Source organism: Pantoea sp. AN62 (genome assembly GCF_050432985.1).
Taxonomy (GTDB): domain Bacteria; phylum Pseudomonadota; class Gammaproteobacteria; order Enterobacterales; family Enterobacteriaceae; genus Pantoea; species Pantoea brenneri.
The window spans coordinates 1-57,671 of record NZ_JBNPYB010000021.1 but is presented as its reverse complement, the minus strand read 5'-3'; the positions used below and the strand labels follow the sequence as shown (position 1 = coordinate 57,671).

At 53.4% G+C, this 57,671-nt stretch carries 51 protein-coding genes and 6 pseudogenes (1 of these 57 running past the window's edge); 22 read left to right on the top strand and 35 right to left on the bottom strand.

The genetic code is table 11. The features are described 5' to 3' along the window. Window positions 1-666, top strand: partial view of a LacI family DNA-binding transcriptional regulator gene (locus FHW04_RS21230; RefSeq protein ID WP_158087043.1) — the 3' portion only. Its footprint begins 339 nt before the window's first position; the window shows 666 of its 1,005 coding nt (coding positions 340-1,005); the start codon falls outside the window, past its left edge; the stop codon is at window positions 664-666. Here the strand turns inward: FHW04_RS21230 and FHW04_RS21225 are convergent. From FHW04_RS21225 to FHW04_RS21215, 3 genes are read right to left on the bottom strand one after another with little or no spacing between them, the layout of a single operon-like run. Continuing rightward, window positions 659-1,543 carry an NAD(P)-dependent oxidoreductase gene (locus FHW04_RS21225; protein ID WP_031377936.1) on the bottom strand — a complete coding sequence of 295 codons (885 nt, stop codon included), beginning with the start codon at window positions 1,541-1,543 and terminating at the stop codon, window positions 659-661. The two genes, FHW04_RS21230 and FHW04_RS21225, sit on opposite strands and share 8 nt — an antisense overlap. A 57-nt stretch (window positions 1,544-1,600) precedes the next feature. Beyond that, on the bottom strand, window positions 1,601-2,956 hold the full coding sequence (locus FHW04_RS21220; RefSeq protein ID WP_031377937.1) for an NAD(P)H-dependent oxidoreductase: 1,356 nt from the start codon (window positions 2,954-2,956) through the stop codon (window positions 1,601-1,603). Between the two features lie 34 nt (window positions 2,957-2,990). After that, window positions 2,991-4,448 (bottom strand): MFS transporter, encoded by a 1,458-nt coding sequence (locus FHW04_RS21215; protein WP_143811591.1) that lies wholly within the window; start codon window positions 4,446-4,448, stop codon window positions 2,991-2,993. Window positions 4,449-5,081: 633 nt separating this feature from the next. Here FHW04_RS21215 and FHW04_RS21210 point away from each other — a divergent pair. Next, on the top strand, window positions 5,082-5,291 hold the full coding sequence (locus FHW04_RS21210; protein WP_031377939.1) for a DUF1471 domain-containing protein: 210 nt from the start codon (window positions 5,082-5,084) through the stop codon (window positions 5,289-5,291). A 204-nt stretch (window positions 5,292-5,495) separates the two neighbouring features. Here FHW04_RS21210 and FHW04_RS21205 read toward each other — a convergent pair whose 3' ends face one another. The 3 genes from FHW04_RS21205 to FHW04_RS21195 form a co-directional block, all read right to left on the bottom strand. Beyond that, window positions 5,496-6,044, bottom strand: a complete 549-nt coding sequence (locus tag FHW04_RS21205) for an NADPH-dependent FMN reductase (RefSeq protein ID WP_179420106.1) — start codon at window positions 6,042-6,044, stop codon at window positions 5,496-5,498. A gap of 34 nt (window positions 6,045-6,078) precedes the next feature. Next, window positions 6,079-7,200: a porin gene (locus FHW04_RS21200; protein WP_089562407.1), complete on the bottom strand. Its 1,122-nt coding sequence runs from the start codon at window positions 7,198-7,200 to the stop codon at window positions 6,079-6,081. A gap of 1,160 nt (window positions 7,201-8,360) precedes the next feature. Next, window positions 8,361-9,179: a DUF4225 domain-containing protein gene (locus FHW04_RS21195; protein ID WP_089562408.1), complete on the bottom strand. Its 819-nt coding sequence runs from the start codon at window positions 9,177-9,179 to the stop codon at window positions 8,361-8,363. Between the two features lie 237 nt (window positions 9,180-9,416). Between FHW04_RS21195 and FHW04_RS21190 the strand changes: the two are divergent. Beyond that, window positions 9,417-9,905, top strand: a pseudogene (locus FHW04_RS21190) (Tn3 family transposase); the annotation flags it as partial. Between the two features lie 24 nt (window positions 9,906-9,929). On the opposite strand, the gene FHW04_RS21185 reads toward FHW04_RS21190, so the two are convergent. Continuing rightward, window positions 9,930-15,488, bottom strand: coding sequence for an ATP-binding sensor histidine kinase (locus FHW04_RS21185; protein ID WP_089562409.1), 5,559 nt, complete (start codon window positions 15,486-15,488; stop codon window positions 9,930-9,932). After that, on the bottom strand, window positions 15,485-15,871 hold the full coding sequence (locus tag FHW04_RS21180) for a response regulator (protein WP_031377942.1): 387 nt from the start codon (window positions 15,869-15,871) through the stop codon (window positions 15,485-15,487). The genes FHW04_RS21185 and FHW04_RS21180 overlap by 4 nt, the downstream gene beginning before the upstream one ends. A gap of 469 nt (window positions 15,872-16,340) precedes the next feature. Between FHW04_RS21180 and FHW04_RS21175 the strand changes: the two genes are divergently transcribed. Beyond that, window positions 16,341-16,550 carry a YdgH/BhsA/McbA-like domain containing protein gene (locus FHW04_RS21175; RefSeq protein ID WP_031377943.1) on the top strand — a complete coding sequence of 70 codons (210 nt, stop codon included), beginning with the start codon at window positions 16,341-16,343 and terminating at the stop codon, window positions 16,548-16,550. A 45-nt stretch (window positions 16,551-16,595) separates the two neighbouring features. Here the strand turns inward: FHW04_RS21175 and FHW04_RS21170 are convergent, their stop codons facing one another. Both FHW04_RS21170 and FHW04_RS21165 read right to left on the bottom strand, forming a co-directional pair. After that, the gene (locus tag FHW04_RS21170) at window positions 16,596-18,065 is read right to left on the bottom strand and encodes an amidase family protein (protein ID WP_094106312.1); all 1,470 of its coding nucleotides are present in this window, start codon (window positions 18,063-18,065) and stop codon (window positions 16,596-16,598) included. 117 nt (window positions 18,066-18,182) lie between these two features. Continuing rightward, window positions 18,183-18,671, bottom strand: coding sequence for a GNAT family N-acetyltransferase (locus FHW04_RS21165; RefSeq protein ID WP_031377945.1), 489 nt, complete (start codon window positions 18,669-18,671; stop codon window positions 18,183-18,185). A 94-nt stretch (window positions 18,672-18,765) separates the two neighbouring features. Between FHW04_RS21165 and FHW04_RS21160 the strand changes: the two genes are divergently transcribed. Further along, window positions 18,766-19,710, top strand: a complete 945-nt coding sequence (locus tag FHW04_RS21160) for a LysR family transcriptional regulator (protein WP_094106311.1) — start codon at window positions 18,766-18,768, stop codon at window positions 19,708-19,710. Between the two features lie 32 nt (window positions 19,711-19,742). Here FHW04_RS21160 and FHW04_RS21155 read toward each other — a convergent pair whose 3' ends face one another. The 8 genes from FHW04_RS21155 to arnB form a co-directional block, all read right to left on the bottom strand. Continuing rightward, window positions 19,743-21,272: a Fic family protein gene (locus FHW04_RS21155; RefSeq protein WP_089562412.1), complete on the bottom strand. Its 1,530-nt coding sequence runs from the start codon at window positions 21,270-21,272 to the stop codon at window positions 19,743-19,745. Between the two features lie 358 nt (window positions 21,273-21,630). Further along, window positions 21,631-21,999 (bottom strand): 4-amino-4-deoxy-L-arabinose-phosphoundecaprenol flippase subunit ArnF, encoded by a 369-nt coding sequence (arnF, locus tag FHW04_RS21150; RefSeq protein ID WP_046289404.1) that lies wholly within the window; start codon window positions 21,997-21,999, stop codon window positions 21,631-21,633. Beyond that, on the bottom strand, window positions 21,996-22,319 hold the full coding sequence (gene arnE, locus FHW04_RS21145) for a 4-amino-4-deoxy-L-arabinose-phosphoundecaprenol flippase subunit ArnE (RefSeq protein WP_089562413.1): 324 nt from the start codon (window positions 22,317-22,319) through the stop codon (window positions 21,996-21,998). Before arnE ends, arnF begins: the two co-directional genes overlap by 4 nt. Next, on the bottom strand, window positions 22,319-23,980 hold the full coding sequence (gene arnT, locus FHW04_RS21140) for a lipid IV(A) 4-amino-4-deoxy-L-arabinosyltransferase (RefSeq protein ID WP_094106310.1): 1,662 nt from the start codon (window positions 23,978-23,980) through the stop codon (window positions 22,319-22,321). Before arnT ends, arnE begins: the two co-directional genes overlap by 1 nt. Beyond that, window positions 23,971-24,888, bottom strand: coding sequence for a 4-deoxy-4-formamido-L-arabinose-phosphoundecaprenol deformylase (gene arnD / locus FHW04_RS21135; protein ID WP_089562414.1), 918 nt, complete (start codon window positions 24,886-24,888; stop codon window positions 23,971-23,973). The genes arnT and arnD overlap by 10 nt, the downstream gene beginning before the upstream one ends. Continuing rightward, window positions 24,885-26,867: a bifunctional UDP-4-amino-4-deoxy-L-arabinose formyltransferase/UDP-glucuronic acid oxidase ArnA gene (arnA, locus tag FHW04_RS21130; RefSeq protein WP_089562415.1), complete on the bottom strand. Its 1,983-nt coding sequence runs from the start codon at window positions 26,865-26,867 to the stop codon at window positions 24,885-24,887. Before arnA ends, arnD begins: the two co-directional genes overlap by 4 nt. After that, a complete protein-coding gene (gene arnC / locus FHW04_RS21125) occupies window positions 26,864-27,859 on the bottom strand; it encodes an undecaprenyl-phosphate 4-deoxy-4-formamido-L-arabinose transferase (RefSeq protein WP_031377949.1) in 996 nt (331 codons plus the stop codon). Before arnC ends, arnA begins: the two co-directional genes overlap by 4 nt. Next, window positions 27,852-28,997 carry a UDP-4-amino-4-deoxy-L-arabinose aminotransferase gene (gene arnB, locus FHW04_RS21120; protein ID WP_031377950.1) on the bottom strand — a complete coding sequence of 382 codons (1,146 nt, stop codon included), beginning with the start codon at window positions 28,995-28,997 and terminating at the stop codon, window positions 27,852-27,854. Before arnB ends, arnC begins: the two co-directional genes overlap by 8 nt. Before the next feature lie 777 nt (window positions 28,998-29,774). Here arnB and FHW04_RS21115 point away from each other — a divergent pair. Continuing rightward, complete coding sequence (locus FHW04_RS21115) at window positions 29,775-30,353, top strand: YceI family protein (protein WP_089562416.1); 579 nt, start codon at window positions 29,775-29,777, stop codon at window positions 30,351-30,353. Between the two features lie 17 nt (window positions 30,354-30,370). Here FHW04_RS21115 and FHW04_RS21110 read toward each other — a convergent pair whose 3' ends face one another. From FHW04_RS21110 to FHW04_RS21090, 5 genes and pseudogenes are all read right to left on the bottom strand, one after another. Beyond that, window positions 30,371-31,150, bottom strand: a complete 780-nt coding sequence (locus FHW04_RS21110; RefSeq protein ID WP_089562417.1) for an anti-sigma factor family protein — start codon at window positions 31,148-31,150, stop codon at window positions 30,371-30,373. Then, window positions 31,147-31,623: a sigma-70 family RNA polymerase sigma factor gene (locus tag FHW04_RS21105; protein ID WP_181956060.1), complete on the bottom strand. Its 477-nt coding sequence runs from the start codon at window positions 31,621-31,623 to the stop codon at window positions 31,147-31,149. Before FHW04_RS21105 ends, FHW04_RS21110 begins: the two co-directional genes overlap by 4 nt. Before the next feature lie 57 nt (window positions 31,624-31,680). Continuing rightward, window positions 31,681-32,216 (bottom strand): annotated as a pseudogene (locus FHW04_RS21100) (tetratricopeptide repeat protein). Then, window positions 32,213-32,440 (bottom strand): hypothetical protein, encoded by a 228-nt coding sequence (locus FHW04_RS21095; protein WP_046289398.1) that lies wholly within the window; start codon window positions 32,438-32,440, stop codon window positions 32,213-32,215. The pseudogene FHW04_RS21100 and the gene FHW04_RS21095 overlap by 4 nt, the downstream one beginning before the upstream one ends. Window positions 32,441-32,671: 231 nt before the next feature. After that, complete coding sequence (locus FHW04_RS21090; RefSeq protein ID WP_089562418.1) at window positions 32,672-33,685, bottom strand: Gfo/Idh/MocA family oxidoreductase; 1,014 nt, start codon at window positions 33,683-33,685, stop codon at window positions 32,672-32,674. Between the two features lie 109 nt (window positions 33,686-33,794). Between FHW04_RS21090 and FHW04_RS21085 the strand changes: the two genes are divergently transcribed. Together FHW04_RS21085 and FHW04_RS21080 are read left to right on the top strand one after the other, a co-directional pair. Continuing rightward, the gene (locus tag FHW04_RS21085; RefSeq protein ID WP_089562419.1) at window positions 33,795-34,805 is read left to right on the top strand and encodes a LacI family DNA-binding transcriptional regulator; all 1,011 of its coding nucleotides are present in this window, start codon (window positions 33,795-33,797) and stop codon (window positions 34,803-34,805) included. Window positions 34,806-35,012: 207 nt separating this feature from the next. Next, window positions 35,013-35,447, top strand: coding sequence for a hypothetical protein (locus tag FHW04_RS21080; RefSeq protein WP_089562420.1), 435 nt, complete (start codon window positions 35,013-35,015; stop codon window positions 35,445-35,447). Between the two features lie 245 nt (window positions 35,448-35,692). On the opposite strand, the pseudogene FHW04_RS21075 reads toward FHW04_RS21080, so the two are convergent. Then, window positions 35,693-35,995, bottom strand: a pseudogene (locus FHW04_RS21075) (helix-turn-helix domain-containing protein); the annotation flags it as partial. On the opposite strand from FHW04_RS21075, the pseudogene FHW04_RS21070 reads away from it, so the two are divergent. From FHW04_RS21070 to FHW04_RS21060, 3 genes and pseudogenes are all read left to right on the top strand, one after another. Then, window positions 35,990-36,199, top strand: a pseudogene (locus FHW04_RS21070) (Tn3 family transposase); the annotation flags it as partial. The pseudogenes FHW04_RS21075 and FHW04_RS21070 overlap by 6 nt on opposite strands. Before the next feature lie 42 nt (window positions 36,200-36,241). After that, entirely contained in the window at window positions 36,242-36,538 is a 297-nt protein-coding gene (locus FHW04_RS21065) for a MerR family DNA-binding protein (protein WP_227021986.1), read from the top strand. Between the two features lie 65 nt (window positions 36,539-36,603). Next, entirely contained in the window at window positions 36,604-36,987 is a 384-nt protein-coding gene (locus tag FHW04_RS21060; RefSeq protein ID WP_371601279.1) for a DUF6685 family protein, read from the top strand. Here FHW04_RS21060 and FHW04_RS21055 read toward each other — a convergent pair. Beyond that, complete coding sequence (locus FHW04_RS21055) at window positions 36,984-37,664, bottom strand: SOS response-associated peptidase family protein (RefSeq protein WP_089562422.1); 681 nt, start codon at window positions 37,662-37,664, stop codon at window positions 36,984-36,986. The two genes, FHW04_RS21060 and FHW04_RS21055, sit on opposite strands and share 4 nt — an antisense overlap. 138 nt (window positions 37,665-37,802) lie before the next feature. Between FHW04_RS21055 and FHW04_RS21050 the strand changes: the two genes are divergently transcribed. The 5 genes and pseudogenes from FHW04_RS21050 (at window position 37,803) to FHW04_RS21030 (ending at window position 41,512) form a co-directional block, all read left to right on the top strand. Beyond that, window positions 37,803-38,180: a S24 family peptidase gene (locus FHW04_RS21050; protein ID WP_089562423.1), complete on the top strand. Its 378-nt coding sequence runs from the start codon at window positions 37,803-37,805 to the stop codon at window positions 38,178-38,180. Between the two features lie 2 nt (window positions 38,181-38,182). After that, a pseudogene (locus tag FHW04_RS21045) lies at window positions 38,183-38,410 on the top strand (translesion error-prone DNA polymerase V subunit UmuC); the annotation flags it as partial. A gap of 73 nt (window positions 38,411-38,483) precedes the next feature. Continuing rightward, window positions 38,484-38,888: a site-specific integrase gene (locus tag FHW04_RS21040; protein WP_406549307.1), complete on the top strand. Its 405-nt coding sequence runs from the start codon at window positions 38,484-38,486 to the stop codon at window positions 38,886-38,888. Window positions 38,889-38,900: 12 nt separating this feature from the next. Then, window positions 38,901-39,473 (top strand): tyrosine-type recombinase/integrase, encoded by a 573-nt coding sequence (locus FHW04_RS21035; RefSeq protein ID WP_227021987.1) that lies wholly within the window; start codon window positions 38,901-38,903, stop codon window positions 39,471-39,473. Continuing rightward, window positions 39,473-41,512 carry a tyrosine-type recombinase/integrase gene (locus tag FHW04_RS21030; protein WP_227021985.1) on the top strand — a complete coding sequence of 680 codons (2,040 nt, stop codon included), beginning with the start codon at window positions 39,473-39,475 and terminating at the stop codon, window positions 41,510-41,512. The genes FHW04_RS21035 and FHW04_RS21030 overlap by 1 nt, the downstream gene beginning before the upstream one ends. A 429-nt stretch (window positions 41,513-41,941) precedes the next feature. On the opposite strand, the gene dsbG is transcribed toward FHW04_RS21030, so the two are convergent. The 7 genes from dsbG to FHW04_RS20995 all read right to left on the bottom strand — a co-directional run bounded on the left by dsbG (window position 41,942) and on the right by FHW04_RS20995 (window position 49,030). Next, complete coding sequence (gene dsbG, locus FHW04_RS21025; RefSeq protein ID WP_089562424.1) at window positions 41,942-42,703, bottom strand: thiol:disulfide interchange protein DsbG; 762 nt, start codon at window positions 42,701-42,703, stop codon at window positions 41,942-41,944. Continuing rightward, window positions 42,696-44,729, bottom strand: a complete 2,034-nt coding sequence (locus FHW04_RS21020; RefSeq protein ID WP_089562425.1) for a protein-disulfide reductase DsbD family protein — start codon at window positions 44,727-44,729, stop codon at window positions 42,696-42,698. Before FHW04_RS21020 ends, dsbG begins: the two co-directional genes overlap by 8 nt. Before the next feature lie 597 nt (window positions 44,730-45,326). Further along, complete coding sequence (locus tag FHW04_RS21015) at window positions 45,327-45,920, bottom strand: DsrE family protein (RefSeq protein WP_227021984.1); 594 nt, start codon at window positions 45,918-45,920, stop codon at window positions 45,327-45,329. Between the two features lie 109 nt (window positions 45,921-46,029). Further along, window positions 46,030-46,443 (bottom strand): DUF6691 family protein, encoded by a 414-nt coding sequence (locus tag FHW04_RS21010; RefSeq protein WP_089562426.1) that lies wholly within the window; start codon window positions 46,441-46,443, stop codon window positions 46,030-46,032. Window positions 46,444-46,464: 21 nt separating this feature from the next. After that, on the bottom strand, window positions 46,465-46,893 hold the full coding sequence (locus tag FHW04_RS21005) for a YeeE/YedE family protein (RefSeq protein ID WP_089562427.1): 429 nt from the start codon (window positions 46,891-46,893) through the stop codon (window positions 46,465-46,467). A gap of 36 nt (window positions 46,894-46,929) precedes the next feature. Beyond that, on the bottom strand, window positions 46,930-48,213 hold the full coding sequence (blh, locus tag FHW04_RS21000; protein WP_089562428.1) for a bifunctional sulfur transferase/dioxygenase Blh: 1,284 nt from the start codon (window positions 48,211-48,213) through the stop codon (window positions 46,930-46,932). 19 nt (window positions 48,214-48,232) lie between these two features. After that, window positions 48,233-49,030, bottom strand: a complete 798-nt coding sequence (locus tag FHW04_RS20995; protein ID WP_094106429.1) for a sulfite exporter TauE/SafE family protein — start codon at window positions 49,028-49,030, stop codon at window positions 48,233-48,235. A 186-nt stretch (window positions 49,031-49,216) separates the two neighbouring features. On the opposite strand from FHW04_RS20995, the gene FHW04_RS20990 reads away from it, so the two are divergent. Further along, window positions 49,217-50,449 (top strand): NAD(P)/FAD-dependent oxidoreductase, encoded by a 1,233-nt coding sequence (locus tag FHW04_RS20990; RefSeq protein WP_089562429.1) that lies wholly within the window; start codon window positions 49,217-49,219, stop codon window positions 50,447-50,449. 96 nt (window positions 50,450-50,545) lie between these two features. Here FHW04_RS20990 and FHW04_RS20985 read toward each other — a convergent pair whose 3' ends face one another. After that, complete coding sequence (locus tag FHW04_RS20985) at window positions 50,546-50,866, bottom strand: hypothetical protein (RefSeq protein ID WP_089562430.1); 321 nt, start codon at window positions 50,864-50,866, stop codon at window positions 50,546-50,548. Between the two features lie 265 nt (window positions 50,867-51,131). On the opposite strand from FHW04_RS20985, the gene FHW04_RS20980 reads away from it, so the two are divergent. From FHW04_RS20980 to umuC, 4 genes and pseudogenes are all read left to right on the top strand, one after another. Then, window positions 51,132-51,479 carry a hypothetical protein gene (locus FHW04_RS20980; RefSeq protein ID WP_089562431.1) on the top strand — a complete coding sequence of 116 codons (348 nt, stop codon included), beginning with the start codon at window positions 51,132-51,134 and terminating at the stop codon, window positions 51,477-51,479. Window positions 51,480-51,525: 46 nt separating this feature from the next. Further along, window positions 51,526-53,520, top strand: coding sequence for a protein-disulfide reductase DsbD family protein (locus FHW04_RS20975; RefSeq protein ID WP_089562432.1), 1,995 nt, complete (start codon window positions 51,526-51,528; stop codon window positions 53,518-53,520). A gap of 130 nt (window positions 53,521-53,650) precedes the next feature. After that, complete coding sequence (locus FHW04_RS20970; protein WP_089562433.1) at window positions 53,651-54,157, top strand: redoxin domain-containing protein; 507 nt, start codon at window positions 53,651-53,653, stop codon at window positions 54,155-54,157. A gap of 232 nt (window positions 54,158-54,389) precedes the next feature. Continuing rightward, window positions 54,390-55,463, top strand: a pseudogene (umuC, locus tag FHW04_RS20965) (translesion error-prone DNA polymerase V subunit UmuC); the annotation flags it as partial. Window positions 55,464-56,067: 604 nt separating this feature from the next. Here the strand turns inward: umuC and FHW04_RS20960 are convergent. Then, the gene (locus FHW04_RS20960; protein ID WP_094106494.1) at window positions 56,068-56,406 is read right to left on the bottom strand and encodes a molecular chaperone; all 339 of its coding nucleotides are present in this window, start codon (window positions 56,404-56,406) and stop codon (window positions 56,068-56,070) included. A 56-nt stretch (window positions 56,407-56,462) separates the two neighbouring features. Then, window positions 56,463-57,146 (bottom strand): ParA family protein, encoded by a 684-nt coding sequence (locus tag FHW04_RS20955; protein ID WP_009093278.1) that lies wholly within the window; start codon window positions 57,144-57,146, stop codon window positions 56,463-56,465. A gap of 463 nt (window positions 57,147-57,609) precedes the next feature. Here FHW04_RS20955 and FHW04_RS20950 point away from each other — a divergent pair. Further along, window positions 57,610-57,671 (top strand): hypothetical protein (locus tag FHW04_RS20950; RefSeq protein WP_225385476.1); only part of this gene is annotated, 62 nt, incomplete at its 3' end.

Sequence of the window (57,671 nt, the reverse complement as noted above, 5' to 3'; positions counted from 1 at the left end):
TTGAGTATGTTAATGCAAAAGCGGGTTAAAGCCATTATAGCAACGCCCACCAGCGCAAATAGCGATATGTGGCAATCCATTAGCGAAATGGGCATCGCTATTGTTTTCATCGATCGCTACCTTAGCGAGGTGACACATGCCAGCGTCATCGGCTTCAACAATGAAGCTTCCGCTTGTGAGGCAACCCGCTATCTTGCTCAGCAAGGCCATCGCCGTATTGGCTGGATAAGCGGGCCGCTGAACACCTCGACCTCTTTGCAAAGGCTGAAGGGTTATAAACAAGGATTGAAAGACTCTGGAATTGACTGGGAAAAACAGTATGCGGTAGTGAAGAACTTTCGTGATCCGCTAGCCAGTCAGGCGCTTGATGAGTTGTTATCGCTTGAGGAACCACCGACTGCAGTCATTATTGGAAATACGTCGATTGCACCGATGATTATGTCGCGCATCCGGCAGTTGAAGCTCTCTGTTCCTGAAGACCTCTCGCTGATTGTTTACCATGACAGCCACTGGAGCCGTCTCCTGAGCCCGTCAATAAGCGTTATCAAACATCCTCTTGAAGCGTTGGCCGATAAGGCACTATTAAGTCTCTCCGTTGAGAAGCAGACGACCTGTGAACTAAACAGCACGTTAATCAAACGTGAGAGCGTGGCCCGGGTTAAATAGTCATGCCGTTTAAACGCTGAATTTGCCTGATAATGGCGCAGTGATCTAAGTCGCCATCGCCAGCTTCAATCATCTGGCTGAAAAGCTGGTTCACCGTCTCAGTCAGCGGCAATGTCAGACCAAATTGCTCAGCCAGCGCCACACTACTGCGCGTATCTTTAAGCTGCCACTTTGCCGCGCCGCGGGCCTTAAAGTCCTGGTTTACCATACGTTCCCCTTGCTGTTGCAGCAGGGTTGAGTCAGCAAAACCACCCAGCAATGCTTCCCGCACTTTTACCGGATCGGCTCCGCCGCGCTGGGCAAGGGTAAAGGCTTCCGACAACAAGCTTAGCGTGCCTGCGACAATAATCTGATTGGCGAGTTTTGTCAGCTGACCCGCGCCCACCTCACCGACCCGCGTGACTTTTCCCAGTTGAGACAGCAGAGGGCGTAACCGGTCAATAGTTTCTGCCTTACCACCGGCCATCAATGACAATGTGCCGTTTTCAGCCCCCGAAGTGCCACCTGAGACAGGCATATCGATATAGTCCGCCTGTGCTGCGTTCGCCTTGTGTTGCTGCTCAATCACAATCTGTGGCGACAGGGTGCTCATCATAATAATGACTGCTTTTTTCTCGATGTGCTTCAGCGCATCATCAGTAAAAAGAACATCGTTACAGGCTTGAGCATCGCTCAATAAACAGATGATGACATTACTGCCTGCTATTAACCGGGCGGGCGTGTCTACCGCCGTAACGCCATACTTTTCCAGCGCATACGCTTTATCTTTAGAACGATTCCACACCGCAACGGAGTAACCGGCAGCAGCTAAGCGCCGTGCCACCGGCTGTCCCATTAATCCGGTGCCAGCCAACCCAATACGTATTTCTGAAGCCATGTTGTTCCTCCTGACATTACCCGCTACTGCAACGTCAATAGCGGGTAATATCACTGTTTATAATCCTGCCAGACTGACCATCTGCTTGCGCAACTCGACGATATCCAGATTGTTATCAAACTGAACATCTGAAAAACGCACCGCTTTGTCTTTGGCGACATCTTTCACCAGACGAACGTGATGCGCTAATCCCATAGGTAACAGATCCTGCGCCACGCTGATGTTAGCAGGCAGAGCATTGGCCCAGACGGTAAACCCACCTTCGCCATCCAACATTTCGCCCGCTTTGAGGTCTCGTTTAGCCGTTGCGACAGCATCACCCCGGAAGCTTAAAGCCGAACCGGTGGCTTCATTACGCAGCACCGCAGAGAGAATACTGATGCTGGTTTCAAGGCCAATGAGATGGAAAGGGCGCCACATAGAGGCATACCAGCCACTGGGATCGGTCAACAGTCCGTACTGTTTAAAACAGGCGCGGCTGTATTCATCCCGGGCTTTAAAGGTGACAAATACGCCATAGCGAATGTTGTTCAGTACCTCCCTGCCATCTGGCTCCTGGCTGGCAGCAATATCCACCAGACCGCTACGGCTCAGTCGCCCACCGTCAGACTCAGGTGAGAAGACCCGCGCCAGGTCATGCACACCGGCTGGAGGGAAGGCCAGTCCGTTATCAGGACAATCCAGTCCGGTAGCATTGGCCACCGCCGCCATTTCAATTGCCGCTTTGGTGCCGTCGGTGAAGGAATTGTACATCTTTGGATTAAAGTCTCCGGCCGCCACTTCTTCTTCGCTCCAGCCGAAAAATCCCCATACTGTATCCGGAGTAGAATAGCGATAGCGTGGTTCAAAGTTCATGCCTTTGCCAGCCGCAACAATTTCAAATCCACAGGCTTTGGCCCAATCCACCAGCTCACAAATAATGGCGGGTTGATCGCCGTACGCCATGCTGTAAATCACACCATTTTGACGTGCACGCTCAGCGATTAACGGGCCACACAGCACATCGGCCTCAACGTTTACCATCACCACATGCTTGCCATGTTCAACCGCATGGAGTGCATGACGCGTTCCCGCCAGCGGATGTCCAGTGGCTTCAACAATGCAATCGATCTGCTCGCAGCGGAACAGTTTTTCCGCATCCTCAACCACACAGGTTGAACCTTCGCGTAACGCAGCCTCGATAGTTTGTGCCTGATACTGAGATTCAGGCCAGCCCACGCGCGCCAGAGCTGCACGGGCTTTACTCACGTCAAGATCGGCAATGGCGACCACCTGTAAACCGTCCAGATGGCGCAGTTGGGCAAGAACCATCGACCCAAATTTACCTGCGCCAATGATGCCAACCCGGATCGGTTGTGCTGCACCTGATTTCACGGCACAGGCACGCTCAGCTAACAGTGCTGCTAAGTTCATTTTCTACTCCTTGACAGGGTTTGATGCGTGGGATTTAACGCCAGCCAGCGACCTGACGGCGACTTTTACTCAGGAGATAAATCAGTAGCGGCGAGAACAGCACCAGAATCGATAACAGATAGAGGCCGTTTTGTGATTTACCGGTAAGAGAAATAGTGAGACCCACCAGGAAAGGGCCAAAGAAACCGCCAACATTCCCGATAGAGTTGATGAGCGCCAGGCCACCCGCAGAACCCTGGCTGGTAAGGAAGGAGGCGGGCAGAGTATAAAACGTCGGTACACATGCCAGCATACCAACAGTCGAAAGCGTCAATCCCAGCATGGATATGACGGGAGAATCACTGATAGCTGCGACCACGAAACCGACAGAAAACAGTAGCGAAGGCAGAATGAAATGCCAGGTGCGCTCGTTGGTTTTGTCAGAATGATTTGACCACCAGCACATCACCACGGCACCCACGATATAGGGAATAGTGCCAAGCAGTCCTACCACCGTGTCTGAATAGTCGAAGCGTTTAATAAACTGCGGCATCCAGAAACCGAGACCGGTTAAGCCAATGACCGTAAAGAAGTAAGCCAGGCCTAAGATCCATACCCGCCGGTCTTTGAACATCGCTTTCAAACCAGAGTGGCCCACCGCTAATGTTGCCTGCTGCTCTTTTTCCATCAGCTCCTGATAGGCCTGACGTTCCTCAGGCTTAAGCCAGGAAGCTTTAGCCGGTTTATCCGTGAGGTAAAGAAAAACGATGACCGACAAAATTACCGGCGGACATCCTTCAATTAAAAACAGCCACTGCCAGCTTTCCAGCCCACCCACATCATGGAAATTGTCGAGAATATATCCTGATAAAGGATTGGCAATAATAGCGGCCAGCGGAACACCTAAATAGTAAATGGAGAAAACCCTGGCCAGCTCTTTTTTGGGAAACCATGTGGTGAGATAAAAAACAATACCGGGCGCCAGACCTGCTTCGGCTACACCTAATAAAAACCGCAGGATACTGAGACTCACCACACCTTGTGCGAACGCCATCGCCATCGAAATAACACCCCAGGTGATCATGATCCTGGCTAACCAGAAGCGTGCACCATAACGTTCCAGCAGAACATTACTGGGAATTTCAAACAGGATGTAGCCAAAAGAGAAAATGCCGACAGCGAAGCCAAAATGCTCAGGCGTTAACCCTAAAGACTGGTTCATGGTTAATGCCGCCATGCCGATATTAGAACGATCAATAAACGCCAGCAGATACATCATCAGGATCAGCGGCATTAAGCGCATCCGGGCTTTTTTGATCGCGCCACTGGCCAGTGATGATATTTCTGGCTGAGGATGATCCGGCATCACATCAATGCCGACCAGTGAATTATCGTACTCTTCTACGTGTTTCATGATGTATCCCAGTAGAGTTATAACCCCCGGAAATATCACGGAAAATGCATATATACCGCGACGCCTGAGTCGAAAAGTAAAACGTTTTACTTTTTGCAAGTTTTACGACAGAGCGGTCAACAGTCAAGGGATGAAAGCGTGAAGTTAAAAAATTGTGACTGAGTTAACGCATAGCACTCGCCACGGGTAAAGCGCCTGTCACAAGGACTAAAATGACTCCGCTGAGGTTTCGACAGCGGCAATTATTACGTTGAGTTTTGGCTGCTCTGACGCATTGGCTTTGTAAAGGGCGGCAATCGCTCGCCGCCGGTATCCTGACGAGTGAAGGGAGGGGTGTACCCGCGATATCACCTGTGATGAAGACAGATATCTGTATAGCTAACCTCACTAATATTTAACATAATCTATGTTTTGCGCACTTAAATCTCTGGCATATTTCATTCTTCTTTCCAGACAGCAACGCCTGTTCAACCATCCCTCAGCAGCAGTTGCCGCCAGACAAAACATGCCATCACTCCGACGTCACCACTCATCCGCGGCTCTCGAAAGCTACGGCCACGCATACTAAAAAAGCCTCCTCTGTTTAAGACTCTGTGCCGCACAGACATCATTCATATTTTTTGATAAAGCAAAGCAATAAACACGGATTTTCATTGTCAGGCCTGTTCTCTATTATTCATTCCATCGAGTCACAACGCCTCACAATCTAAAAATCAACTTCAGGAACTGACCATGAAAAACTTCAAAAAATTCGTTGTTGTCGCTGTACTGGCCTTCATCTCATCAGCAAGTTTTGCGCAGACCGTAACCGCGACAGCCTCCACGCTGGATGGTGCGGAAGCACAAATTGCGGCCCGGGCAAAAATGGCCGGTGCGGATTACAGCATTACTGAGGCGTACAGCGGGAATCAGGTTCATATGACCGCGCGACTGATTAAATAATCATGGTCGCAAAAGGATTTGCCAGAAAGGGCTGCCGTCAGGCGGCCTTTTCTGGTTTTGCGGGTTGCTGAAGCGGTATAGAAATTCCACGGCGGATAGGCCTCAGCCAGAGTCTGGCTGCCCGTCACTGTGCCGTTTAAGGGGCTGCCGCAGCGACTGTTTTGTACAGAATCACGTCAGACCTGCGCGTAAAGAGATCCGCGTTTATTTAACTGCAAAATCTCTGAAAGCCACCAGCTGGCGTGACAGGAATTGACGGGTAGATTCATCGGTCAGGATGCCGTCTGTAACCTTATCACTCACTTCACCAATGATAGCCTCCGGCTTGTTGAGGATACGGGCATCGAAGTAGCCGAGGATCTGTCGCAAATGCAGTTGCGCCCTTACCCCACCCAGCTTGCCGGGCGAAGCTGACTGAATCAGTACCGGTTTACCGGCGATCGGCTGAGGTGATACCCGGGACAGCCAGTCGAGGGCATTTTTGAGCACGCCCGGAATCGAATGGTTGTATTCCGGTGTAATGATAATCAGCCCGTCGGCTTTGAAAATCGCCTCAGCCATCGCCAGCACTTCAGTTGGAAATCCTGCTGCTTCGGTGTCCTGGCTGTAATGCGGGAATGAACCTGGCGATCCTAACGGCTCAAAAGTGACGCCTTCAGGTCCCAGTTCCGGTAGCGCGGCTGCAATGGCGGCATTAAATGAACCGGCTCGCAGGCTGCAGGTTAGCGTGACAAACTTCAGGGCAGTATTCATGGTGATCCTCATTATTCAGTAAACAACGGCACAATCAGAACTGATAAACCAGACCGACGGCCAGAATATCATCGGTGGATACGCCGGCCTGTTGAGAAAATTCGCTGTTATCAATCAGGTTGAGTTTGTAATCGACGTACGCCAGCATATTGCGGTTAAACAGGCAGGAGCCGCCAAAGTCGATGAACTTCACCAGATCCTGACTACCGTAGACGCGGCCATTACCTGCCGCGCCAAGGTCTTTTGCCCGGGACTGGCTATAGGCGATAAAAGGAACCCAGCCGGTATCAAAGGTATATTGCGCAAACAGTTCGATGATATCTGACCGGTTAGCGTAGCCATAAATCCCGGTTGCACTGCTGCTGCCAAACCGCGAGGCATTGAATGCCTGCGTATACATCACCGCCAGATAGAGGTTGTGGGCGTCATATTTAAGCGACGCAGAGTAAGCTTCCGCTTTGTCGCCCTCCCCCATAATTCCGGCGTCACTGTTCTGGGCAGCGGTACGACCAGAACGGGTTAACGCTCCCACCGCTTTAAAACCTGCGCCAAAGGAATATGAGGCAGAGACGCCGTATCCCTCACCATTCTGACGCAACACATCCCGTGTACCCGGTTCACCAGTGCCGCTATTTTTCCCCTGATACTGCAGGGCAAAATCCAGACCGTTCACCAGGCCAAAGAAATCGGTGTTGCGATAAGTGGCCAGGCTGTTTCCTCGCCGAAACATAAACTGATCGGTGTTATAGGTTTGCGCATCAAACTCGGGCTGCATGTCAGTCTGGCTCAGCGCGTCATACAACACGCCGACATTGCGGCCATAATCAAATGACCCGTAGCGACCGACCTTAATACCGGCAAAACCGAGGCGGGTGAACAGACTGTTGCTGTCACTTTCTGACTGGTTAGTGTTGAACTGACCCTGCCACTGGCCATAGCCAGTGAGCTGCTCAGCGATCTGGCTTTGTCCTTTAAAACCTATTCGCATATAAGACTGATCGCCATCCTGGCTTTTGTCATCACTTATATAACGGAGTCCGGAAACCAGACCATACAGGTCAATCTTATTCCCGTGGTTATTATAAATTTCAGCGGCAGACACTGGCAGGGTTAAAAAAAGACAAGACGTCATTAGCGCCAGATAATTCGCTTTCATTTATTCCTCATAGCCTGTTAAGACCGCTTGTCGGCCTCGTCAGACAGGTTCACGACGCCGCTGATTGCTTAATGTCAGGGCAATAATTTCCACAACAGGAGGCCAGGGATTATCAGGCGCGAACGGGGAAAAGAGAAGTTATACAAAGGGATAGGTATACCAATGGATAATAGCTAAAACGGCACATCTGTTTTTTGCCGTTCGCCCAGACCCTTTTCACTGCAGCAGGATATAAAACGCAGGATGTTCAAATTAACTGATTTACTTCAGCATAATCTCTCTGTTTCAAAGCGGGTGCTGAACGCATAACATTCATCTCGACGACACCGGTTATCACCGTGCTGAATATCAGCGCAAAGATAAGGTGTTGAGAAAATGAGAGTGAGTTTTACACCCGCGCCATCAACAGGTCCGCAGTGCGGATAAATAATACGTCCGCCGGTCTGCCGGCAATTAAATGAGATAATTACCGTGAATATGCTGAAAACCTGGGTTGTGCTGATCGTTGTTGGCCTGTTTTTGCTGATTTTAAAGAAATACGCCAGGCCTGCGGGATGAGGACGGTGATAAACCGGCTGGCGAAGGTGGGCGAACCCGGCCGTTCAGCGTGCCCGCCCACCCTGCCCGGTTCTGCGCTCAACACAACGGGAGCACACTCAGGCGGTCGTCTCTTTTCCTTCCAGGGGTTTGGGGTCCAATCGTGTAAAAACCACGCTAGTAAGATATCATTCTGTTATATCTATCAAAAATCAGCATCTGATGGATGGAATGATCCAGATTTTCCCGAAATCTTTGTGTATACTTTGCTCCAGAGAAGTATCTACATTTTAAGGATGGAAGGTGAGATGCTATGAAAGTGAGTGAAGCAGCATTACTGAAGTCTGGTTTTAGCCATGCTGATCTACAAAAAATCAAAAACAATGTAGATAGTTATGGAGGGAGTTTGGGTGAATCCATTCATGATCTTGCTAATCGTTTTAGAATTGTGTTGTGGGTTTTTTTCGGCTGTATGGTTGTATTTATCTGGGTAATTCTTTCAAGTAACCAAGTTTACATTATTTCTACGGGTATAGGCTTGTTAATTACAATGCTCATCGTAATATTCGTGCAACCGCCAGTTCTGTCTTACAAGTCCTGGCGATACTGTAGAATGTACCGGACTAACGATGATCTTGGTCAGTAGATAATAAATCAAAGATTACTTTAGCTTTAACGCCATAGCCCACTATTTTCATAGTTAGTTTTGGCCTGTTCATAGTATCTACTTTTCGATAATAATCGCGAGGAAGCCAACGGAATAACCGCCATGCACCGGGCTTTCTTGCTAATCCGAAAATACTGTAAACACTAGCGCTGAGCGTAACTGCATTATAAAAAGCCAGCCCAGACTCAGCCTTAAACCCCATGAACTGCGCTATATCTATGACTTTATCGGCTATTACGCCCTCAGAATGAACCTGACTGCCGGAATTAAAATTTATTATTTCTTTAGTTATTCCGTTTGCACCGTCTGCTACAAGAATAGCTCCTGCAAGCACGCCTAACGGGGTCATTGTAGACATCATTAGTACGCCGCCAGCAACGGCAAAGCCCGATATGACTACATGAACAGCAGAAATCACATACCCTACAATTTTATTATTTTCCCGAACAAACTCCACTTTAGCGTAAAGTTTTGCTGTCTTCATACGCAACATCCGGCCCTGTTCTTCGAGGTTTTCAGTCTCTACTCTCAGGTTTTTGATGCATGCTATGCACTCTTCATCCGATTTCGCGCGCCGGGCCGCGGCAAATTGCTGCTCTATAACCTGTTTTATTTCCTGAACAAAATTAATACGGGTCAGACCATCCTGAAGGTGAAAGGCGGAAAGTCTGTTGGCAATATTAATCAGTTTTCTTGCTTCAAGATTAACCATTGTTTCAGCCCAGGCTTTATTTCTTCCGCCAGAGCGCATCATATCAAGCAATGCCGCATCCATTTTTGTTCTCCCTGTATATCACATCGCCGATGATACCCCTTTATTTTCAGCTGTAAACAACCGTCGTTTCAGCCGGAAATATGTCGGTCTCGATATGCCTGTTTTTTCCGATACCGCCTTAAACGAAACGCCCTGCCGAATCAGAGTCAGAGCCGAAGCTGTCGCCGGATGGGGCTTCCTGCCGAACCGAACACCTGAGGCCATTGCAGCAACCCGTCCGTCATTGGTTCGTTCCAATCGGGACTGCTCCGTTCTCTGCTCAGGAGTACCCGCCCATCGGGGCTGGCGCAGGCGATCATGGAGGTAGGGAGGGTCAATAACACGTTGTACCTTCTTAATTATATTGATGATGAGGATTATCGTCGCCGTATCCTGACCCAGTTAAACAGGGGAGAAGGACGTCATGCCGTAGCCAGGGCCATCTGTTATGGCCAGCGTGGTGAAATCAGAAAACGTTATCGTGAGGGACAGGAAGATCAGCTTGGTGCCTTGGGCCTGGTCACGAATGCGGTAGTACTGTGGAACACGCTTTATATGCAGGAAGTACTTTCACACCTGCGTGCGACAGGAGAAACGCCGCATGACGAGCATATTGCCCGGATTTCGCCACTGATGCACGGTCATATCAATATGCTGGGACATTATACGTTTGCTCTACCGGAGGATATTATGAAGGGAGAACTGAGGCCATTAAATTTCAATGTAAACAGAGAATTATCTTCTTAACGTGTTTTTTTACATCATTGACCGTCAACCCCCTTCTAATGGCAATGTGAACCAGAACAGGCTGCCGCCCTGTGGACGGTTTTCTGCGCGTAGCTCACCGCCGTGACGTTTAATAATCTCATTGCTGATGGTCAGCCCCATGCCCATCCCTTCCGCTTTGGTGGTGTAAAACGAGTCGAATATTTTTCCGATCACCGTATCAGACAGACCCGCGCCGTTATCAGCAACCTCGATGCGAATCACCTTAGCGGAAGGATGTGAAGAGGCGATGCGTAAATGACGCGCACCGATGTTATCGGTCATCGCTTCAATTGCATTGATCACCAGGTTGAGCAGCACCTGTTGTATCTGAACGCTTTCACAGAAAACATTGTCGTTATCTGCCACCAGATCCAGCTCCAGTGAGACAAACCGACGTTCCAGCTCCAGACGCGACAGAACGATAATATCGCGGGTAATCAGGTGCATTTTTGCCGGCGCAAATTCGGCAACCTGATTCCGCGTCAGCGCCTGCAGTCCGCGAATAATATCGCCAGCCCGCCGGCCTTCCCGGATGATCTCATCAAGACTGTGACTGGCATTTTCCAGATTCGCCGGATCACGTTTAAGCCAGCGCTGGCTGGCACCGGCATTGGCCACGATTGACATCAGTGGCTGATTAATCTCATGGGCAATGGAAGAGGTAAGCTGGCCAACGGTGGTTGCCCGCGCGACGCGAGCCAGTTCCGCCTGAGCGATGCGCACCGCATCTTCCGACTGGCGCTGAGCCGTGATATCGGTGAGCGTGCCAAAATATTCGGCCACTTCTGGCCAGTTTTCATTGGGCTCGCCGATGCCTTTGATGTAGCGGCATTCACCGTCATCGCGAATGATACGAAACTCAGCCTGCATCACCGTCCCTTTTCGCACACTGGTCTCGATCAACTCCCTCAGGCAGAGTATGTCATCCGGATGAACGCGACGCTGAAACTCCACCATTGAGGTGCTTGCCTGCTCCTGTGGCAGTCCCATAATGCGTTTATATTCATCGGAGATGTACTGAATATCCGGTTCAAGATGCCAGTGCCAGGTGCCGGTATGACTGATTTTTTCGCCGAGCATTAAAGAGGTCTGGCTGGCACGCAGCTGCTTCTCAATTTTGCGGCGTTGAATATTCTCATCAACCAGCTCGGCGTACAGGCGAGCTGTCTCAAGTGATACCGCAGCCTGCGCTCCCAGCATTGAAACGATCCGCGAGTGATCGGCGGTAAATACGTCTGGCATCAGGCGGTTTTCCAGATAAAGCACACCTACCATCTGCGCCTGTCTGAACATCGGGACACACATTACCGCCGCGCCGGAGGCAACCAGATAGTTATCCTGACTGAAGGGGCTGAATACCTCTGGCTTACCGGTACGGATCTCCTGCCCGGTACGGATCACCGCAGACAGCACTGACAGCGGCAGATCGGTGGCGACCGGCAACTCACGTACGATTTTGACCTTAACGCCGTCGACGGTGGTCGAAGCCCTTGCCTGGATTTCCGGGATATTGCCGTCGACCAGTCGGATCAGCATGCAGTGCTGGGCACCGGCACGCTCCACCAGCATCATCATCAGCACATGAATAAGCCGGTCCAGATTAATCTCTTCGGTGAGCGCTCGCATCACCGTCACCATACTTTGTAAATCGCCGATCACCGCACTTTGCTCAAACGGAACGGTACTCAGCGCGGTCTGCGTTGCCTGGCTGGCCAGCGCCGGATGCTGCATCTCCAGCTGGCGAACCTTAGCCCCGGCACCCCAGCGATCCCAGGCGGCGATGGCCCCTTTAATGTAGGCATCGCCAGCAAACGTCATATTACTGGCATAGGCCATCCGTGCAGCCAGTTCGCAGGTCAGCCCGTTAATATGATGAAACTGCCCTTCGCGTGACAACACGATCGCCTTTTCAAATTGCTCAAACGCCGGTGCGGTTTTCCCTTCCAGACGCAGCCACTCGGCGCGCAGCAGCGCCTCTTTATCGGCGAACGTTTTGCTGTTTTCGTTTGACCAGGTCACGATCCTGTCGAGGTGCTGCTTCAGCTGCAGTCGTAACTTATCCGTCATCGCTCCGGTTTTAAGCGGCACGGTCAGCGAAAGCGCGCTGTAGAGATGATAATCGAGCATATGCACATGCCCCGGTATACGTGCGGTGAACGGTTCGGCCTGCTTAAACCATGCCTCTGCCGCCGCATACTCACTGGCAAAGAAGTGGGCCATCGCTTTATAAAGCCGGGACCAGAACTGCATCAGGTAGATAGGTTCAACCGCATGTTCAGGTTTAACCACCGCCAGCACCGGCGGCTGAAAATCATCACCGGTGAAGATAGTGCTGCGCGGCTTGCGCAGGAAAAGGACGTAGTCCAGCTGCATCCCGAGGATCACTTCCACGTCGCGGTATTGTGCCTTTCTGACAAACTGCATGCCTCGCGCAATCGAGGTGTGTACGCCATCAAGATGATCGCCGCGCGCCAGATAATTCATGACGATGTGCCGCAGTGCCAGACACGCCGACGTCCGGTCGCCGGTTTCAACCCCCACGTCAAAGGTGGCCTTCGCCCGCTCGATGGCATAGGTTAGCGGCATCGTCCAGATACTGACCTGATCGAGCGGGAGCAGCGTCCGGGCTTTAAAGCTGACAAAGTCATGCTTATAGACCAGCTCGCGCGCCAGCAGCGTGCTGGCAAAGCCGCGGCTGTACTCATCATACTGGTCGCCGCACACCACGCCATACCACGAGAGCGCCAGCGTCGAGGCGCCACTTAACCCACGCTCCATTGTCAGGTGCAGCAGCTGGCACAGGATCATAAAGTGCAGTCGCGGATTGATGAAGGCGGCAAATGTACTGGCGCTGGCCAGCAGATTCATCACCGCTTCGGTATTTTTACAGTCGACCCGGGCCAGCGAACGGAAGCGGGCATAGGGATTTTTTCCCACCGCCTCCTTCAGCTTCACTCTGGCCGCATCGCACTCCGCCTGGTCCGGATGACGGTTCAGATGAATGCCAAACACCGCCAGCCAGGCGAGCGCGGTCTCCAGCGCCAGCTTACTGTCCGACTGACGCATATGAATTTCAGCAATCAGGCAGGCCGCACCAGCTTTATCGGCGGCGTCGCCGGGTGAAGACTGGACCCGGGAGCTTAAGGTCAGTGCGGCGGGCAGATTGCCGTTAAGAAATTCGCATTCCGCCTCTTCCAGCAGAAATTCGCTGCTTCCGGCATCACCGGCACCGTCGTGCAATACCCGGGCGGTCTGCAAATAGCGCAGCGCAGAGAGATAATCGCCGGTGTTTTTTGCCCGCCGGCTGGCGCTGAGCAACAGCTGGCAGAACGGCCCGGTTTCATGTTGGAGGAGCGTAAGCTTTTTAACCGCCAGCAGGTGATGCGCCGCCCGGAACAGCACCGCATTGGTGATATCGTGCTGCGATTGATGCATGTAAAAGCGTGCGGCAGCGCAATGGAAAGCATCTTTATCTGCATCCAGCAGAAGATTAAGCGCCGCCTCATGCACGCTGTCATGCATAAAGGCGTAGCCCTCCTCATTGCGGGTGACCAGCCTGGCCGTCACCGCTGGCAACAGTATCGCCTCTATCTCCGCGCTGGAGACGGCAAGAATCTGGCTCAGGACCTGCAACTCGCCGGCACTGCCCAGCAATGCCAGCTTACCCAGCATATGCCGGGCCGTCAGCGGTAGCGAGGCGAGGTGCAGCAGCACGCTGGCCGCGACGTTAGCGGTGTAGTGGCTGTTTTTAAGCGCCTCTGCATCGTAGGTCCATCTGAACGGCGCATGGTGGGTAATCAATCCCTGCTGCACCGCCTGGCGGAAAAAGTTATGAGTGGCGAGCGGATTACCGCCGGTTTTTTCGTGGATGACCCGTGCCAGCTCAGCCGTTGCCGAACTGCGGGTATGAAACTGCCCCGCCAGCCAACCCGCAATACTCTTTTCCGACAGCGGCTCGGGCGTGATCGCCATAATGCGCGGGGTGCTCGCGCAGAGCTGGTTCAGATTACCCGCAATGAGCGGACAGGGTAACGAGGTGATATCCCGGTGCGCGATCACCAGCAGCAGCGGGATCTCTTCACCCTGACTCAGCAGATTTTGCAGCAACAGCAGCGTCGCCTGATCGGCCCAGTGGCCATCATCAATAAGAATAACCAGCGGCCGCCCCTGGGCCGTAAACGCTTTAACCAGGCTACAGGCAACCAGATTAAAGCGATTTTTCGCATCAAGCGTATGCGAGTGCGGCAGAACCGCCGCTTTCTGATTAAGCAATATTCCCAGTTCTGGCACCAGGTTTACCGCCAGTCCGGCATAGGCACCGAGCAACCGTGAAATATGTGCTTTCCACTGGGCCATTTCTTCAGCGGGCAGACCCAGCACGTGCAGGGTCAGCGTCCTGAAGGCTGCAGTAAAAACCGTATAGGGTAACACCGGCGCATGCTGATCGACTTTCACCAGGGTGAGCAAGGTTTTCCGGGTGCGCAGCAGTTTGAGCGCGGAGGCAATCAGGGAGGATTTCCCGGCACCGGCAGCGCCACTGATGGTCACCAGGCTGTGTTTGCCGCTGTTGCTGACCTCATCCAACGCCGCCAGGATGCTGCTGGCCTGCGGATGATCGCTACACAGCGAATCAGCAGACAGACTGGCGGCAGGTAAATCCTGCAGTCCCAGCGTAAACGGCTCAATCATGCCATCCGGCTGCAGCGTGGCCGCACAGCGACGAAGATCGGCCAGCAGCCCATCGGCGGTCTGATAACGGTACTCCGGCGATTTGGCCAGCAGTCGCAGGATGATGGAGGAGAGGATCACCGGCACGTCAGGACGCAGCAGATGAGGCGGCAATGCTTCCGAGGCGATGTGATGGTGCACCCACTCCGCGTGGCCGCCCTCAATGCTGCCATAAGGCAGTCTGCCGGTCAGCAGCTCATAAAGCACAATGCCGAGACTGTACAAATCACTGACGTGACTCACCTGATGGGCTGAACGGGAGGTATGTTCTGGCGACATATAGGCAAGCGTACCGCCCGTTACAGGCAGGCGCTGCTGCTCCGGCAGCGGATTATGCAGCGAGGAGAGCCCAAAGCCGCCGAGATAAACGCCATCCTCATCGCTCAGAAAGAAGTTTGCCGGTTTGATATCACCGTGCACCAGTCCCTGTTGATGTAGCTGGCTCAGCGTACTGCACAGCATCGCGGCAGATTTGAGAAACTCAGAGAGGGGGCCAGGCGGCATGCACAGCACATCCGTCAGGGTGCGATAATCAAAGGCGGGATAAACCAGCGCATAACGTCCCTGGTAATGGGTGTGCCATTGCGGTTTCAGCGCCCAGCTTTCCGCTAACCGGTCACGAAGGGCATATTCATTTTTCAGCAGCTGCGTGACATGAAAGACCGACGCTTCATTGCCTGCGGTCGCCAGCACAAAGGTGTCACCGGAGGTGGTGTGCCGGCACAGCAGCCAGTCGATATTGCCCTCCTGCGCCAGCGGGCTGAAGAGAATATCCTCTGATAGTGCGATTTCATCGTTTTCTGCTGAATGTAACGCCTGCGGATTAGTACTCATTGGCGGGCAGCCCTTGAGGAGAATTCCTGTCGGATATGTTCAAACAACGTATCAATTTCGATCGGCTTTGGCAAAAAGGCAATCGCCCCCAGGTTGATGGCATACCGCAACATGGTGTCGTCACCGTTGCCGGAAATGATAATCCCCGGCGGATTTTCAATGCGCTGGGTCAGGTTGATAAACAGCTCAAACCCATTCATCCCCTTCAGTTGCACATCAATGATAAAAAGCGCGGCACTCGCTATCGCGGCTTCATCACCAAGCAGAGATTCTGCCGACTCGAAGGCATTGGTCAGATAGCCCTCAGACTGGAGCAGGTTGGTCAGACCACTACGAACAGAACGTTCATCATCGATGACGACAATACGCTGCGACAGCTGCATGCTGTTTTCCTTAAATAAAGCTCAGGCCTGTGTCAGGCACGTCCGTAGCAGGATTTGTCACCTGAGAACGGTGGAGAGTTGCCGATGTCAGCGGAAGAGCCGTGACGAAACGGCTGGCGGTTCATTCCGCTTGCCGTCCGCCTTTGCTGGGCAGCAGAGCCGGTCACGAGCGCGGATTGGTCAGCTGAATCAAACCGATCCGCCCTGAGGCCAGCCGCTTTCGCGTTGCGCAACGGTCTGGCGCCATTGTAAGAACCTTTTTTTCTTCGGACTATTATCTTTAGGTATAACTATACCGACCCGGACTGTCTGTCTGGCTGACGCCGGGTTACCGGAAAATCGCATGCATCAGTTTTTTTGATTTACTTCAGCATATTTTCGGGATTTTCATCGCCGCCTTTCCTGCGTAATCTTCACTCCATCGAGGCAGTCCGCCTCACAAACACAGATTAACGCCGGGAAAATCGCCATGAAAAACGTCAAAAAATTCGCTGCAGTCTTCGTTCTGTCACTGATTTCAACCACCAGCTTCGCGCAGACGGTGACAGCCACTGCCTCCACGCTCGACGCAGCCGAAGCGCAGATCGCCGCCAGAGCGAAAATGGCGGGTGCCAGCTACAGCATTACGGAAGCCTACAGCGGCAATCAGGTGCACATGACTGCCCGCCTGACTAAATAATCCCTGCTTCTGCACCAGGGCTGCCCGCGGGCAGCCCTTTGCTGTTCAGCTTTTTGTTGTGATTACTGACTCAGTGTCAGTGATAGCGGGCATCAGACGCTGGCCAATGACGCTTTCAATGACCATGGCTGCCTGCAAAATAGCTGCATCCTGGCCCGGCGCGGCGTATACCGTAACGCCGAACGGCAAGCCTGCCGAATCTGCGCCTGCGGGTATCGCCACCACCGGCGCGCCCGCTTTTCCGGTGCATTTTGCCGCTGCCGACATCGGCGACAGCAGCACATCTGCCGGTCCGGCGTTCAGCGCAGCCAGAATGCCGGCATTCAGGCTGAGGGCAATGTCCTGCCGCCGATCGTCAATATAGGCTGATGAGCGAAGATCCGGCGCGGCATCCGTCGCTTCAAGCAGAGACTGACCATAGGGAATGCTCTGCGGATGTGCGCTGTTCCACGCGATAATGTCCTGCAGAGAGCGCATGCCGCACGGCTTAAGCGCCGTAAGCAGGCTGTTAAGACCGGCACGAAACTCCGCGCGAAAAACGCATGAGCGCACGCCATTCAGCTGTTCTGCCGAAGGCAGATCGCAGGGATCGACAATCACCGCCCCCGCCTGGGCCAGTGCGTGCAGCAGGCGTTCAAACACTGCCTCGCGGTCGGGCGTCAGCACCGTGTCGGCGATAAAGCGCCGCGGGATGCCGATTCGCAGCCCCTGCAGGCTTTGATTACCCCGGGTTTCAGCCGGAAAAACGGTAAGCGTGGCGGTATCTTTGATATCCGCCCCGCCGATCGCCTGATAAACCAGCTGCGCGTCATCAACGGTCCGGGTAAGCGGACCGGGAGAATCCTGACTGGCAACCAGCGGAATAAAGCCGTGACGACTGACGCGGCCCACCGTGGGTTTAAAACCGACGACCGCACTGTGAACCGCCGGAGCCTGAATCGAATTTTGTGTTTCCGAGCCAATAGCAAAACCGCAAAAACCGGCTGCCACCGCGGCCGCCGACCCGACGCTGGAACCCATTCCCCGATCGTATCGCCCGCCCAGCGGATGCCGCACCACACCGCCCGCTCCGCTAAACTCAGCGGGCATGGTTTCGGCAACGAAGTCGGCAAATTCGGTCAGGTTAGTTTTACCCAGCAGTACAGCGCCCGCCTCGCGAAGACGCGCCACAACCGTCGCTTCATAAGGCGGGATAAACTCTGCCAGCGCACTGGCACCTGCCGAGGCAAAGCTGCCGTCGAGGGTAAACGCATTATCTTTGATCAGATAAGGCACGCCATGCAGCGGTCCTGCCGCCTGACCGGCAGCCAGCGCGGCATCGGCACGTCGCGCCTCTTCCCGCGCCAGACGGGATACCGTTCTGACGCAGTTAATGCCCTCTTTACCCTGATCTAATCGCTCAATACGATCCAGGTACCATTCGGTAGCTTCAAGCGCGCTGATTTCACCCGCCGCAATCGCCGCACCGATCGCCCGTGCTGAGCCCGAAGCCAGCAATGCTGATCTCTCTTTCATTACAAATTCCGCCCTTTCCGCGCGAACACGAGGTGCGCAGTGCTTTTCCCGCCCTCAGGATGAGGCGGCTGAGATCATCCTGCCACGGGACGGGCCGGCCGGTTTTTACAAATTGGTTCAGTTGAGTTCACGTGAGGCAAATCGCGCCAGCGCCGGGCCATCCAGCCGGTAGCGCACCCATTCACTCAGCGGAAGTGCATCAATACTCTGATAAAAATCTTTCGCGGATTTATCCCAGTCCAGCACATTCCACTCAATCCGGCTGCATTGCCGGCTGACTGCCAGCTGAGCAACGTAATGGAGCATCGCTTTGCCCGCACCTCTGCCGCGATAATCAGGCGTAAAGTAGAGGTCTTCCATATTCAGGCTCTGGCGGCCAATCCAGGTTGAAAAGCTCATCGAAATGACGCAGTAACCTGCAATCACCCCCTCAATTTCACAGATGTAGGCTTCTGCTGTGCTGTCAGCTCCAAACAGGGCGTGTCTGATTTCGTCAGCGTCCGGTATCGCCTGCAGGGGGGCTTCGCTGTATACGGATAAGCCGTTGATCATGTTATAGAGGGCATCCGTATCTTCCGGGCTGGCCTGGCGAATAATCACGCTCATAAATATTCTCTGATCAGTACTGTTTGATGCCCGTAAGGATAATCGCTATTCTTTAATGAATTAAGTGCAATAAAATCAATTACAGGTGAATTTCATGCATCATGTGCTGAGACGTCTCGATCTCAATCTTCTGCCTGTTTTCGATGCCGTCTACCGCCACCGCTCTGTCAGGCTGGCTGCGGTTGAACTCGCCATGAGTACTTCTGCGTTAAGCCATGCGTTAACCCGCCTGCGTGAATTCCTGAAAGATCCGCTGTTCTATCGCGAAGGGCATAAGATGTGTCCCAGCGTCTTTGCGCACCAGCTGGCACCGCATATTGCTGCCTCACTCGCGGTGCTCAATCAGCATCTCAGCCCGGTACAACCCTTTGATCCCCGGACCAGCACCCAATCTTTTCGGGTTGCCGTAACGGACTACACCGCTTTTTGTATCTTTCCGGAACTGATCAAAGCGCTGGAAAAAACCGCGCCCGGCGTTAATTTCGAACTCTGCCACCTGCCGCACAACCCGGCGCTGACAGAATTACTGGCCGGTGAGGTTGACCTGGCGTTGAGTTTTAGCGAGCCGGATGATGTCCGGCATCAGGATCTGGATGAGGTGGATTTATTCAGCGATGAATTTGTGGTGATCGGTAACATCAATCGCCAGAGCCTGACGCTTGAGGAGTATCTGGCCGCTGGTCATCTGGTGGTGACGCCGTGGAATGAAAAAAAAGGGCTGCTGGATACGCATCTTGCCCGGCTTGGGCTGACGCGCCGGATCGCGCTCAAAACCCCGTCAATGCTCAGTTCGCCGCACATTGTGGCGGAGAGTGAATTGCTGATGGCTATTCCCTCCTTTGTCGCCGGTAGAATTGCGCCGGTCGCGCAGGTCAGAATCTTCAGATTGCCCTTCCATGCGCCCCCTTTTACGGTAAAAATCTTTTCCCACCAACGCAGCGGCAAGAAATCCTCTACCGACTGGCTGAAGAACAATATTTTTCAGAGCATCCAGCGACAGAATCTGACGCTTAACCGGCAAGCCCAGCCGGTCGGCTAATGGCCTGATAGCCCTGCCACAGACGCTGCCGCCTAGCGCACCGGCTCTTCAAACGCCGATCTGACTGCCGCGATAATCCGCTGGGCTTTTTCGGCATCATCAAGCTGCGGGAAGGCCTTTTTCAGTTTGCCGGAAACCTGCCAGCCATTCTCTTTCAGCGAACGGATGATGCGGCTGGCATCCTGATCGGGCATCTCAATCACCTCTTTCAACCGCTCCTGCGCCCGCTGAAAAATCACCAGCACTCTGGCCTCATCTGCCATTTCGGTTCGCACCGTATGCTCGACCACCCGGGCGGTATACAGCACCTGTTCGGTCAGGTCGGGATAACGCCAGGCAAAACGCGCATCGTCATAGTCAGTGAAAACAAAGTTACTCAGCGTGCCATCTTCATAGGTGATCAGTTCAGCAAACCGATAGCTGCCGGCGTAGCGCCGCATCAGCCGTTTTGAAAAAACGTCCAGCGTGCGATCGTAGCCAGCGCGGAAATCAAGTGAACTGGTGATGGTAGCCGAGACCGGCAGAATAACGCCCTCCGGCACGGCATGGTCGCGGATCAGCGTATCGTTGATTAAAAAGCGGTGGATGCGGCCATTACCATCGCGCATCGGATGGATATAGACAAAACCAAAAGCGATCACGCCAGCCCGCGCCAGCGGTTCTGCCCCGCGCGTTGCCTGCTCGAAGGCTTTCAGGCCCTGCATAAAACGTGGAACATCGCTAAACTGCGGCGCAATGTAATGGACGATATCTTCGCGCATTGTCGCCTGACCGACAAATACCGGCGAGCGGCGCAGCCCCAGTCCGAGCGCATCGTGACCGAGAATGCCCTTCTGCAGGGTGTGCAGACTGGCATCGCTGAGCGGATCGTCAAGCTGGCCGCAATATTGCGCAATGACGTGCGCAAAACGCTGAATACGATCGGCCTGGCTGGCCTCTTTCTCTATCAGAAAGCTGGCGCGGGATTCCTTAAACGTCAGCCAGCTGGCGGTACGCAGCAGGATATCGGCACCAAACGCATTATCCAGCTCTGCGAGGGCGCTCTGCAGATCAAAAGCCAGCGCCTGTTCGGTGGCAGCCGTCCGACGCACTATCGGGCAGAAATCAATGCTGCCAGGCAGATTGTCATTGATGCGCCAGCGTTTTGACCGCTTGAGGCTGGTGCGGGTCAGGTAGGCCTTGGATGAAATCGCATCCACATAGCCGCCGTTGGTCACATCCGGCACTGCCAGCGTCTCGCCGGTCAGCCACTCATAGAAAAAACCGGCGCGGCGCGCATATTGCCCGTAAGGCTCACGGCGGCACCAGTTCTCCAGCGGTTCGGGGCCGATGGCTGCAAACAGGCGGGCAAAAAACTCCAGATGGATCTCTTCATATTTGAGACCAAAGGCGAAGTGACCAGCAATATCGTCTTCCGGGCGGTAGCTCGGCGGATAGCGGTTCTCTATCTGCCCCTGACTCTCGTGGCGGGATCGTACGGTGCCGATAAAGGACGCCACACGCAGCGGTTGCGCCAGTTCAATAGCATAACGTTCAGACAGCGCTTTAAAACCGACCAGCATGGGTTAAATCCTTTATCAGAAGACGAAAAACGATAATAAAAAGCAGATTTAACACGGAAATGATAATTTCGCCAGCTGCAGAACGTGAATGCGCGCGCGAAAAGGGTAATCAAAACGACATTAGCAGTGAAAATGATAACCGGCAGGCGTGGCGCAATTTCATCACCGCGCCAGTCGGGACAGCAGGGTAACCACCGGGAATGGGGATGGACGTAAGAGTAGAGAGGGAACGGACCGGCAAACCTTTCCCCGCCGATAAACTGCAGTAAAAGACCGGCATTGCCTGGTCAGACGGCAGATGCGTCCGTTGCCGTCTGACCACAGTAAAGTGACGCGAGCGGCCGGGGTGGTGAAGGTTTTATTCCTCCAGCACCAGACACGTTACCCCGAGAATGATAACGGCGATACCTGCCAGCCCGCGCCAGCTAAAAGGTTCATGGAAAAATGGCAGGCTGACAGCCGCCAGCCACACCAGCACATAGCTCAGGCTCAGCAGGGGATAAATCCGGCTGAGCGGAAAACTGTGCAGCGCCCGTAGCCAGCACAACATCGACAATCCGTAGGCCACGAGCCCGACCATCAGCAGCAGAACCGGCAACAGGGCAAACGGATTGCCGGATGAGATCGGTCCATACAAATCGGGCAGTTGCGGCATTGCCCAGCGCATCATCAGTTGGGCCGCTGACACCAGCAGCACGCTGCCCGCTATCCAGCCGTAGCCTTTCATAGCTGGCTGCCCATCAGCGTCACCCCAATTACCACCAGCAGCGTGCCGCCGATCTGGCGCAGCGTCAGGCGCTCACGCCAGATGATGCGCGCCGCCAGCGCAACAAAGATAAAATTGAGGCTCAGCATCGGATACGCCTGGCTGACCGGCACCCGCTGCAACACCGCCAGCCACAGGATCATAGCGATCCCCAGCAGCATTACGCTGCCCGCCAGCCAGCCAGAAACCGCCAGCCGGGAACCGCTGACCCGCGTGGCCTGTTTCTGACACAGCTGCGCGCTGCAGCTGAGCAGGCTCACCAGCACAATCAGCAGCACCATCAGGGAGTCTGACCATAATAGAGGCTGACCAGTCTGCCCTGACGATAAACCGCATCCGGTACCGGGATCGCCGCTCCGATATCGCTGTGCACCGAATCAACCAGCAACAGCAACGACACGCTACCGGTACGGCGATGCGCCGCGAGCCAGCCGCCCAGAGCGGCCTCGCTGACAAAGCGGGATTGCGCATCCGGATAGCCCAGCCCATATTCCAGTTCGCCTTTCTGGTCATAAAAACCGATATCGCTGCGCCGCAGATGCCAGGCAACCGCCGCGGCGACGCCCGGATTATCCGCCAGAATATAACGGCTGCCGGCCAGCCGATCGCTGATTGCCGCCACAAAATGCTGTGGCTGCTTGGCATCACGTATTTTATCCGGGATCACAGGGCCGATCGTCAGCGCAACGACTAACGGGCAAAGCGCCGCTGCCTGCCAGCGATGGCTGGCGTAACGGGTGCTGTACAGGCCGATCAGCGACCAGCTGAGGAACGCCAGCGCCGCCAGCGCCAGCTTGCTGTTTTCATCCGGCGCAAACAGCGGATGGTGTGTCAGGCTCCACGGTGCCAGCACCAGTAGCAAAGCAGCCAGCATCACCACGCCATACAGGGCATTCAGCCAGCCGTTGATCTTCAGCGCCCGCCCCGCCCGCTGCGCCGTCTGTAGTCCGTAGTGCGCCATCAGCAGCGACAGCGGCACAAAACAGGGCAGAATATAGGTCGGCAGTTTGCCTTTTGCCAGGCTAAAAAACAGCAGCGGCATCACCGTCCAGCTCAGCAGATAACGTGCGGCAGCCTGATACTGACCTTCGCGCCAGCCCGTCATCAGCGCACCGGGCAGCAGTCCCAGCCAGGGTAACGTCCCCAGCAGTAAAACCGGCAGGTAATACCAGAATGGCGCTTTGTGTTGCGCATTCGGTTCGGCAAAACGCTGAATATGCTCAACCCAGAAGAAGTAGTGCCAGAAATCGGGCGCCTGATGCCAGATCGCCAGCGCCCAGGGTGCGCTAATCGCGGCAGCCGCCAGCACCGCCAGCGGACCATAGAACAGCAGTTCAGTGCCCCGCCGACGCCAGACCGCCCACGGCAGAATCGCCAGCACCGGCACCGCCAGCGCCAGAAATCCTTTGGTCATGAATCCCATACCGCAGGCGAGGCCGAGCAGCAGGTAGCCACCGACCCGGGTGGTGCGCGCGTCAGATTGGGTTGCCAGCCAGTAGCTGCACATCGCCGCCGCCAGCCACAGCATCAGCATCGGATCGAGCACCGCATAGGTACCGATGCCGTAAACCAACAGAGAGCTGAGGAAAATCACCGCGCCCACCGCTGCCGTACGCCGTGAATCAAACAGCCGTTTGCCCAGCCAGTAAATGAGCGCGGCGGTCAGCGTGGTAGTGATTATCGATCCGGCCCGCACGCCAAAAAGAGTGTGACCAAACAGCCACTGGCACAGCGTGTTGACCCAATAGCCCGCCACGGGCTTTTCAAAATAGCGCAGGCCGAAAAAATGCGGTACCACCCAGTCACCGGTCGCCAGCATCTCGCGGCTGATCTCAGCATAGCGGGTTTCATCCGGCTGCCAGAGATCGCGAAACATCGGCGGGATCAGGTAATACAGGGCAAAAAAACCCAAAAAAAGCAGCCGTTTGCTGGTTATCCGCATCGGGGCTCTTTCACCTCATCAATCAGTTTCTGACAGCCCAGCCACCCTTCCCGCCCGGCAATTTCGCCTCTCACCACTTTGCCGCGCGGCAGGGTTGAGAGATCGGCAGGCAACAGCGCGCTTAACGGGCAAAACTCAATGCCGTTGCGGCCCGCCCACGTCAGCAGCGTGGCAAAGTCCTGATAGCCGACAATGCCTTCCACCTCGGCATGAATGGTGTAAACCGGCGTTTCCCCGGCGGAGAGCATCTGCTCGAGGATATAGCCATTGAAACCGTTCGCACTGACCTGTCGGCCCACTACTTCATCCCAGGTGGGCAGCGTGACCGGTATCTGTACCGTGCCGGGCTGCCCGTCAGGCAGTATCGGCAGGAACGGGCCGCTGCCACGGCAGTCGCTGTTGTAGTGAAAGCCAAAGTTCTGTTTAGCAGCCATCACCCGCCCATCGGCGCGCCAGCCTGCGGCGGCCGAGCAGCTGATGGGCTGACCCAGGATCTCGCTCAGCGTCTCGTTGCCGCGGGCTATCTGCTCAATCAGTTTCTCTTCCGGCCAGACACCGGCCCAGGTTTGCCAGGCAAAATGATCCCAGGCGTGCAGTCCGACCTCATGCTGCCGGGCCGTCTCCTGCATAATGCGACTCAGGCCGCGCCCAATCGGCTTGCCCGGCCAGGCGGTGCCGGCCAGCAGGATGTCCCAGCCGTACAGCGAGGCGGCGCGCGAACGCATCATTTTCCACAGAAAAGCCGGCTTAATCAGACGCCACAGATGGCGTCCCATGTTGTCGGGTCCGACACTGAAGAAAAAACTGGCGCGTATGGCGTGCTGCCTGAACAGCGCCAGCAGCGCCGGTACGCCCTGCTGCGTGCCGCGCCAGGTATCCACGTCAATCCGCAGACCGATCCTTTTCATCGATGATCAGCCTGCTGCTCAAGGGTTCGCAGGAAGAAGTCGAGCGTATTATCGATGGTGGTATCCATCGTCACGGTCGGCGTCCAGCCCAGCAGCCGGCGCGCGTTGCGGATCGCCGGTTTGCGGTGCTCGACATCCTGATAGCCTTTGCCGTAGTAGCTGCTGCTCTCCACCTCACGGAAACCGGCAAACGGCGGGAACTGGTGACGCAATGGATGACGTTCGAAGCTGGCCAGCAGCTGCTCTGCCAGCTCTTTAATGCTGGCTTCGTTATCCGGGTTGCCAATGTTGATGATTTGACCATCACAGTTCTGCTGCTTGTTTTCGATAATCCGGAACAGCGCTTCCACCCCATCCTGAATGTCGGTAAAGCAGCGCTTCTGCCTGCCGCCATCTATCAGCTTGATCGGAGAACCCTCGACCAGGTTGAGGATCAACTGGGTGATGGCGCGTGAACTGCCGATGCGCGCCGCATTGAGGTTATCCAGCCGCGGTCCCATCCAGTTGAACGGACGGAACAGGGTGAAACGCAGCCCTTCTTTCTCGCCGTAGGCCCAGATCACCCGATCCAGCAGCTGTTTTGATACCGAATAGATCCAGCGCTGCTTGTTAATCGGTCCGACCACCAGATTGGAGCAGTCCTCATCAAAGCTGGCGTCGGTACACATGCCGTACACCTCCGAGGTAGAGGGGAAAATGATGCGCTTTTGATACTTCACGCAGTCGCGGATGATTTTGAGGTTCTCCTCGAAATCCAGCTCAAACACCCGCAGCGGATTACGGGTGTATTCGATCGGTGTCGCAATCGCCACCAGCGGCAGAATGACGTCACATTTCTTAATGTGGTACTCAATCCACTCGGAATGGATAGCGATATCCCCCTCGACAAAGTGAAAGTGTGGATGATCGAGAAAACGGCTGATGGCATCGGAACTGATATCCAGTCCATAAACCTCAAAGTGGTCATCCTGTAATAGCCGTTCGGTGAGATGGTTACCGATAAAGCCGTTTACGCCGAGGATCAACACCCGGGTACGGCGCTGCAGTACCGACTGCGGTTGCGAGTAGAGCAGCGCGCCCGGCACCATCCCTAAGCTTTGCGCCAGCTGGCTGCCGTTCATGTAGACGCCATGCTCAGACTGCCCGGTCTGGATCTCCAGCGCGCCGTCACCACAGGCGATCAGAAAAGGGTGTTTCGACAGCACCGTGCCCGGCCTGGCGTGGTGTTGTTGCGGATGAACCCGGCTCTTCCAGACGATAAATTTTACCGAGCCGGCAAAGGCGAAGGCGCCCGGCCAGGGATCGGTGACTGCCCTGACCAGATTGTGAATCGCCTGCGCCGGCTGATGCCAGTCGATGCGGCCATCTTCGGCGGTGCGCCGTCCAACCCGGCTAGCCTGGCTCTCCTCCTGCGGCCATTCGCTGATTTGCCCGCGACGCAGATCGGGCAGCAGATCGTTCAGCAGCTGTTCCGCCGCCGCCGACAGTTTGCGGTGCAGGGTCAGCGCCGTGTCCTGATCCTCAATCGCCACCCGCTGCTGCGCCAGGATATTACCGGCATCGGCCCGTTTCACCATCCGGTGCAGGGTGACGCCGGTCTCGCGCTCGCCATTGATCAACGCCCAGTTGAGCGGTGCCCGGCCCCGATATTTTGGCAGCAGCGAACCGTGCAGATTAAACGCGCCATGACGGGCGCACTGCAAAATCTCGTCGCTCAGCAGATGCCGGTAGTAGAACGAAAAAATCATGTCGGGTGCCAGAGTGCGGATGCGGTCAAGCCAGATCGGATGGTTCGCCTCGTCCGGGGCATAGACCGGGATACCATGCTCAGCCGCCAGCCGCGCCACCGATCCGAAAAAGTGATTTTCGGTCGCCTCATCGTTGTGGGTAAAAATGGCGGCGATCTCATAGCCAGCATTCAGCAACGCCGTGATACCAACACAGCCCATGTCGTGGTAGGCGAAAACGAGGGTCTTCATAGTGAACTTTCCTGTACTGATGGCTGTACTGAAGGCGCTTGCGGAGCCTTAACAACCCGTTGAACGAAATAGCGCGGACGCGCCCGAACATCGTTATAAATACGCCCGATATACTCACCGAGCAGGCCCATACCGACGAACTGCGCGCCGATAAACATGAACAGCACGGCGAACAACACGAAAACGCCGTCGCCCGCCCAGGCGGCGCCAAAGAACAGCCGCAGCACAATTAACACCAGGGAAAAGGCGAAGCCGGTCAGCGCAATCAGGCTGCCGACCACGCTGAGCAAGCGCAGTGGCGTGGTGGTCAGGCAGGTCACCAGGTCATACATCAGGTTGATCAGCCGCATGAAGCTGTATTTCGAGTCGCCAAACGCCCGTTCGGCGTGGATGACCGGCAGCTCAATGGTGTGGCGGGCAAAGGTATTCGCCAGTATCGGAATAAAGGTGCTGCGTTCGTGGCAGTTGAGCATCGCATCGACAATATGACGACGGTAGGCGCGTAACATGCAGCCGTAATCGCCCATCGCCTGGCCGGTCACCCGCTGGATCAGCCGATTGAGGGTGCGGGAGGCCTGACGACGGAACCAGCTATCCTGCCGCTGTTGCCGCACGGTCCCGACCACGTCATAACCCTGACGGGCGGCGTCAACCAGCCGCGGGATCTCTTCCGGCGGATTTTGCAGATCGGCATCAAGCGTGACAATGACGTCGCCGCGGACGTGGCTGAAGCCCGCCATGATGGCGGAGTGCTGACCATAATTACGGTTGAGCAGCACCCCAATCACCGGGCTATCCGGAAGGGCTGCCGCCTGTTCAATGACCTCTGCTGAGCGATCGCTGCTGCCGTCATCAACCAGCAGGATTTCATACTCCAGTTCCAGCGGATCACAGGCTGCGCGGGTGCGGCGAATCAGTTCAGGCAGACTCTCCTGCTCGTTGTAGACCGGGATAACCACGGACAGCAGGTTGATGGGTTTTACGTCACGCATTACAGGCTCCCGCAATGTCATGCAACGCCGCGATCACCCGTTCCACATCCTGATCGGTCATGCCGGGGAACAGCGGGATCGAACACATTTGCTGGCTGTTGCGTTCACTGGCAGGCAAACGCAGCTGCGGGTAGTGCTCACGGTAATATTTGTGGGTATGGGCAGCGCGGAAATGCAGTCCCGATCCTATCTCCCGCGCTTTCAGCGCCTGCATAAACGCATCGCGTGACAGTCCGCAGCGCGACTCATCGATGCGCAGAATAAACAGATGCCACGCATGCTGATGCGGCCAGTCGGGCAGCGACAGTGGCGTGAACGGCAGCGTTTGCAGGGCATCCAGATAGCGCCGGGCAATCTCACTGCGGCGCGCGATAAAACCCGGCAGTTTTTTTAACTGCACCAGCGCTATCGCGGCGCTGATGTCAGGCAGGTTGTATTTAAAGCCCGGCATCATCACTTCAGCCTGCGGCTGGCGGCCGTGAGTCTGGCGGTCGAAGGCATCAACCGCCAGACCGTGAAACTTCAGGCTGCGGATCCGATCGGCCAGCGCGGCGTCATCCGTCACCACCAAGCCGCCCTCCGCGCAGGTGATATTTTTAATCGCATGAAAGGAAAAAATCGCGGTGCCCTGATGCCCGACATGCTGGCCATGATAAGTGGTACCGACCGCATGGGCGGCGTCTTCGATCACCGCAATGCCGTGCTGGCGCGCCAGCTGATAAATCGGCTCCAGATCCACCGGCACACCGGCGTAGTGCACCGGTATAATGGCGCGGGTGCGCGGCGTGATGGCGCGGGCAATCTGCCCGGGCATCACCATCAGATGATCCGGGTCCACATCAATCATCACCGGCGTTGCCCCAAGCAGGGTGATCAGATTGAGGGTGGAAACCCAGGTCATCGACGGGGTAATCACCTCATCGCCCGGCTGAATGCCGAGGGCCATCAGCGTGACGTGCATCCCCGCCGTCGCCGAACTGACGGCGATTGCATGCTGATTGCCGGTCAGCTGAATAAATGCCTGCTCCAGCTCGGCGCATTTCGCGCCGGTGGTTATCCAGCCGGAGTCAAAAACCGCTTTTACGGCGGCCAGTTCCTCATCGCCAAACGCGGGGCGTGAAAAAGGCAAAAATGCCATGGTGAAGCTCCTGCAGTTCTACAGAATAAACAGGCACGCACGGTTAATCATGCGCAACGCCAGTAATAGCGAGGAAATAGCGAATCTCCCGCCGACACCCTTTCAAAACAGAGCACGTTGATCTTCTTAATAAATTAAAAATATCAGACTGGTGATACACGCTAACGCACAAAAGTTAACTAAACATTAAATGAAGTGGGTTAAATCCAATAAAATAAAAACAGTTTCATTTAATGATTTCTGGAAAAGTTCAGTTATTTAATATTAATAATCATATCGATTGCCACTCTCTCCATTTTATTGACAATACGTTTATAATCGATGAATATCAGGAGAGTTAATGGCTTTGTCATAAAATTGAATTAATAACCAGAATTCGATTAAAATGCGTTTGTTTTCATAATGATAAAAATAGTCCCGACACGCAAAATGAATTAAAAACCGCTGTAACTCACACGGAAGAATAATTTGAGAAGAAATGTTATCAGCTTAAGGTTTTCTTAATATTAGCCATGCCGGTTTACGCACGCACTGTACTCACCTGTTAACCGTGCGTTGAGATCGATGTTGTTAGCACCCGGCTATTCCCCCGCAGGCCAGCGGTTTCAGTTGCGAAAATATGCTGATGGCGGTCAGGCGCGGTGCCGGGCAATAACGCTGTTCGCGCTACTGGCCGGAGTTATTCAGGCGATAGTAAAGCTGGCCGTGCGATAAAATGAATACATTCAGCCCGACAGACGTTAACACCTTACCTGCACGTATAAAGAGAGCCATCTGATGATCCGCACCGCCTGTCTGTTAAGCCTGAGCTGTTTCTTAAGCGCGTCGCTTCACGCCGCGCCGATCACCTACGCCATCGCCACCGATAAAACTGCCATCGGGCTGTCGTGGCGTGCCTTTGGCCACAGCTTTTCACAGGCGCATCTTGAAGGCGTGACCGGTACCGTGACGCTGAACCCCGATCAGGACAGGGACGATCGTGTTGAGGTGAATATTCCCGTCGATACGCTGGTCGCCTCAAATACGTTATTAACCTGGCAGCTAAAAAGTGACATGTTCTTTGATGCGCAGCATTACCCGGGGATTCGCTTCGTCAGCAGCCGGGTTGCCGCGCTGGGAGCGGGGGAATACCGAATCTTTGGTGTCCTGACGGTGAAAGATGTCAGCCGTCCGGTGGTGATGCTGGCGACACTGGAGGGTGGCCAGCCGCTCACGTCTTCATCACAGTCGCTGACGCTGCATGCCAGCACCGCGATATCCCGCACCGCCTTCCGGGTTGACCGGCTGGTCGGGATAGTCGATGACCGCGTGGCGATTGCCCTTACCATCACGGCTCAGACGAAGTCCCCATTATAACCGCTGTGCAATCAGCCTCAGCGCAGCGCTGACCGTAATGCTTCGGCGATTGCGGCCAGTTGCCGCGGTGGATTACGGCCGATCAGTACAAACTGATGTCGCTGATCTGCCCACCAGGCGAGCTGCATACCGTGGCGCTGCTCGCGCTGAACGACATGGCTTGCCTGCGTTTCGGGCGAGATACAAAGCGCCAGCGGGCCGAAATCGGCGTGTAGCCAGGCAATCTGCGCAATTGAGGTGCGCTCATAGCGCAGCATCCGCACCATTTTCAGCTCAGCCTGCGGCAGGTGCAGCTGCTGTTGCGTAATCTGCAGGCCCAAATCGAGCCGGGTGCGATCCAGGCCACGTTGCAACAGATCGGGATCGCCCGGCGTATCCGCCAGGGTTTCCGCACTGTAAAGTGACATGTAGCGCGCCTCAAGATCGCGGACATTCTGGCTTTCGTCGGCGCTTTCCGGTGCCGGGCGGCCCAGTAAACCGAGACCACTTCCCACCAGCAGAAAGCTCACCGAGGCGGCAATCAGCGCACGGCGACTGTAGCCAGCCACGGGTGACGCCGGCGACAGCGCCGCCAGCCGCTGCGCCATTATTTGCTGCGGCGCCTGTTCCAGTAACGGTGCAAAAGCCTGCTGAAAATCGATGCTGCCATTACGCAGTTCCTCAACCCGTGCCGCCAGCAGCGGATCACGCACGATATCCTGCTCAAACTGCACCGCATCGTGACGGCTCATCTCACCATCCAGCCAGGCGACAATCGCTTCGTCGCGCCACGGCGGCATAAAATTCCCTGTGGTCATAGCCGTTTCTCCTGCGGGACGGGCGGGGCCGTGGTTGTTTTCGCCAGCGTGGCGCGGGCGGCGGCCAGACGGCTCATAATAGTGCCAATCGGTACCGATACCGTATCGGCCGCTTCCTGATAGGAGAGCCCTTCCACGTAAACCAGGAACAGGGCATTCCGCTGCGCTTCGGGCAGCGCGTTGACCTGCTGCATGATGCGCCGGAAATGGCGGTTATCATCATCTGCGGGGTGCGTATCGGCAGCCAGCAGCAGATCGGGATCGACAAAACCCTGTCCCTGCCGGACTTTACGCGCGCGCAAATCACTGACCCAGATAGAGTGCAGAATAGAGAACAGCCACCTGTCAATGCGGGTGCCCGGCGTATACTGCGCGCTCCGCTCCAGCGCGCGCACGCAGGTCGACTGCACCAGCTCTTCGGCCAGATCGCGGTTGTGCGACAGCACATAGCCATAACGCCAGAGGCGCGTCAGGTGCGCCGCAAGGTGCTGTCGGACGTCGCTATAGGTAATTTTGCTCTCCCCCACCGATCAGGTTTCAGGATGCCCGTTGATGGCTGCCTGCAGATCACGATATTCCTCGCAATCTGTACCGCAAATTCCGGCAATGGTTTTTAACTGCTCGCGCGCCAGATCGGGACGCCCTTTGATCATCCAGGCTTCACCAAGATATTCGCGCACTTTAGCGTAACGCGGATCGATCGCAATGGCGCGCTGGTAATAACCAATCCCTTCATCGGTGCGGCCCAGCTTGCGGGTGGCATAACCGCGATAATTCCACGCCTCGCGCGTATCCGGATTTTTCAGCGTATCCAGCAGGTTCAGTGCCGCCTGATATTCGCCTTTTTCGCCAGATGGTAGGCGTAGCGCGTTTTATCCTCATCGCTGAGCATGCTGGTCTTTTCCGGCACGCAGGCTTTGGTTTTACCGTTATAAACCTGCCCTTTGGGGCAGTCCGGCACCTTTGTATCACTGTCATTATCGCCCATCGCCATACTCAGCGGCGCGTGCAGGGTGAGCAGCAGTACGGGAACGGCAAACAGGCGGACGCCATAGCACTTTTTCATGATTGATCCTTGAATCGCTGAGTTAGCACGACGAGGCAGTACTCTGTCGCGAGGGTGAAAATATTGACGGTGCGCGGCCAGCGCAGGCGGGCCTTCAGCGTCTGAACGATTTCACGTTGCCGGCTGTCGTGCTCAGGCAGCGCCCGGCGAAGCGCAGTGCCACGCGCGGCCGTCAACATGGAAAAAGAGACCTGTCGGGCCGGGAAGAAACGAACAGAGGGCATCGTCGTTGTCCTGAAAAGGTTCACTGAGCAGTAAACACTTCACCGCCGGTTTCTATTCGATAATTTTTTTGTCACTGCGGTGGAGGGCGGCAGCGAGTCAGGCGCATGCCAGGCACGGGATAATCAGCAGCGCGGGCTGAAGCTGTTACCACACTCAGGGCGCGATGGCGGCAGACGGCAAACTCAACAGCGCATCAGTGACCGGCAGGCAGATCGTCCTGCCGGTCCGGATTACAGCGAGACTTTTTCAACCGGACAGAAGCGATGTTCGGCCAGCGAAATCACCGCCGCCTCAGCAATCGCCTGGGCTTGCAGACCATCTTCCAGCCCAGGCAGATCGGCAACCGTCTCGCCATTCAGCGAACGGACAAACGCATCCAGTTGCGCATACCAGGTCGCCTTTACCCGGCTGAGCCAGTCAGGCAGCAGCCCGGGCTGCTGGATCTGCTCGCGCTGATAGCAGGTCACGCCCTGCTGCTGCTGACTGCGGGACTCCAGCATACCAAGCGGCCCCATCACGCTGATCCGCTCGTCGTAGCCGTAGCCGGTGCGGCGGGCGTTATCCAGTTGCGCCAGCCCGCCACGTTGCAGCCGCAGCAGCAGCGTGCTGGTGTCTACGTCTGCAAAATCGCTGATGGCCGGCAGCGCCAGCGCCGCCCCCATGGCGGCCACTTCCGTCACTTCGTCATCGGTCAGCCAGCGTAGCAGATCAAAAAAATGGATCGCCTGGTCACGCATCTGTCCCCCGGACGCCTGCAGATAGGCCAGCGGCGGCATCTCTGAAGAACGGCAGACCATCTGAATCAACTCAGCTGGCCCGACTCTGCCCTGCCGGAGCTGCTGCTTAAGCTGCTGGTGGCTGATGTCGAAACGGCGATTGAATCCGACCGTTACCGGCACATTACAGGGCAACACCTGAGCCACCACCCGGCGCGCGCGCTCCAGAGACAGATCGATAGGTTTCTCACAGTAGATCGCTTTGCCGGCACGCGCCGCCGCCACCAGCAGATCGGCATGGGTCGGTGTCGCACTGGCGATGAGCACCATATCGATACTGTCATCGTTCATTACCTGGCTGACTGGCGCGGCGTGAGCAGCAAAACGCGCAGCAAATGCAGCGGCGCGTGCGCTATCGGTATCGGTTACCGAGACCAGTTCTGTGGCCGGATGCGCCTGCAGATTGACGGCATGCACTTCGCCTATAAATCCACAGCCCAGCAGGGCAACACGTTGCTTTTTATTCATTTATTTGAACTCCATCATAGTCCAGTGGAAAGCGCCGTTTGCAGCTTAGCCTTGCTGGTTACACTGGTGACATCGCGTTGTTGAGGTCTTTACCTCAGGGGAGAAAAGAATGTCGCTGAAAGAGATCGCCCGGCGTGCGGGTGTCGGTCTGGCGACCGTGGATCGGGTGCTCAATGAGCGCGGTGGCGTGTCACCCCAGACGGTGCGTAAAGTCCTGCAGGCCGCGCGTGACAGCGGTCTGAAACGCATTTTGCCGCAAGAGCATCGCCAGCCGTGGCAGATTGAGGTGTTAATCAGCAGCAACGATGCCTTTTTCTTCCGCCAGCTGGCGCAGGATTTGATTGAAGCGGCAATGCATCCGGGCTATCAGCGGCTGACGCTGCACCGTACCTTTGTGCCTGAAGCGCAGCATGAGCGACTGGCACAGCGCATTATGGCTGGCAGTGAAACGCGGGACGGCCTGATGGTGTTTGCGCAGGCACATCCGGCGATTTACGCTGCGCTGGCGCACTGTGAGGCGCGTGGCGTGCCGGTTATCACGCTGGTGACCGATCTGCCTGACGCGGCCCGGCTCTGTCACGTCGGCATAGACCAGCGGAAAGCAGGACGCACCGCCGGTCAACTGATGGGCAAAATGCTGCAACAGCCGGGTGAGGTACTGATGGTCAGTGGACGGATGGATTACACCGCGCACCGGGAGCGGATCGACGGCTTTCGGGATGTGCTGAGCGCGCGTTTTCCGCATCTTCATTTGCGGGAGGAGCTGGCGGCTGAGGAAAATCGCGATGTCATCAGCAAACTGCTGGAAAAACAGCTGATCCGCGGCGGCAATCTGCTGGGTATTTACAATACGGGACTGGGAAATACCGAAATAGGCCAGGCGCTGGCGCGCCATCGCCGCCTGAATCAGTGCGTGTGGATCGCCCATGAGCTCTATTCCACTACCCGCACGCTGCTGGCGCAGCAAAGTCTTGCCCTGACGCTGGACCAGAACACCCGGCAACATGCGCAGCTGGCACTGCAACTGATGCTGAACTATCTGGAACAGGGAGAAAAGCCCGACACCTACGCTGCCGGAAAAGTTGAGTTCGTCATTTACACCTCTGAAAATAGTGTTTAAGCAACAGGCTATCAATGCCCAACACATGTACTGATGCAAAATATAGAACTGACTTTTGGTAGAAACGCACTATTTTTGGCGTTTTCTTATACTGACCATGTTGATGGCCGTATTCGTGGGGATGGGGCAGCCTCCTGAGTATTCAGTCGTAGGATTGCTAATGAATTAAAGGAAATTCTTTGTAGTTAACTTTATAGGAGTGATTTTATGAGATTCATTTATTCAACCAAAGCCCTGATGGCAGCGCTCACGCTAGTAGCCGTTTCCATACTGGGAATATATGGAAGTGCTAATGCTCAGGGACCAATAAACGGATACCAGGGCATGACCCCGGATCAACAAATTTCAGTGAATAAAATTTACAGCGAGTATGAAAAAACAATATCACCATTACAACAACAACTCATTATAAAACAAGCAGAATTTGACAGTATTACCTACGGCGGAACATCCCAGGACACAGAAAAAGCACAGTCTCTCATTAGAGAAATAGGGGAACTCAACGCAAAAATTTATGCCGCCCGCTCGGAAATGCGTAGCAAACTTGAAGCTTTTGGCGGTTATTATCCTGATCGCGGAATGATGAGGGGACATTATGGTCGCGGTATGATGAATTCAAATCATTACGACAGTTGTTGGTAGTAGCATGGTCATAGCAGCTATGACTCCAGCGACCGTCGATATCGACGGTCGCTGCGACTCTTACAAGCTGCTCGCTTTTGTCCTGGTAGTATCGCAGGTCAAAAAGCGCTTCTAGTCTGAAAATACAATCAAGACAGTAATATAGAAAGATGACGGCACTGGATATTCTTCCGTAGTCACTGAAAAGCGCTTTTAAGAAAAGAACTGTAGCAAGAGCCACTGACGAGTCAGGTAATCGGTGTAGCTCAGGTGCTGAATGCTGCTTTCACTCTGAGAATGGTTTGCCGGGTGGTGTTAAATTCACGGGCAACTGCGCTGACACTGCTTCCCTCACTGAGGCGTTCCATCGCAGCCTTTTTTTGATCTTCGTTCAGCGCTGGCGGTCGGCCAAAACGTTTTCCTGATGCTTTGGCTCGTGCAATACCAGAGTGTGTACGCTCAAGAAGCAAATCCCGTTCAAATTCCGCTACGGCGGAAATAACCTGCATGGTCATTCTCCCGGCAGCGCTTGTCAGATCAACTCCTCCGAGCGCCAGGCAGTGAACACGGTATATATAGAAAGAGCCATTGAGGCACTGAAACGAAAAGGCATCCCGATTAATGAGCAACTGGTATCTCATCTTTCTCCTCTGGGCTGGGAACATATCAATCTGAGTGGCGATTACGTCTGGCGTAATAATCTTAAGCTGGGGTCCGGGAAATATCGGCCATTACGCACAGTCGATACCGAATTGTACAAAAAACAGTCTTAGCGTGGGATAATTTCCGTTTTCCAAACGGACCCCATTGAGCGCTTGCAATTCATCCGTCATTGCCGTTCGCTCGACATGACGTTGAGCGAGATTCGCGCATTGCTGGGTCTGCGAGACAACCCGATGCAGGACTGTGGGGAGGTCAACACGCTGCTGGAGGCCCATATTCAACAGGTGGAAATGCGTGTGTCCGCGCTGTTGCAGTTAAAACGGCACTTGGTTGATTTGCGCGAGAAGTGTTCTGGCTCTCGATCTGTAGAGGCGTGCGGCATTTTGCAAGGGTTGGGCAATTGCAATTGCCATGGTGAAAGTGCCACGAACAGTCAAACATCTGGGTAAGTAAGGGCTTAGCGTGCTTTATTTTCCGTTTTCTGAGGCGACCCCATGATGATGGCTCACATCATTTGTCCGCAGCACGTCACATCGCACTGCAGCTCGGAATTAACTGGCCATTTAAGGGCAGGCTGTCCAGGTACACCCTCAGTAAGCGCGGAGTAACCTTACTCAGTAGTCGCTGGCACCTCGTGCTGATACCCTCTTCTGCCGCTTATTCTACATTCATGGATGCAATGGAACGGGACAAATGTCCGTTCGGACTGTCAGAAATGCCGGATAACCTTCACTATCACCAGGGCGGAAACAAAGGACTGAATGTGGTGTGGTTAGACCGGCACGACCCTAAGGCTGAACGGGCTGCGACTGTTCTGTTAAAGGCCGGATTTCCGGATTTAGGCCGCGTTCTGGAAGGGACAATGAACGACTGTATAGAAGAAAACCATTTCGACTAAATATCACTGTCCACTACTGCCTCAATCAGTTCTTTTCCCTGGTTATGTATATTGCCTACTTTTTTGCTGACGGGATGCCAGGTAAATGCTTTTTCCGGAACGGCTGCGTTATGAGCAATTTCTTCTGCACGCGCTGGAGACGTTTCATTGCTGAGCCACTCACGAACGGCATCAGGCGTAATCACCAGCGGCCGCCTGTCATTTATATCGACCATGCCCTGATTGCTGGCTGAGGTGACAATCACGAAGCCCTCTTTGCCGTGATCCTGCCCGTACGGCTGCCTGCCGATTGCGGCAAAATAAAGAGGCTCCTTCTTTTTGTGAAAAATGAAGAATGGCTGCTTCTCACCACTTTCTTTCTGCCATTCGAACCAGCCGTCAGCAGGCACGATAGCGCGGCCATGATTCCAGAGAGGCTTAAACATGCGGCCGCTCGCAGCCGTCTCACCGCGCGCGTTGATAAGTGGCTGCTTATCCCACCATTCCGGTCCGTAGCCCCAGTACACAGGATCGAGGCGCAGTGAATCTTCCTGTTCGTTTAGAAGGAGTACTTTAGTGCCTGGTGCTACGTTAAAGCGCCCGAGAGGTTCCGGATCGAATGTGATTTCGTCCGGTGTCAGGCCGAGTGCATCAAAATAATCATCGCGGCTGCTGTACTGCGCAAATCTTCCACACATAGTTACCTCCTGCTGTTGATGTAAGGATAGCGACGTATACTGATATCAGGAGTATTAAATGCGCCCGCGAGACGGACACCTGGTCGTTATCTGGTTCACCTTACAAGGCTGAAAAGCTGTAAAGAATGGAGTATTTGCATGGCCTTTCAGAGTCCGGCCCAGAACTACACTGAAACGCGCCTTAATCTGGGCGATCTTGTGCATCTTTCCCCTTACTCGACCTATCTGATGCGCAGCGACAGTAATTTTCCCGACGCCGGTATTGTTAAAGGGTCCGTACTGGCCATCGATCGCGCGCTGATACCCGCACACGGTCAGCTTATCGTGGCTGAACTTGACGGGGAGCTGACATTAAGGCGCCTGCTGCTTAATCCGGTTCCTGCCCTGCAGGCGCTGGACGCGGACGAAACTGTAACGCTGCTTGATGTAAGCCAGGCACTGCCCATATGGGGTGTGGTTGCCTATGCCCTCACTGACGTAGCCGGCGTAGGATTCATCGGACCGGCAGGAGAATAGGCATGTTTGCGCTGGCCGATGCCAACAACTTTTATGCCTCATGCGAAACCGTTTTCAGGCCTGATCTGCGCGGTAAGCCTATCGTAGTCGTTTCGAATAACGACGGCTGCGTGATCGCGCGATCGGCAGAAGCAAAGCGTTTAGGAATTAAGATGGCCGCTCCCCTGTTCCAGAACGAACGTTATTTCAGAGAGAACGGTGTGCATGTGTTCAGCTCTAATTACGAACTTTAGTAAGTTAAGTGGAATGCAACATCTCCGGTATAAACTTTAATCAGTTGTTATGAGCTGAAAGGGGAAGGCCGTGAACACCACCATACATTCCACACCTGCACTTCTGCTGACTGAGCAGTGGCTTAAAATTCTTTCGAATTTAGGAAGAGCCAGCGCAACTATTAAAGCCTATCGAAGCGCCCTGACGCATTTTTTTGCCTTCTGTGAAATACACGATATTGCTCCTGAAAGGGCTTCCTTTGAGGACATTGCAGGATATATCCGCCCTCAGCTCCCTGATATGCCGTCCCCCGTTGCCAGCGCCACACTCCAGTTGCGCATTTCAGTTCTTCGCCTCTGGTATGACTTTCTGATTTACCAGGATATTTGCTGTCTCAACCCGTTACCCCGTTCGGGTTTGCCTGGTGCCATTTATACCGGGCGTGGCCTGATCCCACGTATCATCCGCCTCCCCGTGATTCCCGATGACAGGTAGTGGCTCAGGTTCCTGAAACACGTTTCTGCCGCGTCTCTGCGTGACCGGCTGATGCTTGCGCTGGCTTATTATGGCGCGCTCCGGCGCACGGAAGTGACGGCTCTGAGGCTTGAGGACATTGATCTGGCTCACCGCCTGATACGAATCCGCGCAGAGACGACGAAAAACAGACGGGAAAGAATGGTCTGCTACAGCGCTGACGTTGCGCCGGTACTGGCAAACCATTTTCGGCAGCTACGGCTGGCAGGCTGGTCAGGCGGTGCTCTGTTCCGTTCCGCCTCTGACCGTAATTACGGCGCTCCTCTCTCGTTCTGGAGCTGGAGTAAAACCGTGCGGAAATGGGCGACAGAGACTGATCAGCCAGACATCACCACGCATACTTTCCGTCACCTCCGGCTGACGCACCTGGCACGGGCTGGATGGAAACTGCATGAACTGGCTACGTATGCAGGGCACAGGGACCCACGTACCACACAAATTTATATTCATCTGTCGGGAACGGATATGGCTGCCCGTATGGCTGCTGCTGTCGCTGAAACCGACCGGAAGATCGCAGGGCTTATCTTTCAGGCGGGGGCCGTGTGATGAAAGCAGAAACAGGAATTCATAACATTTATGTCCCCTTCTGTCGTTCAGATTATCAGCTGAATAATGTGTTAAGCACTGAAGAGCGCGAGGCGTTAAGCACCGGGCACAAACGTACCTCTGCTCTGAGCCAGCAGGGTTCGCTGTCATCTTTACTGCGTCCTCTTCAGGATATTGCCGACCGCAGCGGCACCAGTGACAGGATCGTAAGGATTATCATTCCTGCCGTTCTGGCGGAAATACACCGGACAGGGGAGCCCTGCTGGCTGTGGGGATCGGAAAAGTGGCTGACACTGTGCCAGCAGCACCGTTCAGGCAGGCCCCTTATTGCGGCTTTTGCCTTCCATCTAGGTCCATTTCCCTCACCGTTCAGCCTGCCGCATCATGGTGCCCCGTCGCTGTACGCCTCTGCCATCTATGGTCGGGAATTTTTCACACAGGAGCTTAACCGGCTGACGGACAGTCTGGTTTCACTGGGATACAAACGCAGGAACCAGAAAAATCAGCTGTCAGCCCTGCTGGGCATACTGATGATGATGAACAGTAGTCCTCAGCTCGAAAGCTTTACGACTGATCTCCTGTGGCGCGCGCAGAAGTACCACGATCGGGGGATCGCAAGGACAGTGGGAAGAGTTTCGCATGCGCTTGCCTCAATGGGCATCATCAAAAGCCCCGTGCGTATGCGCAATTACCAGGAGTGGCGCGAAAAACCGACAGAAGATATCGCACAGGCCTGGGTAGCATGGTGCCGGCGGTGGAGGGAAACCTCAGTGCTTCGTCCCCGATCCAGAGAGAGCCAGTACAGTTTTATCCTCCGCTGCGGCCTGTGGCTCGCCCGGGAGCATCCGGAAATACGCGAGCCATCCGACTGGACAATGGAGATCTGCGCAAGCTTCATTGCAGCAGTCGGAAGAATGAAGGTCGGTGAACTTTCACTGGGCACGGCACAGGGAATGCGCCGGTCTTCCCGTTCCGGAGAACCCATGCTGCCAAACTCCCGCGCCGGTTTTGTGTATGCCGTTCGCCGCTTTATGATCGACTACGAAAACTGGGGATGGGGACGGCTGAAATTCAGTCCGTCCCGCCATCTCTCGACGCCTGATACGCCGCTGTTTCGTCAGGGCGTCAATCCCCGGGTTATTGATGCTCCGGTCTGGCTGAAACTGGTCTGGGCAAGTCTGAACCTGCGTCAGGAAGATTTGCTGAGTGAAATTCATTATCCCCTGTCAATGCTACAGGCTATGGCAGTCATCTGGACGCATGCAGGGCTGCGTCAGAATGAGCTGATGCGCCTGACCGCAGGCTGCATCATTCCACAATCGGAAGATATTAACCGGGACGACGGCAGTACTATTCCAGCCGGAACTCTTTGCTACCTGAATGTACCAGCTGGCAAGACATCTAAAGCCTTTGTTAAACCGGTTTCTGCTGCAGTGAAAAAGTATGTCGATATCTGGCTGGCAGAGCGACCGGAAGAGCAGGCAGCGCTGACGGATGAACGCACCGGTGAAAAGGTCCGTTTTCTGTTTCAGTTTCGTGGCAAACCGGTGGGAAGAGACATAGTAAACCGCACCGTCATTCCGGTTCTCTGTGCCAGGGCGGGAATGCCGCAGGAAGACAGCCGGGGTCCCATTACCAGTCACCGGGGACGAGCATCGGCCGTGACTGCCCTGGCCAGCGTTCCTCAGGGCATGTCGTTATACGAGCTGATGCAGTGGTCAGGTCACTCTTCGCCGCAGTCCACCATGCATTATATTCGTATACGCCCGACACAGCTGGCGGCCTCTTTTGTAAAGGCTGACCGTGTGGCGCATATGATAAGCGTGCTGATTGACCATGACCCGGCAGCAGCCAGCCTCATGGGGCCTGCGACATATTATGATCTGGGCGACTCTTTCTGTACTAATCCCTTCTGGAGCAGCTGCCCGCACAGAATGGTCTGCATCGGCTGTGACTTTAATCTGCCAAAACAAAGCGCAAAAGGGATGTTACTGGAGGGCCAGGCTTCCATAAAAGGTATCTGGAAGAGGTCCCGCTGACGCCGGATGAAAGAGCGATAGTTGAAGCCGATGCAGAAAAGCTGGAGGTGGCCCTCCGAAAAATAGTGTAATTAAAGCCTCTATGTCACCTCAAATATATGATTGCATATGTTAAATTTTTACGGCAGACACGACAACGCAGGTAAAGAGAACAAATTTGTGAGCAAGCATTCAGTCCCACTTTAACTCCGGATCGATGAATGCATTAGCGGTATGTACGACAGGGTTGTTCAGAACAGGATCAAACGAATGATAGTTTGACTTTGTGCAGTATCGTATACAGGATCACCCGATCCCGGAAGCATACTTATTCTTTATATTGCCTCAGATAAATCGGTATCAGCAGTACCTGACATGCTGAGTGACATCTGCCGTATCCCCAAAAACACGCCGGGAAATACGTGTTTATGCAGATACGACAGGCCGGAATTATTTACATGCTACCAGGTCTGACATCTGTTGATCGTCCGGCAACCCGACTATTTGCTGGAGGCGATTATTATGGCTGAGATAATAAATAGCCGGTGTGCCCGTCGCACCCAGTTCCTCCATCAGCTTTTGATTAAACTGTATTTCAGAAAAAACAGCTCTTGAAGTTTTTTCTGGTAGCGCCGGCCGGCTCTTTCCGTTCGACAGCTCAAAGTCCGTCCATACTTTTACCGGATCAGGAGCGGAAAGGATAGCCGCAGCATAGCGGCCGCTATCCGGCTTAATCACGCCAACCAGTTGCGTCTTAAGCGATATTTTTTTATCTTTTATTGCCGGCTGCGCTTTCTCCCAGAATTTTTTACAGTAAGGACAGAACGGATCAGCAAATACAACGACTTTACAGCTGGCCTGTTCGCTACCTTCATTAATACCTGGAGCTTTTAACAGGCGCTTCCACATTTCCTGTCCGGCAGGAACATAGACTTCTTCATTGATAATCTTTTCGCTGAGATTATTCCCCTTTTCATCATACATATAGCCAGATATCGCATGCTTTTTGTCTGGCGTAAGGTATACGGTCAGCCCCGTCCCCTGATATTTTCCTAACCATCCCTGAACACCACCGGGTGCAGAAAAGGGTTTGATAATTTCTATGCCCTGGGTTTCCAGTTGTTTAACCGCGGGAGGGAGATCTGTCCGGGTTTCGGCCTGGACGACTGTGCTGACCAGTACACTGACGAGGGGTATCAAATATTTATTCATTATGAGCTCCGGTTGATTGAGTTTTAATAGAATCTGAGCTGCGTAGCAGGCTCAGTAGCTGATGCTTATCAAGAAGAGGCGGCAGAAGTTCTCCCTCCGTCTGTCGGGGAGTAAACAGGGCGTTAAAAGGAATTCCGCTGGCGCCATTACGCTGAAGAAACGCCTCAATTTGTGGGGATGGCCTGCTCCAGTCTCCCTTCAGGGCAACGACATCAGCACGGTTAAGTTCCTCCGCAACGGCAGCTGAGTTCAGAACCAGTGCCTCATTAACCTTGCAGTTGATGCACCAGTCCGCGGTGATATCAACAAACACGCGTTTATTTTCGGCCAAAGCCTGGTCCAGCGCAGCCTGGCTGAAAGGTCGCCAGCTGATGGATGAGGTGGCGGTCTGGTGTGCAGCCGGAGGCAAAGCGGCATAGATTACCGCTGCAGCCAGTAACCCCAGAGCAAGCAGATAAAAGTGGCGACTGGAACCTCTGTAAGCCCGGGCGCAGCCATATAAAAACAGCGTCAGCAGAATCCCTGCCGCTACGGACACCCACCGAATGCCGACGGAAGGTATCAGTAATGACAGCAGCCACAGAGTGGACGACATCATCAGGCCAACCAGCAAAATCCTGAACAATTTCAGCCAACGGCCGGGTCTTGGAACAAAGGCAGCAACTCGCGGGAAAGCACTTATCAGAAGCCAGGGAAGACTCATCCCGATACCAAGCGCCATGAAAATGATCCACAACTGCCATAAAGGTGCGGCCAGGGCAACAGTTACCGCAGTGCCAAGAAAAGGGGCTGTGCAGGGCGTGGCCAGTAATGTTGCGAACATGCCTTCACAAAAACTGCCCGCCACGCCAGCTCCCCCTGTTGTTGCCAGGCGTGTAGAGACTGAGGATGGCAATCGCAGCTCTGCAATGCCCGCCAGGCTGAACCAGAAAAGCCATGTCACCAGTACCATAAAACCCGTAAACCAGGGGCTCTGAAACTGAAAACCCCAGCCTACCCATCGTCCGGATAATCTGATGACCGCTATCAGGGCTGCAAGCAGTATGAACGAGGTAATGATCCCCGCAGCGGTAGCCAGAAACCTTTTCCGGATGTCGTTTGTATCGCGATGATGCGAAGAGGTCAGGAAGGCAAGCTTCATGCCCAGTACGGGTAATACGCAGGGCATAAGGTTAAGGATTAATCCTCCTGCGAGAGCAAAGAAAAGCGTCTGCCACCAAACAGGAAAAGCAGATGCATGCTCTACCGAAGCGTTTATCTGCTGGCTAAGTTCACCATCCGTAATCACTGCAGTCAGAGCCGAAATATTTGAAGTCTGTAAAGGTTCACCCCAGTTGTTTCGCAGGGAAAGCACAGCTTTAAGTTTATTGCCTTCTGTGTGTATATCCGGTTCTGAATACACTGCATTTTCGGGGGCATCTGCATAAAATGAAGGTGCCGTCCATGAGGTGGTTTTATGAGCGTAGACAGTGAGTGTCGTCCCCCCCGACTCTACGCGATCAACGATAATCGGACCTTCACTGGCTGGCACTCGTGCCATTGCCTGCGACCAGCTTTTTTCGAAATCATGCGTGGCTATCTGGTCCGGGTATAAACGAAACTTCCAGCGCGTGTTAAGACACACATTACTGCAGGTTGCGAGCATCAGTGTTCCCGTGAGTTCGCCAGTCTGCTGGTCAGTTTTCACCTCAAGTGGAAACGTCACCCGTTTTTTGTAGCCAACGCTGGTAAAGCCGGCAGAATCAAACCGATCAGGCTTCGGCCAGTGCCAGACGGTTTTTGCACCGGAATCCCATACAATCTCCGGCGCTGCTCCGCCTTCGCCAGGCGAGCGCCAGTATGTTTTCCAGCCATTATCGAGCCGGATATCGAGCAATACCCGTGTATAACCCTTATCCGCATAGCTGCTGCGAAATCTGATATCCGCATGCGGATTTTTGGCATTATGTATCCAGCCGCTGTCATCTGCCTGTGCCACAGACAGTAAGGCGATCAGGAGAAACAGACTCCTGAAAATAATTGTCATCACTTTATCTCCATTGAATAAGTTAAAACCGCCAGAACGGATTTACTTATTCGCGGAAGACACAGTTAACGATATGAATTTTTGATGGATGAAGAGGAGGGATTTTGTCCTGCACGCATACTGCCTCCGATTTGGTTATCGAAGCTACGAACAGAATAAGCAGGCAGAATGAAGCTATTAAGCTGTCAAAGAAGAGCGGAACTGCAGACGTCAGGGAGTGAGCGGAAAGGTGACAGGGTGACAGATCAGACGCTGGCTGTGATACTGCAGCAGATAATGACTGATGTTCAGCTATTCCGGAGTTGAACGCTAACTGATGTACCATGGTGATGCGTTGTGACAGGCAGACCAGTATAATGACACACGTAATTATCAGGAGCAGGACTCCCTTCAGGCAGCGTGATTTTTCATCATGGTCTGAGCGCATCAATTTCATCCGGTAGAGCATAAAGAAATATGAAGAACAGGCAAGCTCTCATTTGTAAAGCATTGCTCATAAACAGACTGGATATTAAGGTGCACCCACTTTCGTAAAGCAGAGATATTTCCGTCCTACGGGGTTGTGGTGTACTAAAAGGATCGTCTTTCTCTCTTCGGCTACAAAGGCATCAGGCTGTAACCCTGCTGCTCAAGGGTGGTAATCGTCGTGAGCGCAGACAGTGAAGTTGTTACTGACCTGTCTATTTCTGAATAATCAAACTGATGCTCAGCCACTGCCTGCCCGCACACCGCCACCTTCACGCCAGCACGCCTCAGTTTTTTAAGAAGGTCGGTATTGGGATTTGCGACGGCAAAGTGCTTCTGATAGGCCTCACGGCTCAGAGTGAGTGATGTCGCCTCTCCCGACGCAACGGCCACGAAAAACAGATGGGACAATGGCACGCCGGAGGCAACATACAGATTAACGGTCCGGGCGACATGATCGAGTGAAGAGTTTATTTCATCCGGATTTTTACTGCCTTTCGTCAGCGAGAAAACTATCTTATAACGCTGGTTTTTTTCAGGTTTAAACGCTGAATCAGGCAAAAAGTGAATTTTTCCGTATCCGTGGATTTCAGGGGTCGACCAGAATGAGGGGGATGGCGAAACTTCGGCTGCTGCAGCCATACTGCACATCAATCCTGCAACGACCATTAATCGTCTGAAATTTGCGATGGGGCTGTTCATAATTTTACCTTTTGTGGCTGGCATAATATTCTCCCGTACACGCCGGATCTGTGCTGTCTGGCGCGGAGTGCACAGAGATGATTTATTCATGATTACAGGCAGCGTTTCGGATTTCCCGACATGATATACAGGCTTAAGTACGGGACTCAGCCCGCTGAAAAATATACATACCTGCCAGCATAGCGATAAAGAAAACAGCGCCTTTAAGGTTTGCGCTGCCCAGTAATACCAGCGCCGGCCCCGGGCAAATCCCTGCCAGCCCCCATCCAGCTCCGAACAGGACGGCTCCGGCCACCAGTCGCATATCCACTCTGCCTGCTACAGGAAGTGATATTGTTTCTGCATACATGGGCTGTGCGCCTTTTCCCGCCCGGCGAAAAGCAAAAAAACTGACACTGATGGCACCTGCCATAACAAACAGCAGTGAGGGATCCCATAATCGTGAAATATCAAGAAACCCCACAACCTTTTCTGGCTGCGTCATACCACTGATGAGTAATCCCAACCCAAATATGAGCCCGGAAATCATTGAAAAAAGTATCTGCATCCTGAACCTCAGCGTTATGCATTAGCCTGCCATGCCTTGCAACCAGACGGTAAGCATGCCAGTCAGAAGAAACAGAGCTGTCGCCACCAGAGAGCGCACTGACAGCCTGGCTATGCCACAAACGCCGTGTCCACTTGTGCAGCCCGAACCGAGGCGCGTACCTATACCGACAAGAAGACCAGCGATAATCAGCACACCCCATGAAACTCTTATGGAGCTGTCAGGAAGCGGACTGAAAAGGCGATACACCACTGGTGACAGCAACATGCCGATGATGAATGCCAGCATCCAGCCCTTTTTTCTTACCGCCGGGTTGAGCAGGTTTCCAGTAATACCGCTGATCCCTGCTATGCGACCGCAGAATAACAACAAAATACAAACGGCCAGCCCGATTAAAATGCCACCGGCGAGACTCTGCAGAATTGTAAGATGTGTTGAATCAATAGTCATAGTATCTCACTTTTTGTCGGCATGATCCTGCCACCGTCAGAACCGGTTAAGCGGAATCTTGAGATAAACGTTGCCGTCCGCCTCTGGTTCAGGCAGGTTGCCGCCGTTAATATTAATCTGGAGGGCCATCAGCATCAGATCCGGAAGAGGAAGCGTGGCATCACGCTCTTTACGCATGTTAATGAATGCCTGGCGATCAGTGTTGACCAGATAAGCATTATTTTCTTTCTGTTCACTGATAGTGCTTTCACACTGAGCTTCTCGCCCATCATGGCGGTAATCATGGCCGGTAAACAGTCGTGTATCAGACGGCAGGGCCAGAATACGCTGTATCGTGTTCCAGAGATCTTCAGCACTACCGCCCGGGAAGTCGGCACGTGCTGTTCCACTGTCTGGCATAAACAGCGTGTCATGAATAAAGGCGCTGTTACCGATATGATAGCTTACCGAAGCCAGGGTATGACCGGGTGAAAAAATGACTTCACCACGCAGATTACCGATATAAAAAATATCGCCATCCTTAAATAAAGCATCCCATATTGCTTCGGGATCGCGTATGGATGGCAGGTGATATAAGGTCTTCCAGAGGGCCTGTACACCGCTGACCTTTTCGCCTATCGCGGTCGGCGCGCCGGTCTGTTCTGACAGCCAGGCTGCGGCAGAGAAGTGATCGGCGTGAGGATGGGTATCAAGGATCCACGCAACCTGCCATTTCCTTTTATTTATAAAATCAAGTATTTCATTCGCCTGCTGATAAGATACAGCAGCGGATTTTCGATCAAAGTCCATAACCGGATCGATTATGGCGCAGCGCCCGCATTCAGTATCGGCAATGACATACTGCATGCTGCCACTGGCAGACTCATAAAAATGATATACTTCAGCTTCCGGGGTATGCTGCTGACGACGGGCATACCAGGCCAGTGCTTTATCAGCATCAGATCCCAGCGTACTGCACTGCTGACGGAAAGATGCTTCATCAATATGGCCTTCATTCAACTCATACAGCAGATAAAGCGCAACGGAACGCGAGCCGGAACGACAGTGGGCCAACGTTTTCTTCCCCCTGCGGATCAGCCTGTTAAACGTATAGACAGTTTCCCAGGTCAGAGAATCAAAAGTAAAGGGCAGGTAAACATATGTGATGTCCTGCTGCTCAGCCAGCGCCTTTTCCTGGGCGTGAAGGAGAAACTCTCCTTCCTCTTCGTCAGGACGGTTATTGAGAACTAGATCATACCCCTGTTCACCCAGCGCCAGAAATTCTTGATGGCTGGGCGCGTCGGAAAATGAAATTTTTCCATCCAGATGTCGAATGTTCATTATTTACTCCGTTCTTATTTCAGAGGTTTTTGGTCAGCATGTACAGAGCCATCACAATCAGCATGGCCGAAAAGATAAGGTTGATTATGTTTTCATTTTTTTTAAGCCGGTTCGCAATTCTTACCCCGACAACACCCCCTATCATCCCGCCCACTATGATCAGGACGGTGGTAACGGGTTCAACTTTATCTGCCAGCGCATAGCTGATGCTGGTCGATATACCCATTGCGAAAACAACCATCAGTGAGGTGGCAATGGCTTCCAGCATGGTGAACCCAAACAGCCAGACCAGTAACGGCACCACAAGAAAACCGCCACCAATACCCAGAAAACCCGCCAGGACGCCGACTATAAACACCGCAGTGTAGGAAGTTATAAAATGGGGTGACTTACGGTCCGGCAAAGGCGTGGCTGGCGAAGTTTTTCGGGACTTATTCAGCATCACAAACGCAACGACCAGCATCAGAACCGAAAAGGGCAGTAGCAAATACTGCCCGCTGACCATTTTGCCCAGCGACGCGCCCAGACCAGCCCCGACAACCGCGATAAGCGAAATTGTGGCGCCGGTTTTCCATCGTACATTGCCGCCTGAGGCATGCGTGAAAAGGTTTATCAGCGCACTCACGGCCACGGCCATTGCACTGGTGCCTATCACCATGTGGGCGTCTTTCATTTTAACCAGGTAAAGCAGAAGGGGAACGCAGACGACCGATCCCCCTCCTCCCGTCAGTGCAAGAAGAAAACCAACAATCATTCCTGTCAGTATCAGCAGGCTTATGGCCGTAACGGACAGGCCGGCCAGTTCATTTAAAATCATGGTGCTTCCCGCAATTGGCTCTATACGTATTACGGGGATGGAAAGGTAAAGTGTCAAGAGGTGTATTCCATATAGCTATTACATATAGCAAAATGGTATAAGCATTTTTTTTCATAACAATTCGGTCTAACTGTGACCTTCTTTTATATGACTTTCTGCTCTAGGCTTACCGCAAAGGGGAATCAAATGTCACATGAAAAAAACAGTAAAAGTATCCGTTTAGTGGTTATCGGCGGCGGTTCGGCGGGTATCGGCGTCATTGCCAGTATTCAGAAGCGACTGGGTAATGTGTCCGTCACTCTGATTGAGCCGCGTGAAAAACATTACTACCAGCCTGCGTGGACGCTGGTTGGCGGGGGATTGTATGATATTGACAAAACCCAGAAAAGCATGCGGGACGTTATCCCCACAGGCGTCGAATGGGTCAAAGATGCCGTTCATCATGTATCCGCTGAAACCAGTACGGTTGAGACGGCCTCAGGCCAGACCATTCCATACGACTACCTGATCATTGCGTGTGGTCTGACACTACGCTGGGATTTGATTGAAGGCCTTCAGGAGACGCTGGGGAAAAATGGCGTAACATCAAACTATCGTTTCGACCTCGCCACTTATACCTGGGAACTGGTGAGGAATCTGCGAGGTGGCAATGCTGTTTTTAGTCAGCCTCCCATGCCGATTAAGTGCGCTGGTGCCCCACAAAAAGCGTTGTACCTCTCCTGCGATCACTGGACGCGTACCGGTGCGCTGAAAAATATTAATGTTTCATTCTGCCTGGCAGGCCAGGCAGTTTTCGGCGTTCCTGAGTTTGTTCCTCCGCTCAAAGCCTACCTGGATAAATACGGTGCGCAGGTCAACTACGGTCGGACGCTCAAGCGCGTAGATGGAGAGAGTAAGCTGGCCACCTTTTCAGTTACTGATGCCGAAGGCGTCAGCACAGAAGAAACACTCCCGTTTGATATGCTTCACGTTGTTCCGCCTCAGACTGCGCCAGAATTCATTAAAAACAGTGACCTCGGTGATGCTGGCGGATGGTGTGATGTGGATAAATATACCTTACAACATCAGCGCCGAAAAAATATCTTCTCGCTCGGTGACTGTTGCTCTGCCCCCAACTCAAAAACCGCTGCTGCGGCGCGTAAGCAGATCGTGGTGGTTGCGGAAAATTTCCGCAATGCCGTGCAGGGAAAGGCACTGGCCGCACGCTATGACGGCTACGGCTCGTGCCCGCTTACCGTCGAGCGCGGAAAGGTCATACTGGCAGAATTTGGCTACGACGGCAGGCTTATGCCCACATTTCCTCTGAATGCCACACGTCCAAGCCGCCTGGCCTGGTGGCTTAAGGTATGGTTCCTGCCGCGTTTCTACTGGGCAGGTATGCTTCGCGGCGTGGAATGGTTCGCAAAAAGCAAAAACTGATTTTAATCAGTTAATTAACAGACAAGCAGTGCCTGATTTAAGCAGCATAACTTCTTCGGCCTAATCATACCGATACTTCAGGCCGCAGAATGCGCATCAGGGCCTGATATAAATGGCTCCGTTATGCTGTTCCTGCATAAGATACAGGATCGCAGCCGGAACAATGGTAAATCGTGCCGGTATTATGCCGGGATCAATGTTATTTGCCTTCAGCGAGTTATGGCAAAGAATCAGTTCCACATGTTTGCTGTCTGTCAGCTCATCGGGGATTACTTTCTCAAGCACATCAACTACCGCATTTGCATTGAATACAATCTGAATGCGGGGCAGCTGTCCGCCCTCTTTGAGAATATTTTTTGCATTAGAGAATGCATTATCAGTGCGTGACTTATCCGGAACATGCAGTAAAACATTCATACATCACCTTTATTGCAAAATTTACTCAGACTATGCTCAGCCGTTATGTGCTGGCAGTGGCTCACTTATACACCTGAATACCAGCGTTTGTTGCTCTGTGCCTCCGCAGATAATGCCCGCCCGCGCCGATTAAAAGACGGATGAGCCTCTGTCCCTGCTGAAATCATTCCTGCCGGGGGCAGTTGAGCCGGTTATGCAGCAGCCTTTACTTCAGTTGGATTGATAATTGCTGAAACGCCTATAATTTGCCAGGAAAATACTGTTCATGTTAATTGCACGTTACACATACCGGGTTTTGATTATGGCTTGTATGGTCATCGTCTTTTGCATGGCACAGCATAGCTTCAACCCGCACGTATACAGTTCTGCAACGATTGTCATGAAAACTGACCATGGTGTATCTGAAGCAAAAACAGGTAACAAGCCATGCGAACTGAGCAGTAAGACGCTGCACATCAAAGAAACGTTGCCTGACCTGCTCGTCCCTTTCCTGATTCTGATACAGGCACTGATCACTGTCCTCTGTTGTTCCGCCATCCGAAAAATGCCTGCTGAACCGATCTTTAATGCGCCACGACGAAGACACCTTACGTTTTGCGTCTTTCAGGAATGAAAAACGATTACCCGCGGTAATTACTTTTTCATTTCTGGAGAAAAAAATGGCTATTTTTATCAGGAGCATGTTGCTCCTGCTTGCTGTCTGGCAACCTGTCGCGCAGGCGGCTGACAGTGGCTGGCTGCGCGCAGCACAAAACACCCATGCTGAAGTCCGTCTGCGTAGTGCAACTACGCCTGATAATCAGGTGCGTCTGCTGATTGATGTCCGCCTGCAGCCTGGCTGGAAAACCTACTGGCGAACTCCTGGTGAAGGAGGAGTTGCACCAGCCATACGGTGGGAATCAGACATCGCTGAAGAGCGCTGGTCGTGGCCAACGCCGGCACGCTTTAACGTATCGGGCTTTACTACTCAGGGATACCAGAGAGACGTCAGCCTGCCGGTTACTCTGCGCGCATCCGGCATACTTAAAGGTACGCTGACGCTATCGACCTGCAGTAACGTCTGCATTCTGACCGACTTCCCGTTCAGTCTCGATCTGGATAAGCCCGCCAACGCTGAATTTGTGGCTGATTACGCCCGCGCTCTGGGCCAGGTGCCGGTAAACAGCGGGCTTATCGATGTGCTGAAGGCTGGTTATGCTGGCAATGAGTTGAGAGTTAAGGCTGAACGTGCTGACGGCTGGCACCATCCGGAAATTTTTCTCGATAACCCCACCGGGTCAGTGTTAGGTAAGCCGGTAATTAAAATAAAAGACCGGCAGATGATCGCGAGTATGCCGGTGACTGACGAATGGGGAGGCGAATCGCCATATTTGCATGGACAAGAGTTATCACTGGTGATCGCCGACCGTGGTATCTCACAACAGAGCAATACTGTAATTGGTGATCCCCTTGCTGTTCCCTTCACTTTTGACGGGCTTGCTTACATCGCGCTGCTGGCGCTCCTTGGCGGCCTTGTCCTGAATCTGATGCCGTGCGTCCTGCCGGTGCTCGCATTAAAGCTCAGCGGCCTCATTCAGGCCAGTGGGCAGAGCCGTCGTCTCACTCGTCAGCAATTTCTTGCCTCCAGTGCTGGTATTGTTACTTCATTTATAATGCTGGCACTGTTTATGAGTCTGCTGCGGCTTTCGGGCGAAACCCTGGGCTGGGGCATTCAGTTTCAGAACAGTGGTTTTTTGCTGGTAATGGCGCTGGTTTCGTTCTTTTTCACCGCAAGCCTGTTCGACCTGGTGCATATCAGACTTCCATCCTTTTTAAGCACCCGACTTGCAATGCAGGGAGGAGATAATCTCAGTGGCCACTTTATGCAGGGTGTCTTTGCCACGCTGATGGCAACGCCCTGTACGGCTCCTCTCCTCGGTACTGCTATCGGCTGGGCACTGGCCGCTCCACTTCCGGGGCTCTGGCTTCTGTTTATACTGATGGGTATCGGCATGAGCCTGCCCTGGCTGCTGATAGCCATGCAGCCTGATCTTGCACGTTTTTTACCAAAACCCGGCCGCTGGATGCTGTACCTGCGCGCAAGTCTCGGCACGATGCTGCTGCTTTCCTGTATCTGGTTACTCAGCCTGCTGGCTGGCCACTGGAACAGAGTCGCTGTAGCAATAATTAGCCTGTTGCTGCTCGCTATTCTGCCCTGCAGCCTTATAAAGCAAGGCAGGAACAGGCTGGCATCATGTGTCGCGTTGATAATAGCGCTTAGCGTGGCAGGCTACACGGTGACAACTGGTGAGGGCGACGAGTTACGCTGGAAACCACTTACTGAAGAAGCCGTTCATGAGGCGCTACAAGGCAATAAGCGCGTTCTGGTCGATATTACCGCCGAGTGGTGCATCACTTGCAAACTCAACAAACTACATGTCTTTGATAGTAATGTAGTCCGTAAGGCGCTGAAAGCCGATGATATAGTACTTCTGCGCGGTGACTGGACTCATGCTGACCCTCAAATCAGCCGCTTTTTGCAACAGCGCGGCAGCGTTGCTGTGCCGTTTAATCAGGTATATGGGCCTGCGACACCTGAAGGCATCGTGCTGGGAACGGTGTTATCCCGTGACGCCCTGCTTTCTTCACTCGCCAGGGCAAAGGAACAGCCATGAATACGCAGCCTCTGGTACTTTTTATGCCTGATTATGCCGCAGCCCCACTAAACGGCAAATGTATTATCCGGCGCATAAAAAATCATAACTATCTAATATTTAAACTAAATTTTAATACGGAAAGTAATCTATGATGCATTTGCGCAAATGGCTTATCAAACTGACCTGCTTTATTCTGTTTGCTCTACCCGTAATTTTAGTAGTCGACTGGTTACGTTTTCCGGAACTGCCTGCTGATAGCGCATATGCTGAGCTGACTCTGCTGGATGGTTCAGTCACTACGCTATCAGCATTAAGTGAGCGGCAGCCGTTAGTAATTTATTACTGGGCAGGCTGGTGCCCTGTCTGCAAGCTGACTACGCCGCTTGTAGCCGATATGGCTGCCAGGGGAAATAATGTTCTGGCTGTAGCGTTGCGTTCAGGTAATGACCAGCAGGTAAGCAGATTAATGTCGGGGTACAGGCTACAGGCATCCGGAATCAATGATGCTGATGGCAAACTGGCAAACCGCTGGCAGATTACCGTAACCCCCACGTTTTTAATTGTTTACAAAGGGAAAGTTGCTAGCGCTACCAGTGGCTGGACCAGTCGCTGGGGATTACAGTTTCGATTATGGCTGGCTGAGTTCACCTTTTAATAAGGAGCAAGTCCTGAAATATGAAAAGGCCTGGCATTCGGGAATACTTTAAGAGACAGAGAGACATCTTTAGCTTTTAATGATGCAGAACGATGCCAGTTTCGTAAGTAAGAACAAGAAAATACTGCAATTTAGCTTTTTAAAATTTTAGTGTCAGTTTCTTTGACCATAATTTCTCCCTTATCAATTCACCGCCACCTCTTCATAAGTTCAGTAAGGCTTTTTGTTGAAGGTTTCATTTGAATTTCTATTCCACATAAACCACTCAATGAGCACGCGGGTAATGTCCTGTATTGAAGAGATGGTGCCACGTCTGGAGGTGTATTCGGTTGACGAAGGGTTCTGTGACTGCACGGGTATGGAAATGGCTATGCCGTACGAGGACTTTGGCCGCATGATCCGGTCGCACGTCAGGGCCTGTACAGGCCTGATCGTTGGCGTTGGACTTGGGCCAACGAAGACCCTGGCGAAGTCGGCACAGTGGGCCGGAAAGGAGTGGCCCCAATTTGGCGGGGTGCTGGCGCTCACGACTGGGAATCCGAGGCGGACCGAAACGCTGCTGTCGCGTCAGCCCGTGGGTGAACTCTGGGGCGTGGGGTCCCGGCTTGAAAAACGCCTGCAGCTGCTCGGCGTGACAACGGCGCTCGATCTGGCACGCGCCTCCTCTTCTTTCATCCGTAAGAATTTCGGTGTAGTACTTGAGCGCACGGTACGCGAGCTTAACGGCGAATCCTGCATCCTGATGGAGGATGCGCCACCGCCCAAACAGCAGATTGTTGTGAGCCGCAGCTTCGGCGAGCGCATCACGGAATATGACGCTATGCGACAGTCAGTTTGCACGTATGCTGAACGCGTTGCAGAAAAGCTTCGTGAGGATCGCCAGTTCTGCCACCACATCTCCGTTTTTATCCGCACCTCCCCTTTCGACACCGGACAACCTGGCTACGGCAACACGGCATTTGTGAAACTGCGCGTTGGCACGCAGGACACACGCAACATCATTGAGGCAGCGGTGAAATCCCTGGACGCGATCTGGCGCCCGGGTTTTCGCTATGCGAAAGCCGGCATCATGCTGAGTGAGCTGCGGCCGAACGGCGTGGCCCAGCTCAACTTGTTTGACGATGAAGCGCCGCGCGCTGGTAGTGAAGCACTGATGAGCCTGATGGATTCAATGAATCGCTCCGGGCGCTACAGCATAGGCTTTGCGGGTAAAGGTATCGACCCTGACTGGAAGATGAAGCGGGAGATGCTGAGTAAAGCCTGGACGACGAACTGGAAAGAGATACCAGTTGCAAAGGTATGTTAAAGGCACACATTAAGTATTTAAAATGTACATATTAAATACGTAATAGACATTGATTATGTCTGACTAATAAAACTGATAGTGCTTAGTTTGGCATGCTCAGCGCCTGTGCCAGTCCTCCAGGCCGAACTCAACTGCAGTCCGGGAGTTTTACCACGCATCCATTTCACAGATGTGAGTTTGCCTAGTGAAACTCATTAAGTAGGCGAATAAAAGGTCCTGGTTTTTTCCCGATGAAATAATGGCTACACGGCAATTTGTCACCATAGTTAAGACGCTGCTGGCATTTATCGAACGCGGGCCGTTTTCTGCGGACATGACATATGAACATATCTGCGCGCTGGGTAATCAAAACTCCCGGGGCGCCGCTCCAGGATAACCTGTACATCTCGATTAACAGCTGATTAATACACCTTCTTTAACCGGCGTTCGCAGGGCCCTGAGCGTCTCTGTAAGCGTTCAGACTGATGCCAGCCACGAGCTTAAGCGCAAGCACCAGCACAATACATTTAAAGCACACAAAAAGCATTAAAAATGTACATTTTAAGTACGTAAAAACATTCAATTAAACAAGAAGCCTCTCAGTAAGTGGCTTCCTTATTGAGCCTTATTTACTATCAAAAGCGCCATCGCGTGCAAGCTTCTCGCGAAACGCCTCAAGTATATAAGGCGTCATCAGCAGGGATGTGACGTTACGCTCTTTGAGTGAGTCGTACGCGTCCCACAGGTCCTCCGGGATCTGAACGTTTTTAGCCCTGCGCACAGCTTTTGCTTTCCGGCGTGGACCAGATTCGTTTTCAATCTGCTTCTCTGGTTCTGCAGGCCTGACGGCCTCGGCCGCGACAGGCTGTTGTTCAGCTGGTGCAGAACTCCCTGCTTCATGCAAAGGTGCGTTTTTTGAGAGCTGTGAAATACGTTCGAACATTGCTGATTTAGGATTAGCCATCAGATACACCATTCATATTTAAAAAGTACATTTTCAATACTCATTGAATATCTTAATCATACCTTTTCTATTGCATTGCGCATATCTAAAAAGAGCGAGCGCATAGCGTTACCAACATTGCTGTAGCGTGTTGTCATATGCTCAACAACCCCCATGCCCTGACCAAACTGCTGCGGTGCAGCTTTATCCATTGGAATAGCCGTCTCCATCCGAACCAGATTATCGAACTGGGCAATGTAGTTATCGATGTCGCTGTAATTACGTCGATTTGGCGGGACCTTATTCATCACCACATGAGCGATTTTTTTCTCGCCCAACTCAGCCGAGATTTCATCCAGTACCTTACTGAATTCGTGAAGGCCCAGAATATCGGACGGGTCATCCTTCAGCGGAGAAATAATGAGATCAGCAAGCGCTACTGCAGCACGCGTGATCGAGGAGTCAAAACCACCACAGTCAACCAGTACGGTCTGCCCCTTCTCTTTAGCTTCCAGAACATCGGCGATAAAGCGGTCCACGACATTTTCCATGTCGTCGGTGAGGCGGACTACATTCCAACGAATATTCTCATCGCGGAAGCCATTGAATGTTGTCACGGCCGGAGTAGGGTCAGTGTCATAAAAAGTATCAGGCTTAAGCTCGGGCGCTATGTTCAGACTGATAAGCGATTTGCCCGTGCCGCCCTTTTTGATTGCTACCGCTACAACTTTTCCCGCGTATGGATTTGATGCGTTATTCATACCTTCCCCATCCCTAAAATGTACATTTTCAGTATCTGTTTAGCACCTTATCAGTACACTCACTAAAGCGCAATAAAGAATACCTTACGAATACTAAAAATGTACATTTTTAGTATTTAAAAGATGTGTTAGATATACACCAACATAACACGCATATTCATTAGCATTGCTCTTCGAACCGGGGCAGGGGAGGGGTACAATCGGGTTTTACAGGCGGGGCTATCTCAGCAAGATACCTGCGCTCCTTTCAGTTTTTGGAGAAGTTATATGGATATGTTTTCCTGGTTTTTGATCGCTATCGCGGTGGTCGCTTACCTGATTTCGGGTAGAAAACGTAAAAGGAAGGGGGATGTATACAGACGCAAAACAGATTATCAGCCACCGAAGCGTGAAAGTTATGACCGTGCACCGGAGGTTGTCAGGGAGCAGTCGGCTTTGTTGAATAAATCGAACTTTTGCTGAGTTGAAGGATCAGATCACGTATCTTCCCGACAACGCAGACCGTTCCGTGGCAAAGCAAAAGTT

Coding starts and splice junctions, on each gene's coding strand:
- FHW04_RS21225 (WP_031377936.1), bottom strand. CDS start 1,543: ATGGCTTCAGAAATACGTATTGGGTTGGCTGGCACCGGATTAATGGGA.
- FHW04_RS21220 (WP_031377937.1), bottom strand. CDS start 2,956: ATGAACTTAGCAGCACTGTTAGCTGAGCGTGCCTGTGCCGTGAAATCA.
- FHW04_RS21210 (WP_031377939.1), top strand. CDS start 5,082: ATGAAAAACTTCAAAAAATTCGTTGTTGTCGCTGTACTGGCCTTCATC.
- FHW04_RS21205 (WP_179420106.1), bottom strand. CDS start 6,044: ATGAATACTGCCCTGAAGTTTGTCACGCTAACCTGCAGCCTGCGAGCC.
- FHW04_RS21200 (WP_089562407.1), bottom strand. CDS start 7,200: ATGAAAGCGAATTATCTGGCGCTAATGACGTCTTGTCTTTTTTTAACC.
- FHW04_RS21195 (WP_089562408.1), bottom strand. CDS start 9,179: ATGGATGCGGCATTGCTTGATATGATGCGCTCTGGCGGAAGAAATAAA.
- FHW04_RS21185 (WP_089562409.1), bottom strand. CDS start 15,488: ATGAGTACTAATCCGCAGGCGTTACATTCAGCAGAAAACGATGAAATC.
- FHW04_RS21180 (WP_031377942.1), bottom strand. CDS start 15,871: ATGCAGCTGTCGCAGCGTATTGTCGTCATCGATGATGAACGTTCTGTT.
- FHW04_RS21175 (WP_031377943.1), top strand. CDS start 16,341: ATGAAAAACGTCAAAAAATTCGCTGCAGTCTTCGTTCTGTCACTGATT.
- FHW04_RS21170 (WP_094106312.1), bottom strand. CDS start 18,065: ATGAAAGAGAGATCAGCATTGCTGGCTTCGGGCTCAGCACGGGCGATC.
- FHW04_RS21165 (WP_031377945.1), bottom strand. CDS start 18,671: ATGAGCGTGATTATTCGCCAGGCCAGCCCGGAAGATACGGATGCCCTC.
- FHW04_RS21160 (WP_094106311.1), top strand. CDS start 18,766: ATGCATCATGTGCTGAGACGTCTCGATCTCAATCTTCTGCCTGTTTTC.
- FHW04_RS21155 (WP_089562412.1), bottom strand. CDS start 21,272: ATGCTGGTCGGTTTTAAAGCGCTGTCTGAACGTTATGCTATTGAACTG.
- arnF (WP_046289404.1), bottom strand. CDS start 21,999: ATGAAAGGCTACGGCTGGATAGCGGGCAGCGTGCTGCTGGTGTCAGCG.
- arnE (WP_089562413.1), bottom strand. CDS start 22,319: ATGGTGCTGCTGATTGTGCTGGTGAGCCTGCTCAGCTGCAGCGCGCAG.
- arnT (WP_094106310.1), bottom strand. CDS start 23,980: ATGCGGATAACCAGCAAACGGCTGCTTTTTTTGGGTTTTTTTGCCCTG.
- arnD (WP_089562414.1), bottom strand. CDS start 24,888: ATGAAAAGGATCGGTCTGCGGATTGACGTGGATACCTGGCGCGGCACG.
- arnA (WP_089562415.1), bottom strand. CDS start 26,867: ATGAAGACCCTCGTTTTCGCCTACCACGACATGGGCTGTGTTGGTATC.
- arnC (WP_031377949.1), bottom strand. CDS start 27,859: ATGCGTGACGTAAAACCCATCAACCTGCTGTCCGTGGTTATCCCGGTC.
- arnB (WP_031377950.1), bottom strand. CDS start 28,997: ATGGCATTTTTGCCTTTTTCACGCCCCGCGTTTGGCGATGAGGAACTG.
- FHW04_RS21115 (WP_089562416.1), top strand. CDS start 29,775: ATGATCCGCACCGCCTGTCTGTTAAGCCTGAGCTGTTTCTTAAGCGCG.
- FHW04_RS21110 (WP_089562417.1), bottom strand. CDS start 31,150: ATGACCACAGGGAATTTTATGCCGCCGTGGCGCGACGAAGCGATTGTC.
- FHW04_RS21095 (WP_046289398.1), bottom strand. CDS start 32,440: ATGCCCTCTGTTCGTTTCTTCCCGGCCCGACAGGTCTCTTTTTCCATG.
- FHW04_RS21090 (WP_089562418.1), bottom strand. CDS start 33,685: ATGAATAAAAAGCAACGTGTTGCCCTGCTGGGCTGTGGATTTATAGGC.
- FHW04_RS21085 (WP_089562419.1), top strand. CDS start 33,795: ATGTCGCTGAAAGAGATCGCCCGGCGTGCGGGTGTCGGTCTGGCGACC.
- FHW04_RS21080 (WP_089562420.1), top strand. CDS start 35,013: ATGAGATTCATTTATTCAACCAAAGCCCTGATGGCAGCGCTCACGCTA.
- FHW04_RS21055 (WP_089562422.1), bottom strand. CDS start 37,664: ATGTGTGGAAGATTTGCGCAGTACAGCAGCCGCGATGATTATTTTGAT.
- FHW04_RS21050 (WP_089562423.1), top strand. CDS start 37,803: ATGGCCTTTCAGAGTCCGGCCCAGAACTACACTGAAACGCGCCTTAAT.
- FHW04_RS21030 (WP_227021985.1), top strand. CDS start 39,473: ATGAAAGCAGAAACAGGAATTCATAACATTTATGTCCCCTTCTGTCGT.
- dsbG (WP_089562424.1), bottom strand. CDS start 42,703: ATGAATAAATATTTGATACCCCTCGTCAGTGTACTGGTCAGCACAGTC.
- FHW04_RS21020 (WP_089562425.1), bottom strand. CDS start 44,729: ATGACAATTATTTTCAGGAGTCTGTTTCTCCTGATCGCCTTACTGTCT.
- FHW04_RS21015 (WP_227021984.1), bottom strand. CDS start 45,920: ATGCCAGCCACAAAAGGTAAAATTATGAACAGCCCCATCGCAAATTTC.
- FHW04_RS21010 (WP_089562426.1), bottom strand. CDS start 46,443: ATGCAGATACTTTTTTCAATGATTTCCGGGCTCATATTTGGGTTGGGA.
- FHW04_RS21005 (WP_089562427.1), bottom strand. CDS start 46,893: ATGACTATTGATTCAACACATCTTACAATTCTGCAGAGTCTCGCCGGT.
- blh (WP_089562428.1), bottom strand. CDS start 48,213: ATGAACATTCGACATCTGGATGGAAAAATTTCATTTTCCGACGCGCCC.
- FHW04_RS20995 (WP_094106429.1), bottom strand. CDS start 49,030: ATGATTTTAAATGAACTGGCCGGCCTGTCCGTTACGGCCATAAGCCTG.
- FHW04_RS20990 (WP_089562429.1), top strand. CDS start 49,217: ATGTCACATGAAAAAAACAGTAAAAGTATCCGTTTAGTGGTTATCGGC.
- FHW04_RS20985 (WP_089562430.1), bottom strand. CDS start 50,866: ATGAATGTTTTACTGCATGTTCCGGATAAGTCACGCACTGATAATGCA.
- FHW04_RS20980 (WP_089562431.1), top strand. CDS start 51,132: ATGTTAATTGCACGTTACACATACCGGGTTTTGATTATGGCTTGTATG.
- FHW04_RS20975 (WP_089562432.1), top strand. CDS start 51,526: ATGGCTATTTTTATCAGGAGCATGTTGCTCCTGCTTGCTGTCTGGCAA.
- FHW04_RS20970 (WP_089562433.1), top strand. CDS start 53,651: ATGATGCATTTGCGCAAATGGCTTATCAAACTGACCTGCTTTATTCTG.
- FHW04_RS20960 (WP_094106494.1), bottom strand. CDS start 56,406: ATGGCTAATCCTAAATCAGCAATGTTCGAACGTATTTCACAGCTCTCA.
- FHW04_RS20955 (WP_009093278.1), bottom strand. CDS start 57,146: ATGAATAACGCATCAAATCCATACGCGGGAAAAGTTGTAGCGGTAGCA.